At 60.6% G+C, this 52,094-nt stretch carries 52 protein-coding genes (1 of these 52 cut by a window edge); 29 read left to right on the top strand and 23 right to left on the bottom strand.

The annotated features are described in order from the left end of the window. Positions 1 to 459, top strand: partial view of a DUF4142 domain-containing protein gene (locus I4X03_RS04150; RefSeq protein WP_223465986.1) — the 3' portion only. Its footprint begins 360 nt before the window's first position; only the last 459 of its 819 coding nucleotides appear in the window; its start codon lies off the left edge, out of view; its stop codon occupies positions 457 to 459. A 64-nt stretch (positions 460 to 523) separates the two neighbouring features. Here I4X03_RS04150 and I4X03_RS04155 read toward each other — a convergent pair whose 3' ends face one another. After that, positions 524 to 1,510, bottom strand: coding sequence for a fatty acid desaturase family protein (locus I4X03_RS04155; RefSeq protein WP_223465994.1), 987 nt, complete (start codon positions 1,508 to 1,510; stop codon positions 524 to 526). Between the two features lie 308 nt (positions 1,511 to 1,818). On the opposite strand from I4X03_RS04155, the gene I4X03_RS04160 reads away from it, so the two are divergent. The 3 genes from I4X03_RS04160 to I4X03_RS04170 all read left to right on the top strand — a co-directional run bounded on the left by I4X03_RS04160 (position 1,819) and on the right by I4X03_RS04170 (position 8,410). Further along, entirely contained in the window at positions 1,819 to 4,473 is a 2,655-nt protein-coding gene (locus tag I4X03_RS04160; RefSeq protein ID WP_223465996.1) for a TonB-dependent receptor, read from the top strand. A gap of 185 nt (positions 4,474 to 4,658) precedes the next feature. Further along, positions 4,659 to 7,109 (top strand): family 20 glycosylhydrolase, encoded by a 2,451-nt coding sequence (locus tag I4X03_RS04165; RefSeq protein WP_223466265.1) that lies wholly within the window; start codon positions 4,659 to 4,661, stop codon positions 7,107 to 7,109. After that, positions 7,106 to 8,410, top strand: coding sequence for an MFS transporter (locus tag I4X03_RS04170; RefSeq protein WP_223465998.1), 1,305 nt, complete (start codon positions 7,106 to 7,108; stop codon positions 8,408 to 8,410). The genes I4X03_RS04165 and I4X03_RS04170 overlap by 4 nt, the downstream gene beginning before the upstream one ends. Here I4X03_RS04170 and I4X03_RS04175 read toward each other — a convergent pair. Both I4X03_RS04175 and I4X03_RS04180 read right to left on the bottom strand, forming a co-directional pair. Beyond that, a complete protein-coding gene (locus tag I4X03_RS04175) occupies positions 8,397 to 9,299 on the bottom strand; it encodes a helix-turn-helix domain-containing protein (protein WP_223466003.1) in 903 nt (300 codons plus the stop codon). The two genes, I4X03_RS04170 and I4X03_RS04175, sit on opposite strands and share 14 nt — an antisense overlap. Positions 9,300 to 9,564: 265 nt before the next feature. Further along, complete coding sequence (locus tag I4X03_RS04180; protein ID WP_223466005.1) at positions 9,565 to 9,933, bottom strand: COG4315 family predicted lipoprotein; 369 nt, start codon at positions 9,931 to 9,933, stop codon at positions 9,565 to 9,567. A gap of 208 nt (positions 9,934 to 10,141) precedes the next feature. On the opposite strand from I4X03_RS04180, the gene I4X03_RS04185 reads away from it, so the two are divergent. The 4 genes from I4X03_RS04185 (at position 10,142) to I4X03_RS23260 (ending at position 13,875) form a co-directional block, all read left to right on the top strand. Continuing rightward, entirely contained in the window at positions 10,142 to 10,441 is a 300-nt protein-coding gene (locus I4X03_RS04185) for a TFIIB-type zinc ribbon-containing protein (RefSeq protein WP_223466007.1), read from the top strand. A gap of 70 nt (positions 10,442 to 10,511) precedes the next feature. Further along, positions 10,512 to 12,140: an ATP-binding domain-containing protein gene (locus I4X03_RS04190; RefSeq protein ID WP_223466011.1), complete on the top strand. Its 1,629-nt coding sequence runs from the start codon at positions 10,512 to 10,514 to the stop codon at positions 12,138 to 12,140. A 347-nt stretch (positions 12,141 to 12,487) separates the two neighbouring features. Next, entirely contained in the window at positions 12,488 to 13,465 is a 978-nt protein-coding gene (locus I4X03_RS04195; protein ID WP_223466013.1) for a DNA cytosine methyltransferase, read from the top strand. A 5-nt stretch (positions 13,466 to 13,470) separates the two neighbouring features. Then, on the top strand, positions 13,471 to 13,875 hold the full coding sequence (locus I4X03_RS23260; protein ID WP_223466015.1) for a very short patch repair endonuclease: 405 nt from the start codon (positions 13,471 to 13,473) through the stop codon (positions 13,873 to 13,875). A gap of 12 nt (positions 13,876 to 13,887) precedes the next feature. Here I4X03_RS23260 and I4X03_RS04205 read toward each other — a convergent pair whose 3' ends face one another. Next, entirely contained in the window at positions 13,888 to 14,895 is a 1,008-nt protein-coding gene (locus I4X03_RS04205) for a NotI family restriction endonuclease (RefSeq protein WP_223466016.1), read from the bottom strand. 190 nt (positions 14,896 to 15,085) lie between these two features. Between I4X03_RS04205 and I4X03_RS04210 the strand changes: the two genes are divergently transcribed. Together I4X03_RS04210 and I4X03_RS04215 are read left to right on the top strand one after the other, a co-directional pair. Beyond that, positions 15,086 to 16,504: an ATP-binding protein gene (locus I4X03_RS04210; RefSeq protein WP_223466018.1), complete on the top strand. Its 1,419-nt coding sequence runs from the start codon at positions 15,086 to 15,088 to the stop codon at positions 16,502 to 16,504. After that, positions 16,501 to 17,478, top strand: coding sequence for an O-methyltransferase (locus tag I4X03_RS04215; protein ID WP_307735332.1), 978 nt, complete (start codon positions 16,501 to 16,503; stop codon positions 17,476 to 17,478). Before I4X03_RS04210 ends, I4X03_RS04215 begins: the two co-directional genes overlap by 4 nt. Positions 17,479 to 17,657: 179 nt before the next feature. On the opposite strand, the gene I4X03_RS23265 is transcribed toward I4X03_RS04215, so the two are convergent. Beyond that, the gene (locus I4X03_RS23265) at positions 17,658 to 17,969 is read right to left on the bottom strand and encodes a TonB C-terminal domain-containing protein (protein WP_223466022.1); all 312 of its coding nucleotides are present in this window, start codon (positions 17,967 to 17,969) and stop codon (positions 17,658 to 17,660) included. A 642-nt stretch (positions 17,970 to 18,611) separates the two neighbouring features. Between I4X03_RS23265 and I4X03_RS04225 the strand changes: the two genes are divergently transcribed. From I4X03_RS04225 to I4X03_RS04245, 5 genes are all read left to right on the top strand, one after another. After that, positions 18,612 to 19,103: an Hcp family type VI secretion system effector gene (locus tag I4X03_RS04225; RefSeq protein ID WP_223466024.1), complete on the top strand. Its 492-nt coding sequence runs from the start codon at positions 18,612 to 18,614 to the stop codon at positions 19,101 to 19,103. Next, positions 19,103 to 19,501 (top strand): Rap1a/Tai family immunity protein, encoded by a 399-nt coding sequence (locus I4X03_RS04230; RefSeq protein WP_223466026.1) that lies wholly within the window; start codon positions 19,103 to 19,105, stop codon positions 19,499 to 19,501. Before I4X03_RS04225 ends, I4X03_RS04230 begins: the two co-directional genes overlap by 1 nt. Then, positions 19,498 to 19,962 carry a T6SS effector amidase Tae4 family protein gene (locus tag I4X03_RS04235; protein WP_223466028.1) on the top strand — a complete coding sequence of 155 codons (465 nt, stop codon included), beginning with the start codon at positions 19,498 to 19,500 and terminating at the stop codon, positions 19,960 to 19,962. The genes I4X03_RS04230 and I4X03_RS04235 overlap by 4 nt, the downstream gene beginning before the upstream one ends. Positions 19,963 to 20,129: 167 nt before the next feature. Beyond that, the gene (locus tag I4X03_RS04240; protein WP_223466030.1) at positions 20,130 to 20,516 is read left to right on the top strand and encodes a hypothetical protein; all 387 of its coding nucleotides are present in this window, start codon (positions 20,130 to 20,132) and stop codon (positions 20,514 to 20,516) included. Between the two features lie 58 nt (positions 20,517 to 20,574). Next, positions 20,575 to 20,874, top strand: a complete 300-nt coding sequence (locus tag I4X03_RS04245; RefSeq protein ID WP_223466031.1) for a hypothetical protein — start codon at positions 20,575 to 20,577, stop codon at positions 20,872 to 20,874. A gap of 52 nt (positions 20,875 to 20,926) precedes the next feature. Here the strand turns inward: I4X03_RS04245 and I4X03_RS04250 are convergent, their stop codons facing one another. The 4 genes from I4X03_RS04250 to dnaA form a co-directional block, all read right to left on the bottom strand. Then, positions 20,927 to 22,564, bottom strand: a complete 1,638-nt coding sequence (locus I4X03_RS04250) for a TonB C-terminal domain-containing protein (protein WP_223466032.1) — start codon at positions 22,562 to 22,564, stop codon at positions 20,927 to 20,929. Between the two features lie 777 nt (positions 22,565 to 23,341). Beyond that, a complete protein-coding gene (gene gyrB, locus I4X03_RS04255; protein WP_223466033.1) occupies positions 23,342 to 25,834 on the bottom strand; it encodes a DNA topoisomerase (ATP-hydrolyzing) subunit B in 2,493 nt (830 codons plus the stop codon). A gap of 163 nt (positions 25,835 to 25,997) precedes the next feature. After that, a complete protein-coding gene (dnaN, locus tag I4X03_RS04260; protein WP_223466039.1) occupies positions 25,998 to 27,104 on the bottom strand; it encodes a DNA polymerase III subunit beta in 1,107 nt (368 codons plus the stop codon). A gap of 252 nt (positions 27,105 to 27,356) precedes the next feature. After that, the gene (gene dnaA / locus I4X03_RS04265; protein WP_223466047.1) at positions 27,357 to 28,760 is read right to left on the bottom strand and encodes a chromosomal replication initiator protein DnaA; all 1,404 of its coding nucleotides are present in this window, start codon (positions 28,758 to 28,760) and stop codon (positions 27,357 to 27,359) included. Positions 28,761 to 29,307: 547 nt separating this feature from the next. Between dnaA and rpmH the strand changes: the two genes are divergently transcribed. From rpmH to I4X03_RS04325, 12 genes are all read left to right on the top strand, one after another. Next, complete coding sequence (rpmH, locus tag I4X03_RS04270) at positions 29,308 to 29,442, top strand: 50S ribosomal protein L34 (RefSeq protein ID WP_040378179.1); 135 nt, start codon at positions 29,308 to 29,310, stop codon at positions 29,440 to 29,442. A gap of 32 nt (positions 29,443 to 29,474) precedes the next feature. After that, on the top strand, positions 29,475 to 29,870 hold the full coding sequence (gene rnpA, locus I4X03_RS04275; protein ID WP_223466050.1) for a ribonuclease P protein component: 396 nt from the start codon (positions 29,475 to 29,477) through the stop codon (positions 29,868 to 29,870). Beyond that, positions 29,867 to 30,127 (top strand): membrane protein insertion efficiency factor YidD, encoded by a 261-nt coding sequence (gene yidD / locus I4X03_RS04280; RefSeq protein ID WP_223466054.1) that lies wholly within the window; start codon positions 29,867 to 29,869, stop codon positions 30,125 to 30,127. The genes rnpA and yidD overlap by 4 nt, the downstream gene beginning before the upstream one ends. A gap of 11 nt (positions 30,128 to 30,138) precedes the next feature. After that, on the top strand, positions 30,139 to 31,809 hold the full coding sequence (gene yidC / locus I4X03_RS04285; RefSeq protein WP_223466056.1) for a membrane protein insertase YidC: 1,671 nt from the start codon (positions 30,139 to 30,141) through the stop codon (positions 31,807 to 31,809). A 126-nt stretch (positions 31,810 to 31,935) separates the two neighbouring features. Continuing rightward, on the top strand, positions 31,936 to 33,315 hold the full coding sequence (gene mnmE / locus I4X03_RS04290; protein ID WP_223466058.1) for a tRNA uridine-5-carboxymethylaminomethyl(34) synthesis GTPase MnmE: 1,380 nt from the start codon (positions 31,936 to 31,938) through the stop codon (positions 33,313 to 33,315). A gap of 84 nt (positions 33,316 to 33,399) precedes the next feature. Then, a complete protein-coding gene (locus I4X03_RS04295) occupies positions 33,400 to 33,675 on the top strand; it encodes a ribbon-helix-helix domain-containing protein (protein WP_223466060.1) in 276 nt (91 codons plus the stop codon). Further along, positions 33,672 to 34,001, top strand: a complete 330-nt coding sequence (locus tag I4X03_RS04300) for a type II toxin-antitoxin system RelE/ParE family toxin (RefSeq protein ID WP_223466062.1) — start codon at positions 33,672 to 33,674, stop codon at positions 33,999 to 34,001. The genes I4X03_RS04295 and I4X03_RS04300 overlap by 4 nt, the downstream gene beginning before the upstream one ends. Before the next feature lie 156 nt (positions 34,002 to 34,157). Then, on the top strand, positions 34,158 to 34,625 hold the full coding sequence (locus tag I4X03_RS04305; protein ID WP_223466064.1) for a VOC family protein: 468 nt from the start codon (positions 34,158 to 34,160) through the stop codon (positions 34,623 to 34,625). 21 nt (positions 34,626 to 34,646) lie between these two features. Next, positions 34,647 to 35,075 carry a YciI family protein gene (locus I4X03_RS04310; RefSeq protein ID WP_223466068.1) on the top strand — a complete coding sequence of 143 codons (429 nt, stop codon included), beginning with the start codon at positions 34,647 to 34,649 and terminating at the stop codon, positions 35,073 to 35,075. Between the two features lie 10 nt (positions 35,076 to 35,085). Then, positions 35,086 to 35,904, top strand: a complete 819-nt coding sequence (locus I4X03_RS04315; RefSeq protein ID WP_223466073.1) for a YciI family protein — start codon at positions 35,086 to 35,088, stop codon at positions 35,902 to 35,904. Positions 35,905 to 35,916: 12 nt separating this feature from the next. Further along, positions 35,917 to 37,194, top strand: coding sequence for an RNA polymerase sigma factor (locus I4X03_RS04320; protein WP_223466076.1), 1,278 nt, complete (start codon positions 35,917 to 35,919; stop codon positions 37,192 to 37,194). A gap of 44 nt (positions 37,195 to 37,238) precedes the next feature. Then, on the top strand, positions 37,239 to 37,796 hold the full coding sequence (locus I4X03_RS04325) for a DUF1439 domain-containing protein (protein ID WP_223466078.1): 558 nt from the start codon (positions 37,239 to 37,241) through the stop codon (positions 37,794 to 37,796). Positions 37,797 to 37,851: 55 nt separating this feature from the next. Here the strand turns inward: I4X03_RS04325 and I4X03_RS04330 are convergent, their stop codons facing one another. Beyond that, positions 37,852 to 38,763, bottom strand: a complete 912-nt coding sequence (locus I4X03_RS04330; protein ID WP_307735333.1) for an alpha/beta hydrolase — start codon at positions 38,761 to 38,763, stop codon at positions 37,852 to 37,854. A 378-nt stretch (positions 38,764 to 39,141) separates the two neighbouring features. On the opposite strand from I4X03_RS04330, the gene I4X03_RS04335 reads away from it, so the two are divergent. Continuing rightward, positions 39,142 to 39,348, top strand: a complete 207-nt coding sequence (locus I4X03_RS04335; RefSeq protein ID WP_223466080.1) for a hypothetical protein — start codon at positions 39,142 to 39,144, stop codon at positions 39,346 to 39,348. Positions 39,349 to 39,361: 13 nt separating this feature from the next. Here the strand turns inward: I4X03_RS04335 and I4X03_RS04340 are convergent, their stop codons facing one another. Next, positions 39,362 to 39,994, bottom strand: coding sequence for an Hpt domain-containing protein (locus I4X03_RS04340; protein WP_223466082.1), 633 nt, complete (start codon positions 39,992 to 39,994; stop codon positions 39,362 to 39,364). 76 nt (positions 39,995 to 40,070) lie between these two features. After that, positions 40,071 to 41,042 (bottom strand): CAP domain-containing protein, encoded by a 972-nt coding sequence (locus I4X03_RS04345; protein WP_223466084.1) that lies wholly within the window; start codon positions 41,040 to 41,042, stop codon positions 40,071 to 40,073. 117 nt (positions 41,043 to 41,159) lie between these two features. Here I4X03_RS04345 and pssA point away from each other — a divergent pair, with 117 nt between their 5' ends. Further along, the gene (gene pssA, locus I4X03_RS04350) at positions 41,160 to 41,945 is read left to right on the top strand and encodes a CDP-diacylglycerol--serine O-phosphatidyltransferase (protein WP_223466086.1); all 786 of its coding nucleotides are present in this window, start codon (positions 41,160 to 41,162) and stop codon (positions 41,943 to 41,945) included. A 3-nt stretch (positions 41,946 to 41,948) separates the two neighbouring features. Here the strand turns inward: pssA and I4X03_RS04355 are convergent, their stop codons facing one another. The 11 genes from I4X03_RS04355 to I4X03_RS04405 form a co-directional block, all read right to left on the bottom strand. Beyond that, entirely contained in the window at positions 41,949 to 42,236 is a 288-nt protein-coding gene (locus I4X03_RS04355) for a metal-sensing transcriptional repressor (protein ID WP_223466094.1), read from the bottom strand. Then, a complete protein-coding gene (locus tag I4X03_RS04360) occupies positions 42,236 to 43,162 on the bottom strand; it encodes an aldo/keto reductase (protein WP_223466096.1) in 927 nt (308 codons plus the stop codon). Before I4X03_RS04360 ends, I4X03_RS04355 begins: the two co-directional genes overlap by 1 nt. 137 nt (positions 43,163 to 43,299) lie before the next feature. Further along, positions 43,300 to 44,445, bottom strand: a complete 1,146-nt coding sequence (locus I4X03_RS04365; protein WP_223466099.1) for a D-alanyl-D-alanine carboxypeptidase family protein — start codon at positions 44,443 to 44,445, stop codon at positions 43,300 to 43,302. 49 nt (positions 44,446 to 44,494) lie between these two features. Next, positions 44,495 to 45,136, bottom strand: coding sequence for an alpha/beta hydrolase (locus I4X03_RS04370; RefSeq protein ID WP_223466270.1), 642 nt, complete (start codon positions 45,134 to 45,136; stop codon positions 44,495 to 44,497). Between the two features lie 14 nt (positions 45,137 to 45,150). Then, the gene (locus tag I4X03_RS04375; RefSeq protein ID WP_223466101.1) at positions 45,151 to 45,465 is read right to left on the bottom strand and encodes a (2Fe-2S) ferredoxin domain-containing protein; all 315 of its coding nucleotides are present in this window, start codon (positions 45,463 to 45,465) and stop codon (positions 45,151 to 45,153) included. Positions 45,466 to 45,514: 49 nt separating this feature from the next. After that, positions 45,515 to 46,642, bottom strand: a complete 1,128-nt coding sequence (locus I4X03_RS04380; protein ID WP_223466110.1) for a VanZ family protein — start codon at positions 46,640 to 46,642, stop codon at positions 45,515 to 45,517. Continuing rightward, entirely contained in the window at positions 46,639 to 47,274 is a 636-nt protein-coding gene (locus I4X03_RS04385) for an ABC-type transport auxiliary lipoprotein family protein (RefSeq protein WP_223466116.1), read from the bottom strand. The genes I4X03_RS04380 and I4X03_RS04385 overlap by 4 nt, the downstream gene beginning before the upstream one ends. Before the next feature lie 8 nt (positions 47,275 to 47,282). After that, positions 47,283 to 48,242 carry an MlaD family protein gene (locus I4X03_RS04390; protein WP_223466121.1) on the bottom strand — a complete coding sequence of 320 codons (960 nt, stop codon included), beginning with the start codon at positions 48,240 to 48,242 and terminating at the stop codon, positions 47,283 to 47,285. 3 nt (positions 48,243 to 48,245) lie between these two features. Further along, complete coding sequence (locus tag I4X03_RS04395; protein ID WP_370660481.1) at positions 48,246 to 49,106, bottom strand: ABC transporter ATP-binding protein; 861 nt, start codon at positions 49,104 to 49,106, stop codon at positions 48,246 to 48,248. Beyond that, positions 49,106 to 50,239, bottom strand: a complete 1,134-nt coding sequence (locus I4X03_RS04400) for an MlaE family ABC transporter permease (RefSeq protein ID WP_223466123.1) — start codon at positions 50,237 to 50,239, stop codon at positions 49,106 to 49,108. The genes I4X03_RS04395 and I4X03_RS04400 overlap by 1 nt, the downstream gene beginning before the upstream one ends. Positions 50,240 to 50,293: 54 nt before the next feature. After that, positions 50,294 to 51,781 (bottom strand): B12-binding domain-containing radical SAM protein, encoded by a 1,488-nt coding sequence (locus I4X03_RS04405; protein WP_223466126.1) that lies wholly within the window; start codon positions 51,779 to 51,781, stop codon positions 50,294 to 50,296. Positions 51,782 to 52,094: the final 313 nt, after the last annotated feature.

A 52,094-nucleotide genomic window follows, 5' to 3' on the forward strand; every position in this document is an offset into this window, starting at 1 on the left:
AACCGAATGGAAGGCGATAAGTTCGACCGCGAATACATGAAGCAGGCCGGCGTAAGCGACCACACCAAAATGCATGCGATGCTGAAGAAGGATTCGGCCCGCGCAACAGATCCTGACGTCAAGGCGCTGGCCGCGAAGATGATGCCTGCTGTCGAGGAGCACATGACCGCGGCCAGGTCCATGCCGATGGCGAAAAAGAGCGGCGGCATGGCCGATGCCAAGGGCACCAAGCCTCCCGTGACCGGCGAAGCGAACGACCATACCTCGCCGGGCGCAACCCTGCCACCGGCGGCGGCGAAGGATACGTCGCAAGGCACGTCCGGAACCAAGGGCACGACAGGCACCTCGACCAGAACCCCGACCGGCGAAGCAAACGATCACACGTCGGCAGGTGCGGTGCGTCCGGCGCCAGCGGCCAAAGACGCCAAGCCGCAGCCGGCGCCAGCGGTTAAATACTAGTCCGGCGCGAATTCGGCGGATGACGCGCTTGCGCGCTCTTCCGCCGTACGGCCTCGGCTGTCCTTTATCGCGCCAGCAGGTGCTTCAGGTAGGCGCCCTGGCCGTGGAAGATCGCGCTTTCATCGACCAGGCCTTCGCGCTTGTAGATCTCGTGTACCTTCGGCAGGTTGGCGAACGAGACGCCCGGGTGCATGTGGTGATAAGCGTGCAGGCCGAAGTTCAAATCAGGCATCAGTGCGCGCTGCCACCAGGTCAGCTGGATCAGCGGCGTGGTTTCGTGGATGGTGCCGTTCTCGATATTGTATTCATGCTCGCATACCGCGATCCAGCGCACCATCAGCTGGGTGACGGTCATCGCCGGTACCACCCAGTAAATCAGGAATACCGTCCAGCCGCCGACCGCCGTCAGCACGCCCGCAGCAACGGCAAAGAACGCAATGCGCAGCCATTTCGGTGATGGATTGCGGCGCGTGAATTCGTCCGTGCGCGGCGCGGTTTTACCGCGAATCAGGCGAATCAGGTTCATCGCCGTCAGGTCTTTTACCGCGATCATTACCAGCTGGCCGAGCGACTTCGGGAACGTCCATTCGTCGCCGGCTTTGCGCAAGAAGTCAGGGTCATCCTGGGTGAAGCAGTATTTGTGGTGCGACAGGTGTACTTTCGCGTAGTCTTCCACGGTCGTCACAAACAGCGGATACACGGCAAATACATTGATGAACCAGTCCGCGTATTTGCTGCGCATGCCCAGGCGGTGCACCTGTTCGTGCAGCAGAAGCGCGAGCGCCATCTGGCGCGTGCCGATCAGGAAAATGCAAACCAGCGTGACCGCGAGATGATCGAAGTACACGCCAGCTGCGATAAACGCCGCAATCGACGCCCAGGTCAGCGCCAGCTCGGCCGCAAAGCGAACCGGCCGCGCACCGGATAACGCCATGATCTCGCGGCGCGCATCGGCCGATAGTGCCGACGCTTCCGCCAGCACGGCGGGCCGCAGCAAATTGGCTTGCTGAGGCAGGTCAGGCGCGAAGATGGCAGTGCTTTGCGTGGTCATGATGGGTTCCGGCGTCGAAGTTGGTTAATCTCCCATCATGATGACGCAGCCGCCGCCAGGCCAATCGGGCGAAAACCGCCACAATTCCCTCTTTCTAAATTGCATAGACCTTTTATTAAGCCCCGGACGTATGCATGCCGCATGTTCAAAAAATGACACAGCCGTAAGCCATAGCAAGATTTGACAAACGTGGCGATAAATATAACGACAGAATGCGTTCAATACGAAGAGGAGAGACGCTCGAGCGTCCGCCGAATTCGGTACTGGAAGTCCCACGGTAATCGAACCTAAAGAGTCTTGGAGAGAACATGAACAAGTTGATGGCGCAGCAAAAGCACACGAAAACCGCGATTGCGGCCGCTGTATCGGTATTGGTAATGGGCGTCACGCTGCCGGCGCACGCACAGCTTGCACAGCAGGACACGGCCGGCGAGCCGCAAACCGTCATCGTCACCGGTGTGCGCGCCGCGCTGGAGCAATCGTTGCGCCAGAAGCGCAGCGCCGATGCGGTGGTCGAGGTGGTGACGGCGGAAGACATCGGCAAAATGCCGGACAAGAACGTCGCTGACGCCATCCAGCGCCTGCCGGGCGTGAACACCCAGTCGTCCGCCGGCGGCGAAGGCGGCTTCGGCGAAAACGACCGGGTCAGCCTGCGCGGCACCAGCCCAAGCCTGCAGCAAACCCTGTTCAACGGCCACGCCATCAGCACCGGCGACTGGTTCCTCCTCAACCAGATCGGCGGCAACGTCGGCCGCTCCAGCAGCTTCTCGCTGCTGCCATCCGAGCTGGTCGGCTCGGTCGTGGTGCAAAAGAGCCCGACGGCCGACCTGGTCGAAGGCGGCGTCTCCGGCGCCATCAACGTCATCACCCGCCGCCCGCTCGACTTCAAGAAGCAGCTGACGGTGGAAGGTTCGGTGCAGGCCAACTACAACGACCTGTCCGACAAGGCCGAGCCGCACCTGTCGGGCCTGGTCAACTGGAAGAACGACACCAACACCGCCGGCGTCCTGCTGCAGGCTTTCTCCGAGAAAGCCGCGGTGCGCCGCGATGGCCAGGAGATTCTCGGCTACACGCCGATCAGCGCAACCAGCGCGGCAGCCGTCGCCAACCCGCAGCTCGCTGGCGTGATGGTGCCGACCTTCATCGGCGCCAGCTTTTTTGAACAGGTGAAAAAGCGCACCGGAGGCGCCTTCGACGTTGAAGTGCGCCCATCGAACGCGCTGACGCTGGACGTCAATGGCTTCTACTCGAAACTGGAAGCGGGACACCAGAACACCAACTGGCTGGCCGCGCCGGCCAACTCGATCAACGGCAGCAACCTGGTGCCGCTCACGTCGACGGTGCGCAACAACACGCTGGTGGCCGCCTCGTTCGCCAGCAACTCCGGTGAAGTCGACAACATCTACCGCCCTGACGCAGGTGGCGAGTCGTGGTACCTCGATGTCAACGGCAAGTTCCGCGTCAACGATGACCTGACCCTGTCCGGCAAACTCGGCAAAACCCACGGCATCGGCTACGACCGCAACGACGTCTACTACCAGAACAACGTCGACGGCGGCATGGTCTACGCGCTCAACGGCCTGTCGCCGGCAAGCGTCAGCTACCCGGGCGGCACCACCACCAAGCCAGGATCGACCGCATGGGCGGGCGGCGGCGAAGCCCAGTCGGTGGATCAGGAAAAGTACGCGCAGATTGACGGCGATTGGCGCGCCCGTGGCGACCTGGTGCAGGCGGTGCGTTTCGGCGCCCGCTTCACCGACCATACCCGCACTGCCGAGCACCCGCTCGAAACGCGCCCGGGCCCGGTCGGCTTCAGCAACCCAGGCCCGGCCTGGAACGGCCAGATGTACCCATCGGACTTCGCCAGCAACCTTGGCGGCAACCTGTCGTCGGCCTACTTCAAGTACGACGGCGCGGCACTCGGCGCATGGGGCGCGGTGCCGGGCAACCGCCTGCTTGACTACACCTTGCGCCACAACTGGATGGACGAATTCAAGGTCCAGGAAAAAACCAATGCGCTGTATGCGATGGCCGACATGGGCGGCGACGGCTGGAGCGGCAACATCGGCCTGCGCGCCATCGAAACGCGCCAGACCACGGTCGTCAATCTCGCTGGCGGTCCCAACCCGATTACCGGGTCGGCGTTTGGCGCCTACACCCCGACGACATTCGAGCGCACCTACCGCGACTACCTGCCAAGCGCCAACCTGAAGTTCGATGTGCGGCCTGACCTGGTTGTGCGCACCGCGCTGGGCAAAACCATCGCCCGTCCCGACTACAGCGCGCTCGGTGGCTCGGTGTCGCTGAACGACGACGCGCTGAGCGGCAGCGGCGGCAATGTCAACCTGGACCCGGTTCGTTCCACCAACTTCGACATCTCGGCCGAGTGGTACTTCGCACCGAAGGCCCTGCTGTCGGCAGGCTTGTTCTACATGGACCTGCGTTCGATCGTTGCGCAAGGTACGTCCACCGGCACCTACTACAACAACAAGCGTAGCGCGCTGGCCGAGTACCAGATCACGTCGCCGTTCAACACCAGCGGCACCAACAAGGGCGTGGAGTTGAGCTACCAGCAGCCGCTGGGCCAGAACTTCGGCTTCCTGGCCAACTACACCTACGCGGACGGTGAGCTGGACGGCGGCGGCGAACTGCTTAACTCGTCGAAGCGTACCTACAACCTGACAGGCTACTTCGAGAATGAGCGCTTCAGCGCACGGCTGGCGTACAACTTCCGCTCGGCGTACAAGGCGGGTGTGGACCGTGGCGCGAGCCAGCACGTTGACGACATGCCGTCGCTGGCAGGGTCGATCAACTACAAGTTGAGCGAGAACCTGACGCTCACCTTCGACGCGCTCAACATCACCAACGAGACGATCAAGATGTACGCAGAAAATCATGATCGTCCGCGCGCCTTCTACTCAAATGGCCGCACCTTCTACCTCGGCCTGCGCGCCAAGCTGTAATTTGGAGCAGGACTGACTGGGCAAGCCTGAGTAGCCACGTCGTTCCCGCGCAGGCGGGAATCTATTACCCATCTGCTCACACGAGCTTTGGGTTCCCGCCTGCGCGGGAACGACGGCGGTACTCGGCCTTGCCCTTTTTTTATGCGGGATGAAGGATCAGGATGCCGACAAATTTTAATGGGCGGATGCCTCCGATCGCCATCGAGTGGGAGTGTTTGTCCAACTTGGCAAGCGACGCCACTTTCAGCGCACGGCTATCAATGCGCAATGTATCGAATCAAGCGATCGCGCCAGGCTGGACGGTGTACCTCAACACCTGCCGCAAGACGCTGGACAGCACGGTGACGCCGGGTTACACGATGAAGCACATAAACGGCGACCTCTTTTGCGTTACCGCCGAGACGAATCAGGCATGGCAGCCAGGCGAAGCCCACACAATCAAGTACGACGCCCAGCACTGGGCGATCAGCGACACCGACGCACCGCTCGGTTTCTACCTTGTGCCGGGCGACGCCGGGCCGGTGATCGACCTGGGCGACCCGGTGATCATGCCGTTCGAACTCGCCCAGCAGCGGCACAGGCACAATGACGACCGCGTGCCCGCATCCGACGCGGCGCAGCGCTTCCGGCAGAATGAACAAACACGCTTGCTGCCACTGGATCAAGTTGGAAGAATCACGCCACGCCCGCTATCGGCGCGCTTCTCCGCCGAGGTGTGCGTTCTGAAGAAAGGATCGCAGATATCGCACAACCCGGCGCTCGATAGTGAAGAGCGGCTGCTGCGCGCCATGCTTGACCGGCTCCCGTCCGGCGACGGCGCACGCATCGAGCTGGAAGTTGGGCCCATCGCGCTTGATGGCGCCCCGGGCGAAGAAGCGTACATGCTCGCGATAGAGCCCGACAAAATCGTCGTACGGGGTAACACCCCGCATGGTGTTTTCAACGGCATCCAGTCGCTTGCGCAATTGCTCTCTGCGGACGGCACTGTACCGGCAGGCCATGTGATCGATGCGCCGCGCTTCAGGTATCGCGGCATGATGCTCGACGTGGCGCGGCATTTTGCTGGGAAAGAGACGGTCATGCGGCTACTCGACTGCATGGCGCGCTTCAAGCTCAATCGTTTCCATTTCCACCTGACCGATGACGAAGGCTGGCGCCTGCAGATAGCCGCGCTGCCCGAACTGACCGATATCGGTGCAAGGCGCGGCGTGGCGGCCAAGGGCGAGCCATCGCTGCCGCCATCGTTCGGCTCGGGCGCGGACGTGGCGGCATCCGCGGGCAGCGGCTATTACAACGCAGGCCAATTCACCGAGATACTGCGTTACGCGCATGCGCGGCACATCGAAGTGGTCCCCGAGTTCAACATGCCCGGCCACGCCCGCGCCGCCGTGATGGCGATGCGCGAACGCTACGACAGGCTGCGCGCCGCTGGCGACATTGAAGGCGCCAGCGAATACCTGCTTAGCGACCCCGGCGACGAATCAGTGTACGAATCGGTGCAGCTCTGGCACGACAACGTCATCTGCATTGCGCTGCCGTCCGTCGACCGCTTTATCGATACCGTGGTAAGCGAAGTCGCTTCCCTGTACCGCAGTGCGGGCGTGCCGCTTCGGACCGTGCACACCGGCGGCGACGAAGTACCAGCCGGCGCCTGGCTTGGCTCTCCCATCTGCCACGCGCGGATGAAGGAGCAGGGCTGGACCGAGGTATCGCAGCTGCATGCCGACTTCGTCCAGCGCTGCCGCCGTATCCTCGCGCGGCACGGACTCGCGTACGCAGGCTGGGAAGAAACAGCGCTGATCCACGCCTGCGTTGGCGGACGCCAGCAGCTGCTGCCAGCGCCGGAACTGGGCGGCCCGGAATCGCGCGTCTACGTCTGGAACAACACCTGGGGATCGGGGACTGAAGACTGCGCCTACCGGCTGGCCAATGCGGGCTACAACGTGGTGCTCTCCAACGCGGCCAGCCTCTACTTCGACATGGCCTACGCCAAGGACCCGGACGAACCAGGCTATTACTGGGCTGGTTTCGTCGAAACCCGCCAGGCCTTCACCTTCTGCCCGCTGGACACCACCATCACGCCGGGGCGCAACGCGATGGGCCACGACATCACGCCTGCGGTATTTGAACCGCTGGACAGTGCCGGCGCCGCGCGCATTGCCGGCATCCAGGGACAGCTATGGGGCGAAAACTCCCGGTCGCGCGAACGGATCGAGTATCTCGCCGCGCCACGGCTGATTGCCCTCGCCGAGCGCGCGTGGGCCGCGGACCCCGGCTGGTATCTCATCGCCGACCCCGACCAACGAGCCAGTCGCATCGACAGCGACTGGAACGAATTTGCGAACCGCCTTGGCCAACGCGTGCTGCCACAGCTTGACGAGGCACCACTGGCCTACGGCTACCGTCTGCCGCCACCTGGCCTGGTATTGAAAGACGGGGCCTTGCATGCCAACGTCGCACTACCGGGGCTGGCGCTGCATTACACTACAGACGGCAGCGAGCCGGGCATCGGCAGCCGGCGATACAGAGCGCCGTTGGTGGTGTCGCCTGATTGGCCAGCGTTCAGGATAGCCACGCTGGACACACGTGGCCGCAGGAGCCGTACCGTTACCTTTTACCCTGAAGACGCCCCATGATTAACGCAACCACAGCCAGCACCGTGACTTTGCCGGCTCCCCGCCATCCGCTGATGTGGGTGCCGACCCTGTACCTGGCGCAGGGCCTGCCGTTCTACGCCGTCGCGCTGGTCGCTGGCCTGATGCTGAAAAGTATGGGCCTGCCCAACGACCAGATCGCGCGCTGGACTGGCCTACTGGGCCTGGCGTGGGTATTCAAGGCGCTGTGGAGTCCATTCCTTGAACTGGCGCGCAGCAAAAAGCACGTGGTCGTCACCTTCCAGCTGATTGGCGGCGTGGCGCTTGCCGGCGTGGCGCTGGCGCTGCAGCTGCCTGCGTGGTTCGCCATCAGCATTGGGCTGTTTGCGGTGGTGGCGCTGGCCTCGGCCACGCACGATATCGCGGCGGACGGCGTGTACATCGCCAGCCTCAACGAACGCCAGCAGGCGGCATACGCCGGCTGGCAGGGCGCCTTCTTCAATGCCGCAAAGTTCGTGTCGCTGGGCGGGCTGGTGATACTCGCCGGTTACCTGGAAAAGCGCATTGGCACAGCGCCCGCATGGACGGTGGTGTTTGCGCTGCTTGCAGCCACCATGGTCGCGCTGGCGCTGTACCACCTGTGGGCACTGCCAGGCGGCGCGGTGCGCAGGGCCGGTGCGGCGACGGGCACCTCGGCGCGCGGCATCGCCAACACGCTGGTCGATGTGATCCGCGCGTTCTTCGCCAAGCCGGGCATCTGGCTGGCTATTCTGTTCATCATCATGTTCCGCGCGGGCGAAGGGCAGATCCAGACCATTGGCCCGCTGTTCCTGCGCGATGCGCGCGACATTGGCGGGCTTGGACTGACGACCGGCGAAGTAGGCGCGGTGTATGGCACGGCGGGCACCATCGCTTTCCTGGCCGGTAGCATCGCCGGTGGCTATTTCACGTCGTGGCTGGGGCTCAAGCGCGCGATGATCTACCTGATCCTGGCGATGAACCTGCCGAACCTCGTCTTCTACTACCTGAGCGTGGCGCAGCCTGAATCGCTGGGCGTGATCGCCGCCGCGCTGGGGCTGGAGATGTTTGGCTACGGCTTTGGCTTTGTGGGCATCATCCTGTTCATCATGCAGGTGGTGGCCAGCGGCCCTTATCAAACCGCGCACTACGCGCTGGGAACCGGCTTTATGCAGCTGGGGTTTGTGCTCTTTAAGATGATCAGCGGTGATATCCAGCAGGCGCTGGGCTACCGCTCATTCTTCCTGTGGGTGGTGTGCGCCGCGCTGCCGGTGCTGCTGTTGATACGCTTCGTCCGGCTTGAAAGTCAGACTAGCGCTTCTTGACCGGCAGGGCGAGCCAGCCCTGCCACTGGCCGTCCGCGTCGCGTTCGACTTTCTCGATGTGAGGACGCGTGCTGTCGAGGCGCCAGACGGTTTGCTTGTCGAGCCAGTCTTCGTACATGGAGCGGAAGCGCGGCCACTCCTTATGGAATTCGAGAACGGCGTAATGGCCCGCCGGAAGGATGCGCACGCCGAGGTGCGGGTCGGTGACGGCATCGCTCTGGATACCGAAGTCGTAGCAGTACTCGCTCTCGCCGGTGAAGCCGGGATCTTCGTCGAACACCCCGTACCACGGCGCGCAGCGGTCTACGCCATCGAGTTCTTCGCAGTGGCGGATCAGGTCATTGCAGGCGATCGACAGCGCGGCGCCCGACTGGCCGAAGAAGCGCTGGTAGCGCAGCGTGACTGCAGGCAGCGAACGCACCGTGATGCGCGCCGCAATGGTGCCAGGCTCCGGCGCGCGGTACGGGGCGAGTATTACTTCAAGGTTGTCCGGCTCGGCGACAAAGAAACTGACATCGCTATCGCGGCCGACCTGCTGGTCCATGTAGGCGCGCCAGCCGCCATCGCGCCACTCCTTGGCCGACATTGCGAACTGCTGCTTGAAGGCTTTGGCGAAAGCCGCATTGGACGGGAAGCCGCAATCTTGCGCAATGCGGAAGACGGCGACGTCAGGTTCGTGGCGCAGCAGGTGCGCGGCGCGGCGCAGGCGGCGCTTGCGCTGGTATTCAACGGCGGAAAAGCCGGTGAGCTCGCGGAAGATGCGGTCGAAGTGGAACGAGGAATAGCTGGCCGATGCCGCCAGCGATTTAAGCGCAAGCGGATCGCCGACCGAATCGAGCATCAGGTCCATCACTTCGTACAAGCGTGAGACGCGGGACGTCGGCTTCACGGGACGAGTCCCGACGACGTCAGGCCATCAGACGGCAAAGCGAAGTGGAAAGAGCGCAGCATTCGGGCGATCGGTTACCAAAGTGGAACAATTATCGCCCATAAGCCCTGCAGTGGCTAAATAAGTTGCAGGCATCGACATCGCCCGTCGTCGTTCCCGCGAAAGCGGGAACCCATGCACACGGTCCTTTTTCGGATAACGGACGCCGATCCGTGGCGCATGGATTCCCGCATTCGCGGGAATGACGGTGAATATGCGGCGAATGCTAGTCCGTCACGACATGCCACGCATCCATCACCTTGTCGCCGGTCTTGTCCCCCGGCTTCTTATCCTTGATAAAGGTGTACAGCGGCTTGCCCTTGTGAGCGAGCTGCTTGCTGCCGTCGGCGCGCGTGATGATCGAATAATCGGCACCCATGGCCTTGGCGTCGGTCGCCATGACCGGCGGCCAGTTCTCCGCGCATTTGGCAACGCAGGCGCTCTTGCCGGCGGAATCTTTATCGTAGGTATAAACGGTCATACCCTTTGCATCAACGAGCATGCCGTCGGATTTTTTGACTGGGGCATCGGATGCGTGGGCGGAAAGGCTGACGAGGGCGAACAGAACGGCAGTACCAAAGCTGACTGATTTCATGGAATTCTCCTTTGAAAAATCGAGTGCGAGGACCGGTTGTGGGTGTACAGACGGTTCATTCTAGCGCACCGATCGTTGTATTTTTGTACTCAGGCCCCATATGTTTTGGATGCTGTACATTTCGTATCGTGCGCAGCGATTGACCGATGAACAAGGTAAGGTATCGGCTCAAGCTGATGAACAACTTAAATGAACGAAGGAGTAGGCAATGGATTGTCCTGTGTGCAAAAACGTACAACTCGTCATGTCGGACCGACAGGGTATCGAGATTGACTACTGCCCGACCTGCCGCGGTGTGTGGCTGGACCGTGGCGAGCTCGACAAGATCATCGACCGCTCGGTGCCGGGTGCGGCCCAGCCGGTACAGCAGCAACAGGTGCGCCACGACCCGTACCAGGGACAACACAATCCACAAGGTTTCGGGCACTCGCAGCCATCGCACGGCTACCCGCACCACAAGAAAAAGAAGCGCGAAGGCTTCCTGGGCGAACTGTTCGACTTCGACTGACCCCACTCGTCGTCCCCGCGAACGCGGGGACCCATACTGAGCACGCCTCGCCTCGACAATTTGCAACTCCATGGCCCACATCCACCCGACCGGCTGGCGCGAGATGTCCATCACCGGCACCGCCGCGCGCGAGATTGAAACGCTGTCCTACCTGGACGAGCAACTTTCCTGTGATCCCTACAGCATTTACCACGGCGTCCACTGGACCAACGTAGAGCAAGGTTTCTCAGCCTACGGCGAAATCGACTTCATCATCGTCGCCCCAAACGGGCGGGTACTGCTGATTGAACAGAAATCCGGCTTTCTGACTGAAACACCGGAAGGCCTGGTCAAGAGCTACCAGGGCAAGCCCCGCAAAATTCGCAACCAGATCCTGCGCACCATCGAAGGCCTGGTAAAGCGCTTCGGCGGCGAACTATCGATCGATTACCTGCTGTATTGCCCCGACTACACCGTTCGCGACCCGCACCTGGCTGGCATTGACCCGCGCCACATCATCGACGCCACTGCCGCAGCCCGGCTGGCGCAGGTGATCCGCGATGTGCTGCCGGTTTCCGACTTCAGCGACCAGTTCGAGAAAGTGACACGCTTTCTCGGCGACACCCTGAGCCTGCGGCCCGACCCCAGCGCCATGATCGGCTGCGCCACCGACATGGTGACGCGCCTGTCGGGCGGGCTGGCAACGTGGGCGCGCCGGCTCGACTTTACGCCGCACCGGCTGCGCGTGGTCGGCACCGCCGGCAGCGGCAAAACCCAGCTGGCGCTGGCCGAATACGCGGACGCGATCGATGCAGGCCTGCGCCCGCTGTATGTGTGCTACAACCGGCCGCTTGCCGACCACATCCAGCGCCTGGTGCCGGCTGGCGGAAGGGTGGCCAACTTCCATATGCTTGGCGACGCCTTCATGCGCGCGCAGGGCATCACGCCCGATTACTCATCGCCCGAGGTGTGGGGCGAGATGGAGCGGGCGCTGTCCACCGCCGAGCTGCCGGAAACCTGGATGTACGACGTGCTGATCGTCGACGAGGGGCAAGATTTCTCCGTCACCTGGCGCAACATTCTGCTGCGCATGCTGAAGGAGGGCGGCCGCGCCACCTGGCTGGAGGACCCGACGCAGAACCTGTACGGCCGCGACATGGTGCCGCTGCCGGGGTGGGTGACGTTGAATTCGCATACTAACTATCGCAGCCCGAGGCAGATTGTTGACATGCTGGCGTCGATCGGCGAGGCGCGCCAGCCGGTGGAGGCGGCCAGCCCGTTTGAGGGCGCGGATATCGAGGCGCTGGTGTATGAGGAGGGCGATGTCGAGGCGATGCTGGCGCAGACCAAGCATGCGATTACGCTGTGCCTTGCGGCAGGGTTCGCGCGGCAGGATATTGCGATTGCGTCGTTCAGGGGGCGGGAGAAGTCGGCCATTTTGGGCAGGGATACGCTGGGCGATGCGCATACGCTGAAGTCGTTCACGGGGGCGTACGACTTGTTTGGAAGTCCTATTTTCCGAGACGGCGGATTGCTGGCGGAGTCGGTGTACAGGTTTAAGGGGCAGTCGGCACCGGCGGTGATTTTTACGGAGATCGATTTTGAGTCGATTGATGAGCTGGTGTTTAGAAAGCTGTTTGTGGGTATGACAAGGGCGAGGTTGAAGCTGGTGTTGGTGTTGAGCGAGAGAGCGGCAGAGCGCATGCTTGATCAGATCTGATCTGACTCGGCGGGGTGAGACCGACCCATCGGAATATACGTTGTGGAATGGATACCGGCTTCCTCAGCAAAACAGAGGGACATCTCTCTGTCGGTGGAGAAAAGCACTACCCCGTACGGTTCAGGGCGGCGACAAGGCGAGCGCTACGTCAAAATGAAATTGATTTAGGCTGGCTGCGGATATATACTGTACATAAACACAGTAATCGAATCTGTGGCCGCTATGGACATTTTTTGCTGTTGTTCATGCTGAGTAAAACGCCGAATGTATAATGGTTGCGTTGCTCGACGCGGCGCGCCCTTGTCTCTGATGGGACGGCAAGATCTGAATTTGATGGAGAATTATTCTTGAAGCATGCACCAAAGGTTCTTTCACTGTTCACAGGGGGCGGCGGGCTCGATATCGGGCTAGAAATGGCTGGTTTTGATACGGTTGCTTGTGTGGATAACGATAATGATTCGTGTAGTACATTACGATTTAACCGTCCTCAGTGGACGGTATTTGAAGGTGATGTCCGCGAATTTCAGCCCCCCTCAGGGAAGTTTGATCTTGTTGTCGGCGGCCCCCCTTGCCAGGGGTTCAGCACTGCGGGTAAGGGGAATCCAAATGACCCGAGAAATTTTCTTTGGCGTGAATATTTTCGCATCGTTGAACGTGTTCGCCCGCGAGCATTATTGCTCGAAAATGTCTCCGGTATGGCCTCGAAAAAGAATGCCCATCATTTGGAAGAATTCAAGCAAAAACTTGAGTCGCTCGGCTATCAGGTGACGAGTGGAATTCTCGATGCAGCTGATTTCGGTGTCCCCCAACATCGCAAGCGTTTGATTGTCCTTGCTGGCTTGGGGTGGAAGCCGCAATTACCTGCAGTCGAACCATCACGGAGACTTGTCCCTGCGCGCGAAGCTATCGGTGACTTACAACGTAGGAAAGTGTTTCCAAATCATCAGCCGAATGACCACGCTCCGCATGTTGTAGCTAGGTGGGAAAAGCTCGCTCAGGGTGAAGTTGATCCGAATTACCGCCGTGGTCGGATATATTCAGACCGTCCTAGCCCAACGATCCGAGCTGGGGGGGGGTATGGGCCTAAAGGAGATCACTTAGCTGGATTCCATCCACCGATCCACTACTCGCTACCGCGGCAGCTAACCGTAAGGGAGTCTGCGCGGATCCAGTCCTTCCCTGATGACTGGATCTTCTGCGGGTCTAAGACAGCGCAGGGTCGGCAAGTTGGTAATGCTGTTCCCCCGCTGCTTGCTGCAGCCGTTGGCCGTTCCCTGTTGGACGGGTTAGCGAAGGCCGCGTTGAGTGAGAAGCTGGTTGCATAGCAAAGATGGACGTATTTGACGCTGACTTCAGAAGTAAATTGATGTCGCGGATTCGTGGAAGTGGGAATTTAAGCACCGAATTGCGTGTAATAGAAATTTTTCGGCGTCTTGGTATAGCCGGATGGCGAAGGAAGTCAAATCTTATTGGTCGACCAGATTTTGTCTTCCATCGAGAGCGCGTAGTTGTATTTGTGGATGGCTGCTTTTGGCACGGGTGTCCTACGTGTGGCAAGGTCTCCAAATCGAATATCGAATACTGGACGCCGAAGATTATTGCTAATAAAAGCCGTGATTTGCGAGTATCGCGCCAACTAAGAAAAGATGGCTGGGCGGTGATACGAGTTTGGGAATGTCGGCTTCGTAACCCAATCGCATTCGTCTCACGCTTGCGCAGGAAACTAAATCGCTGAGCCAAGAGAATGTTAAATTTCTTCCAACTCCAAAGAAAACACTTTGCTTTTTTTCGGTATTTTTTTCATCGGCATTACCGCTGAGCTCACAATATGTTCAAAGTCTGTTCTCGACATTGGCGTAACAGCGTTCAACGCATCGCTTGCCGCAGCAATTGAGCAGTAAAGCATTTTCACGAGCGTGACTTTGTTTTCGGAAATTGATACGATTGCAAAAATAACAGAGCTAGCATTTAACCTGTGTGCTTCCGCCTTTTCTGGGTCATTTGCAAATGTCGGCGGAATTTCGATTTCTCTGACATTGTGCATGTTTTCGAACACGAACTCATCAACGATGACTACCGTTTTCCTACCTGTTGCGTAAAGATGTTGAGCCTTGCTTTGCAACTGAGGAAGCAATCTTTTGGGAACAGAACTTTTATAATCTGGATGTCTATAATTTGGGGGCATGCTAAGCGCCCCATTATTTCGCACCACACTCTCAAAATCATGTTTTTGGGTCTTCCCCGACATGTAGACCGACTGGGTTTCGACAGCGCAAAAATTCTGGGGATTTACCTTGTCGACGAGCAGCCAATCAATCCGCCCCGCATAAGCCGGCTTGCCAGACTTCAAAGTTTTGATCAAACTTATAGAGTATGGAACTTCCTTTACCAGAACAGGCTGAGCTTCTACTCCAAGAATCTTGGCCGATATTTTTTTTAAGATTGATTTGGAAATAATGCGATGTGGGCAGATAGCCACTGGTATTCCTGCGCCTTCCACATGACCTTCCAGGGACTCTCGATATAACTGCACTGAACAAATCCCACCTTCTTTTGCACAAGTCTTTATCTGGCCAGTCAGCGCTGACAAGTGTCGGCACTCTCGGTTCGCATCCGTGTATTTTTTCTGCGCATCTGCGGCTAACGATAGCCGAGTGGCCTCATCAGCCTTAAAGACGTTTACGCCGAACCACTCGGCGGGGCCCCATTTGTCCGTTTTCGTCATGTAGAAATCCTTGATTGGACGCGGCAGCATCGCCACCTCCTGGTGCGTCGTAATTACTATTTTACTCCTGCAAAGTTGTTTTGCCGAATTATTTAGCGATGGCTAGCACTCATCGCCGCTTGCCCTCAAAAATTTTTTATGCAATAGTCCAAGGTTGGCAAGTTCTTCTAGTTTTATGCGACTCGCATAGAATGATCGATAGTCCACTTTTGGAGCAAGTATGGTTAGCTCATCAGCACCCTTGGCAACACCAGGAAAGACCGCTAGCGCAAGTCCTGCAAAGAAATTTTTCGTCGACATGCTCGTCAGGGACATTGACTTGCATGACGCGATTCTTGATCTCCTAGATAACTGCGTTGATGGCGCTATGCGAAAGGCTGGCTCGGCGGGGAACGCGGGGATTTCGTTACCATACAAGGGCAGTGAAGCCCGCATAACGTTTGACGAAAATCGATTCATTGTCGAGGATAATTGTGGTGGAATCCCGTTAGCTCTTGCAGAACAGTATGCATTCCGCTTGGGCCGTGCCGACGTCGGTCGTGATAAAGATCTTCCGACCGTTGGTGTTTATGGCATCGGGATGAAGCGTGCTATTTTTAAGTTGGGTAGGCATGCTGAGATAAAGAGCCAAACTTCTCAAGGCGGACTTAAGGTAGAAATTTTGCCAGCTTGGCTCGAGGACGATAATGATTGGTCTCTGCCATTGCAGGAATCGGAGAACGTTCTAAGTCAGGCCGGGACAAAAATTGTGGTTACTGAGCTGCGCGACGGAATTCCCCGAATCTTTTCCGACGAGACGGACTTCGAGCGAACCCTCAAGACAGCCATTTCGGCTTACTACGGCTACATTATTGACAAGGGTTTCTCGGTTTTCGTTAATGATGAAGAGATTTCTCCGGTTAAGGTGGCGTTAGTTACGGATGATTTTCAGACTAAAGACGGAATAACACCCTATATTTACGAAGGGAACATAAAGGGCGTCGACGTGGTGGTGACTGTTGGGCTCTACCGTGCGCTTCCGAACGAAGATGAAGAGGACGCTGCTATGGAGGGCCGTCCTTCGACCGAGAAGGCAGGTTGGACAGTAGTGTGCAATGACAGGGTGGTTTTGTTTGCTGACAAAACTCGGGTGACCGGATGGGGTGAAGCAACAGTGCCGCAATACCACACACAGTTTATTTCCATCGCCGGGACGGTGACATTTAAGTCAAACGACGCACGCTTGTTGCCTTTAACGACAACTAAAAGGGGGGTTGATGGAAACTCGGAGTTGTATCTAGAAGTTAAAGAATATATGCGCGAGGGATTGAAACTTTTCACTAACTTTACCAATAAATGGAAAAAATCGTCGAAAGAACTCCGCGCGATCAATGTTCAGACTACAACTGTAGACCCTGAGATCGCATTTTCTCGAGTCCCGGCCGACAAGTGGTCAAATGTCCATCGAAATGACGGCAGGCGCTACAAGCCGAATCTTCCTCTGCCAAGCGAAGATGATCCAAGTCGACAGATACGATTTTCGCGGCGCATGAGCGAAATTGCCGAGGTTGCTTCTTACCTTTTTGATGACACAGGTCGCTCGGCTGGGGATGTGGGCGCCAAATGCTTCGATGACGTCCTCGACCGGGCTAAAAAATGAGCGGGGCTGGATCGATCCCGTATCACCTTCGTCAGAACAAGGCTATCGATAGATCCTTGTTTATTGACCTTCTCAGTAGAATCAACCGGTATCGTAATATCTCTTCGTATTCCTATATCGGTTTTGGTGGGCCGTTTCTGGAGGATTTCAGAACGTTGCATAGCGCCCTAAGAATCAAAACCATGATCTCGATCGAGTCGGATAAAAATGTTGCAGAGCGACAACGATTTAATCTTCCCACTTCCTGCATCACAATTTCGAACGAGCTCAGTGGCGATTTCCTGACGAGGCATACGTTTGACGCACCATCGATCGTCTGGTTCGATTATGCGGTTCCAAGCCAGTTAGGTAGTCAATTGGCAGAGGCACAGTCCTTGGTCTCAAAACTTGCTGCGGGAGATATCTTTAAAATCACCCTTAACGCTAGTCCTGAACCGTTAGGCCGCCCCAGAGATGGGAGCGATTTACGCGCGTTCCGCGCAGCGGAAGCTGCAAAGCGCCTTGCGGACTACGGTCCTGCGGTCTTAGATGTTGACGATGTCACCACGAGAAGATTTCCAAACCTACTTTTGCATGCGCTCTTTAGTGCCTGCAAACGAGGAGTGAGCGGTGCACCTCGACTATACGTCCAGCCGCTTACGGCATTCGTCTACAAAGATGGCCAGCAAATGATCACAGCGACAGCGATCATCTTGGATAAGCTAGATAAAGATGCTTTTTTGGCGCAGACGCGTTTGGCGCATTGGCCTCACAGCAGCCTCGATTGGGTGCGGCCTCGGTCGATTAGCATCCCGGATTTGTCGACGAAAGAGCGACTATTCATTGAATCGCTTTTACCTGGTGGGGCATCGACCGATATTCGGAACGCGCTCGGGTATTACGTCGGTTCTGATGAAGCAGACGCCGAGGAGTTAATGAGTAATTTTGTGACCTATTATCGGATGTCGCCTTCTTACTCTCGGGTGCTGGGTTAGTCGTATAAACGTGCGGCGTTCCGTCGCCTTTCGACTTTGGTTTCCAAACACCTGATGCTGGGCTTATAGGGTGCCGCTAATGCCTAGTGAACGACGGCACATACCGTCGTGTTTGCGGGAGACTTTCAGCGCATGAACAGGCACGTTTAAAAGCCCAACATTAAAACGCTGCCGAGCGTTCAATTTCGGTAGGCGGAACCAGTTTTCCCATTTGTAAGCGTCGAGGTTGTGGCGACGAACACCGCTGGCAACACCGCTGGGCCGGAAAGGTAAGGGCGGCAATTATTGAATCCGAATCTCAATGTTAATGATCCAGGTACCTCGAATTCAATCACGTCGTACTCGCGTGCCAGACCTGGCGGGAAAGCGCCATATGGCGCCTGACTGGCAATTACCTTACGTATCGCATGGTCGATCGCCGGTACACCGCTGGAAGACAGGAACGCTACCTTCTCGACCGAACCGCCGGCACGAATTCCAACGGTTACCATCAGCCGGGCGTGCGGCTGCTTGGGGGGCCTCGCTCACCATGTGGAACGACGTGCGAGTCTCAATCGTCTTGCTTATGGCTAGGGCAGAGAGCTGAAGATCAGCATTCGCATCGGCGCGTTCGAACATTCACGCGGCGAGGGTGCTTACCGTTGGCTGCGAGGTGCTTCATGAACGATTCAGCTCATCGCGCTCCGCCGCTTCTCTCTTCATCTGCTCGCCGAGTGCGCGCAGGCCTTCCTGGCGTTTCTCCTCTCGCTCAGCGCGCTCCTTGTGTGCCAGTTGTTCTCGTGTCGGTTCCTGTCATGCTGCGCCCGGCTTGGCTGCGTCCCGACGTGCCGCCTTTTGTTGGAGGGCGTCGTGACGCGCAGCCGCTACTTTCGGCTGAGCTTGTGCCTGCCGCTCTGCTTCAAGCTGTGCCTGCCTTGCCTGTTCGTGTCGAGTAGCTTTCTTCCTGCGGCTTTTAAGGGTGCGGCCTAGGCACGCTCTTGTCAGGCTTATTACGAAGCATTGCGGCAGAAAAAGCCTGACCAGGTACAAACGCGCAGCGTTGTTCCAGCCTGTTCGTTGGAAATATTGATACGCGACAATTGCGATAGAAACTCTCTGGGCAAGAATGAACGCTGTTCTTAAAGGGGGAAACTATGGCTATCGACGTTTACGTGACGATTGACGGTATCAAGGGCGAATCGACTGATTCCACGCACCAGGGTTGGATCGAATGTGAGGCGGTAAGCTGGGCCATCTCGCAACCGCGTTCGGCAACGGCTTCGACGGGTGGAGGTCATACCGCAGAGCGCGCGGAATTGTCGGACATCACGTTTACAAAACTAGCCGATTTGACGTCGCCTATCCTGGCGCAAACGTGCGCGGCCGGCAAAACCATTCCAAAAGCGAAGTTTGAATTCATGCGCGCGGACGGGCAAGGTGAGCGCGTCAAATACGACGAACTGGAGTTGGAAAACGTTCACATCGGTCATCTCGCGCCGAGCATCGCTCCTGGCAGCATCATGAGCGAGACTGTCGCCCTGAAATTTTCCAAGGTTAAATGGAAGTATACCCAACAAAAAGCCAGTGGCGGCGCTGGCGGCAATACCTCCGGCGGGTGGGATGCGGCAACCAATAGGATCGCCTGATGGGCAGCTCATTGCTCTTGGCTACGTTGTTAGCCACGCAGTCGGGCGCGTTATTTGAATCGAACATCGACCTCAGGCGAAGCTACCCAGGCACCTTGACGGGCGATGCACTCCTTCGGGACTACATGGGCCCCCAGGGGCCGCGCGACGATCCATTTCTCAAGGGCGGCGACATCGTGAATCAGCAGATGGCGCGCGGGTACATGAACGGCATAAAGGACGCAGCAGAAGGCACAGTCTGGTGCTACGTCGCCGGAAAACCTCACGAGCTGAACGACGACATTGCCGCTGCGCTAATAAAGCTACCTGCAAAAGACCTGCGCGGCCGCGCCGCGCCGCTAGTCGCCGACGCTCTTCGACGTCGATTCCCTTGCCCGGCAAAGCAGAGGTCGCCATGAAGCCTAGTTTCGCGTTATTAGCCAAGGGCTATCCACGCAGAGACCAGTACATGCGTGAAGCGCTCTATGACAATTTGGGTTGGTCCGACTTGAAGTCCCACCCGGCATTCCAGGATACGTGCGCGATTAGAATGAGCCTGGCACTTAACACGGCTGGTGTGCCTTTAACTGGATGGCTACGAGTCAAAGCTGGTCCTTTGAAGGGCAAGAGCATTGAACCGTCCCAAGCCAAACTTTCGAGGTGGCTTAAAGAGCGTTGGGGGCAGCCAGAACTTTTCAAGAGCGAGGATGCCGCCCAACGAGGGATTGGGAACCACTCCGGCGTTGTCTCGTTTTGGGGAATCGACGGCACACAGCAAGGCCACATCGACCTCGTTAAGCCGGATGAACAGGGGTTTCATGCGTGCGCGATGTCATGCTACTTCAAGTCGCGTGAAATCTGGTTCTGGCCAGTCCTCTAGGGCGCAAAAGGGCGCCATCCGGAAGAGGGCGTATATGAATCCGTCAACGAAAAGCAAAATGATTAGCTGACGGGCTGGTAGATGCGTTCGCAATCAAGTTCTCGGTCCCCATGAATGAACTCTTCCGGCATCTTTCGCGACACTCCGACCGAAGCAAGGAGCGCCCTATGGTGAACATCCCCGGACTTGTTGCTGTTGGATTAGTGATCGTTTCGATGGCCGCGCGCGGAGACGGTATCGAACCCAAGATGCGAGACCCGAGGCTCCCTGCGGTTAAGTCAGTCGAAATCAAGGCGGTGGCGGCCCCGCCCCGAGCCGCGCGTGAGTCTGTCGAACAATGCGGACGATTTGTGCTGTCCAAGGCAGAGGTGCGAGCCTACCTTCGCAAGGCGCGGGAGGTCACCCGGCACGACTATCTGCACATGCTCGACTGGTCTCCATGTTATGTAAGCGGGAACGTGACATTTGCAGGTGGCGTAACGGGCGTATGGGGCATTAACCACCTACGCGCTGGTTCTCTCACATTGAGGAACGGTCGCATCATTTATCTCTAATGCCCGGACTGTTCTGGCCGCGCTTTTGTGCAGACAACCATACCAAGCCACTAATGCCATGAAACTGACTCTTTTGCTTGTGTTGCTGTCTGCCCTCATGGGGCAATCACATGCCGGTGGCAAGTTGCCCGGGGATGTGGAAAGTTTTGTTTCCAGACGCGAGGGATGCGACCATATGCGCGGTGAGGTCCCGGAGCCGGCGCAGAAGGCGCGAATGCGTGAGGTTCAGCGCGAGATAAGGCGCTTATGCACCGGTACGGACAAGCAGCTTAACAAACTCAAGAAGAAGTACGCCGATGAACCGCGCGTGATGGCCACGCTGAACGAGTTCGAGCCCGATATGGAGAACTCGAAGTAGCTTGCGTGAGCAAATTCGGTGATAAAAGCGACGAGTGCCCTAGAACAGGTCGCTATTGCAGCCGAATATCGTTGTTAATGATCCAGGTTCTACGAATTTCAATCACATCGTACTGGCGCGCCAAATTCGGCGGGAAGGCGCCATATGGCGCCTGACTGGTAATCACTTTTCGTATCGCCTCGTCGATCGCCGGCACGCCGCTGGAGGACATGAAGGTTACCTTCTCGACTGAACCGTCGGCACGAACTGCCACAGTTACCATTGGCCGGGCGTGCGGCTGCTTGGCGGCCTCGCTCACCATGTCGAACGACGTGCGCGTCTCGATCTTCTTGCTCATGGATAGGGCATAGAGCTGAAGATCGGCATTGGCATCGGCGCGTCCAAACATCCATCCGCGGCGAAGGGTGCTTACCGTTGGCTGCAACGTGCTTGATGGGCGATTCAGCGCATCGCGCTCGGCCGCTTCTCTCTTCATCTGCTCGCCGAGTGCGCGCAGTCCTTCCTGGCGTTTCGCCTCTCGCTCAGCGCGCTCTTTCTGTACCAGCTGTTCTCGTGTTGGTTCCTGCCTTGCTGCGTCTTGCTTTGCGGCGTCCTGCCGTGCAGCCTCTTGTTTGAGCGCGTCTTGGCGTGCCGCCTCTTGCTTGAGTGCGTCTTGTCGCGCGGCCTCTAGCTTTGCTTGAGCTTGTGCCTGCCGCTCTGCTTCAAGCTGCGACTGCTTTATCTGTTCTTGTCGGATCGCTTCCTGACGCGCGGCCTCAAGCTGAGCCTGCCGGACTGATTCCAGCTGTGCCTGCCTTGCCGCTTCTTGTCTTGCCGCTTCTCGACGCGCTGCTTCGGCACGTGCGGCCTCGGCACGTTCCAGTTCCTGGCGGGCGCCATCTTGCCGCGCCTTCGCCTCTTGTTTCGCCTGTTCCTGCCTCAGTGCATCCTGTCGCAAGGCATCTTGGCGGGCAAGCTCTTGGCGTGCCGCCTCCGTTCGTGCAGCTTCGGTCCTGGCTGTTTGCTCGGCCCGATCGGCATCCTGTCTCAGTTGCTCTTGCCGCGCCGCTTCACGCCGCGCGTTCGCTAACTGTTCGGCTTGTCGCAGTTTTTCTGCCGTCTGCTTTTCTTGTTCAAGCCTGGCCAGTTCAAGCTGTTTTTGCGCTGCCTCGTCCGAAATGGCTCGAACCGGTGCTTCGCTCGTCTGAATTGGAATGCTTGGTGAATCCAGGGCTGACGGGGTTCTTAACTTTGGTGCATCCGGTGCAATTGGCAGCGTGACGTCGGGCCGTTTCACTGTCGACACCGCCGGCACTTCAGCTGGCGCTTGTGAGGGGGCTGGCGGCGGGGGAACGTACACGGATGCCGCCTCGCTCCGAACATTGGCCGGAGGAGGCAATATTATCGGTGGCGGATTGCTCGAGACTTTGGGCTCGTTTACTGCGGCGGGTGGGGCGCTAGCAATTGCTGCAGGAGAAGGGACCGCTGGTGCCGCTACAGGTGCAGGCAGCTTCGGCAACGCGGGCGAGAGCATGATGCGCAGATCGTCGGCGCCCAGTCGTCTTTCCTTCCAGGGAAGGTTCAGGCCCGGAAGCCCGAGGGTCGAGCCGCTAAAGGCAACGCTCAAAAGTAGGGCGTGAAACAGCAACGAGACAACCACTGCGGTGCTCAACCGAGCAGGCTCGCGCTGAATGAAGAGAGCTGTTGTCAAATTTGATGCCTACGGCGGTTCTGGAATGAAAGGTTGTATTGCTGGTTCGGCGGTCACGGAATTGCTGACCTGCCATCATTTTTCCGTAAGTGTACTGCTGTGTGGGAAAAAGGAGGACCTATTTGTGATGCCCCGAATTGATGGCGCAACATTCACCGGTTTTGGCGTGGATTTATCGGCGCAGGGAAGGGGCCAGCGCAGCGAGGGCGCAATGCGAAGCGTAAAGCTTGAATGGCCGTGCTCGTCTACTGAGTCGGGCGATCGCGAAGCTTTCGGCGCAGGCGGTGGTTGTCGGCTACGACCCCGACCAAGGCAATCAAGGAGAGGGCAGCAAACGCATCGTCACCGAAGAAGTGCCAGAACGCCCATGCGGCATTTCCGACGGCTGCAGCAATGATAAGTAGCAGGAGGCGATCGTTCATTCTGGAATGGGGTTGTATGCTCTATCGAACTCTATGTGCGCTGGACGGAGAAACTGTTGAAACTTGTCAACCTTAATGAAAATCTTCGATGTCGGCCCAATGTCTAATTGGTGAAAGCGATATATCGACGGTAGTTGCATACGTCGTTCCCGCGGAGGCGGGAACCCATACGAATGCCTCGCAGCGTTGACATTGTCCGCTTCGGCAAGCTCAGGATAGGTTCCCGCCTACGCGGGAACGACGAGTTGGTGGGTGGGAGCCGGTTACGCGCTCAACGGCGTACAGATGTAAAAAAGCCAGCGCTCAGGCTGGCTTTTTAGCAAACTGCGACACTCCTTGTGTCGCCTTCGCTGTCTTACACGTCGATGTTATCCGCGCGCAGCGCATTCGACTCAATAAAGTTCCGGCGCGGCTCAACATCATCACCCATCAGCGTGGTGAAGATCTGGTCGGCGGCAATCGCGTCGTCGATCTGCACTTTCAGCAGGCGGCGCACGGTCGGGTCCATCGTGGTTTCCCACAGCTGTTCCGGGTTCATCTCGCCCAGACCCTTATAGCGCTGCTTCGACACAGTGCGTTCCGCTTCATCGCGCAGCCACTGCATCGCGTGGTGGAAGTCGACCACGGCCGATTCCTTCACGCGGTCGCCTTCGCCGCGGCGGATGAACGCGCCCTCGCCAATCAGGCCCTGGAAGGTCGCTGCAGCGTTCGACAAGGTCGCGTAGTCGGCGCCCTGTACAAAGTCCGCATCAATCGAGCTGACCTTCACGTTACCGTGGTGCATACGCTCGATGCGCAGGGCGTGCTTCTCGTTCAGGTCGTCCGAATGCACGCTTACCTTCACTGCGCGGTCGCCGATCGTCTTTTCCATCGCTTCGGCCGAAACTTGTGCCGCTTCCACGGTGTCCAGATTGAGCTGCACGCCGGTCATGATGGCTGTCAGTGCTGCGCGGTCGATCACGCGCGTGAGGCGCATCATGATGGCGTTCGACATGTTGAACGTCTTCACCAGTTCGCCCAGCGGCTCGCCCATGATCGGGTCGGCGCCTTCACGCGGAATCAGCGCGGCGGTGTTGAGCGCCACGCTCATCATGTAGCTTGCTTCTTCCAGGTCGTCCTTCAGGTAGCGCTCGTCGCGGCCGGCCTTTACCTTGTACAGCGGCGGCTGCGCAATGTAGATATGGCCGCGCTCAACCAGCTGCGGCATCTGGCGGTAGAACAAGGTCAGCAACAGGGTGCGGATGTGGGCGCCGTCGACGTCCGCATCGGTCATGATGATGATGCGGTGATAGCGCAGCTTGTCGACGTTGAATTCGTCCGGGCCAATGCTGGTGCCCAGGGTCGCGATCAGGGTGGTGATCTGTTCCGACGACAGCATCTTCTCGAAGCGCGCCTTCTCGACGTTCAATACCTTGCCTCGCAGCGGCAGAATCGCCTGGAACTTGCGATCACGACCTTGCTTTGCCGATCCACCCGCCGAGTCACCCTCGACGATGTACAGTTCGGACAGGGCAGGGTCTTTTTCCTGGCAGTCGGCCAGCTTGGCCGACAGGCCCAGGCCGTCCATGATGCCTTTGCGGCGGGTCAGGTCGCGCGCCTTGCGTGCCGCTTCGCGCGCACGGGCAGCTTCAACGATCTTGCCGCAGATGATCTTGGCGTCGTTTGGTTTTTCCTGCAGGTAGTCGGTCAGCGTTTTCGCGACGATCTCTTCAACCGGGCCGCGCACTTCCGACGACACCAGCTTGTCTTTGGTCTGCGAGCTGAATTTTGGCTCAGGTACTTTTACCGACAAGACGCAGGTCAGGCCTTCGCGCATGTCGTCGCCGCTGATTTCCACTTTCGCTTTTTTGGCGAAGTCGTTTTCGTCGATGTATTTGTTGATTACGCGGGTCATCGCCGCGCGCAGTCCGGTCAGGTGGGTGCCGCCGTCGCGCTGCGGGATGTTATTGGTGAAGCACAGTACCTGTTCGTTGAACGCGTCGTTCCATTGCATCGATACGTCGACGGTAATGTTGGTGTTCTGGTCCGACATGCGCTCGCCGGTCGCCTGGAACACGGTCGGGTGCAGCACGGTCTTGGCTTTGTTGATGTATTCAACGAAGCCGCGGGTGCCGCCTTCAAACGCAAAGATCTCTTCTTTGCCGACGCGCTGGTCGGTCAGCTTGATGTTGACGCCGTTATTCAGGAACGACAGTTCGCGAATACGCTTGGCCAGAATGTCGTAGTGGAATTCAACGTGGTTGAAGATCTCTTCGTCGGCCCAGAAATGCACGTCGGTGCCGCGCTTGTCGGTTTCGCCGATCACCTTGATCGGCGAGACTTCAACGCCGTTCACCACTTCGATTTCGCGGTTCTGCGGTACGCCGCGCACGAATTCCATGTAATGCACTTTGCCGTCGCGGCGAATGGTCAGCTTGAGCAGTTTCGACAGCGCGTTCACGCAAGAGACACCCACGCCGTGCAGGCCGCCCGATACCTTGTACGAGTTCTGGTCGAACTTGCCGCCGGCGTGCAGTTCGGTCATCACGATTTCAGCTGCCGAGCGCTTAGGCTCGTGCTTGTCGTCGAACTTCAGGCCGGTTGGTACGCCGCGGCCGTTGTCGGTAATCGAGATCGAATTGTCGGAGTGGATCGTGACGTGGATTTCGGTGCAGTGTCCAGCCAGCGATTCGTCGATTGAGTTGTCCAGCACTTCGAACACCAGGTGGTGCAAACCGGTGCCATCGGAGGTGTCGCCGATGTACATGCCAGGGCGTTTGCGCACGGCTTCCAGGCCTTCCAGGATTTGAATCGAGGCTGCGCCGTATTCTTCAATTTTCGCGGGGACTGCTGGTGTGTTCTCGGACATGGACTGCTTTCTCAAAAAACGATTGCAAATACTGCTGTGTCGTCGTTCCCGCGAAGGCGGGAACCTATGCTGAGTTAGTTATTCAGGCTCAGTATGGATTCCCGCTTTCGCGGGAATGACGGGTTCGAGGGCGAGGGGTGTTCTCCTGCGCCTCTTGATTACTTTAAATCCGCATCGGCATGACAACGTACTTGAAGTCCGCGTTGTCAGGGATCGAAATCAGCGCCGACGAATTTGAGTCGCCCAGGGCGATGTTCACCTGGTCGCACTTCAGGTTGTTCAGCACGTCGAGCAGGTAGGTCACGTTGAAGCCGATGTCCACGCTGTCGCCGCCGTAGTCGATCTCGAGTTCTTCAACCGCTTCTTCCTGGTCGGCGTTGGTCGAGCTGATCTTCATGCTGCCTGGGGTGATGATGCAGCGTACGCCCTTGAACTTGTCGCTCGTCATGATCGCGGCGCGTTGCAGCGAACGCAGCAGCTCGTCGCGGCCGATCGTGAAGTCGTTGGTGTAGCCCTTCGGGATCACGCGGGTGTAGTCAGGGAACTTGCCTTCGACCAGCTTCGAGACCAGTTCGATGTCGGCAAAGGTCAGCTTGACCTGCGATGCGGCGATGTCGAGCTGGACCGGTTCCTCGTTCTCTTCCAGCAGGCGCTGCAGTTCGATGATGGTCTTGCGCGGAATGATGACTTCCTGGCGCGTGAATTCCTGTTCGGTTTCCACCTGGCAGAACGCCAGGCGGTGGCCGTCGGTGGCCACGGCGATCACGTTGCGGCCGTCGAGGACCAGCAGCAGGCCGTTCAGGTAGTAGCGAATGTCCTGCTGCGCCATCGAGAAGTGCACCATGTTGAACAGGTGCTTCAAGGTTTTTTGCGGCAGGGTTACCGAGGCGTTGTGCGTTTCGGCCACGGCGACGGTCGGGAACTCTTCCGCGGCCAGCGTTTGCAGCGCAAAGCGCGACTTGCCGCTCTGGACGGTCAGGCGCTTGTTCAGCAGCGTCATCGTCACGTCGCCGGACTCAGGCAGCGCGCGCAAAATGTCGAGCAGCTTGCGCGCCGCGACGGTGGTGCCTTCCACTTCCGGGCCGGCGCCGATATTCGCGTGCGTGGTGATCTGCACTTCGGTGTCGGTGGAAAGGAAAGATACGTTTTCGCCGTCCTTGCGGATGAGGATATTGGCCAGAATCGGCATAGTGTGCCGACGCTCGACAATACCGCTCACGATTTGCAGTGGCCGGAGAAGGGTATCTCGGGTTGTTTTGACCAATTGCATAGTAATCCTCGGTAAGGTTGTTAGTTAGTGCTTGCTTTTGTGGCTCAATTCGGCGGATGACGCTTTCGCTCTTCCGCCCTACAGCCTGTTGCGACTCATGGCGGGTGCGCTTGGCTTGCCCGCCCTACCGGTCGATCATCGCGAACGTAGGGCGGAAGAGCGCAGCGTCATCCGCCGTTTCGATACGTGATCCGCCGACTTCAAAACAATTCCAAAACGTCCATTTTGCCAGAAATTGCCCTGGCCAAATAATTACCCTTTCAGGGTCTGTTCCAGCACGTGCAGCTCGTGGTTGCATTCAGGATTCTTGGTGCGGTCCTGGGCAATCTTGCGCACCGCGTGCAGCACCGTGGTGTGGTCGCGTCCGCCGAACAGCTCGCCGATTTCCGGCAGGCTCTTCTGCGTCAATTCCTTGGCCAGGTACATCGCAATCTGGCGCGGCCGCGCAATGTTCGCTGGCCGGCGCTTCGAGTACATGTCCGCAACCTTGATGTTGAAGAAGTCCGCCACCGTCTTCTGGATGTTCTCAACAGAAATCTGGCGGTTTTGCACCGACAACAGGTCCTTCAGCGCTTCTTTCACGATGTCGATCGTGATGTCCTTGCCGTGGAAACGCGAGTACGCCAGGATCTTGCGCAGCGCGCCTTCCAGCTCGCGCACGTTCGAACGCAGGTGCTTGGCAACGAAGAACGCCACGTCGTCCGAGAAGCTCACGCCTTCCGACTGCGCCTTTTTCAGCAGGATCGCCACCCGCATTTCCAGTTCCGGCGGTTCGATCGCCACCGTCAGGCCGGAATCGAAGCGCGAAATCAGGCGGTCGTCCATGCCCGTGATCTCTTTCGGGTAGGTATCGCTGGTGATGATGATCTGCTTCTTGGCGGCGATCAGCGCTTCAAACGCGTAGAAAAACTCTTCCTGCGTGCGGCTCTTGCCACCGAAGAACTGAATATCATCGATCAGCAGCATGTCCAGCGAATGATAGTAATGCTTAAAGTCGTCGAAACCTTTGCGCTGGTACGCGGTCACAACGTCACGCACGTACTGTTCTGCGTGGATGTAGCGGATGCGCGCGCCTGGCTGGTCGGCCATCACCTGGTTGCCGATCGCATGGATCAGGTGGGTCTTGCCCAGGCCGACGCCGCCGTAGAAGAACAGCGGGTTGTAGGACACGCCCGGGTTGTTGGCCACCTGGATCGCGGCGGCGCGCGCCAGCTGGTTGGCTTTACCGGTCACGAAGCTGTCGAAGGTCAATTCGGTGTTGACGCGGCTTTGTTCGCGCATCGGCTGCTTGCCGACGTTAAAGGCCGGCGCGCCGTCGATGTGGCCGTCGTTGCGGTGGTCCTGGCTGATGCCGAGGCCGTTGGCCGGGCCGTCAGGTACCGGGGTGTGCACGGTGGCCTTCTTCGGCAGGGCGTTGCGCGGGTCGAGCACGAACTGTACTTCGGTCGGCGCTTCGAAATATTGGCAGGCCAGCGCGGTGATTCGGGTGGCGAACTGCGTTTTTACCCAGTCGAGCTTGAAACGGTTGGGTGCAGCAATGCGCAGCTTGCCATCCTCGTAGTCGAGCGGGGCAAGCGGTTTAATCCAAGCGCTGTATTGCTGCGGAGTCAGCTCCAGTTCCAACTGCGCGGAACAGGTCTGCCAGAAATTGTCCATGAATCGTCTTTGAAAATAAGGTGTGTGAAGGGCGGTTCGATGCTGAGTCCCCGCGCCAGGTTTGCGCGCGAGCTTCGCCACACGTAACACGCTATTTTACCTGCGATGGGCAAAGTTATCCACAGGCACGAGCCAGTTTTTCGCGGTAAACTTCGATCAGTCGTCGGGTCCACCATTGGCGGACCCGACTTCCCGCGCAGGCGGGAACCTATGCTGAGTGACTTCGGTAGCGAACGATGGATTCCCGCTTTCGCGGGAATGACGTTGTGATACGGCGGCAAATGTATTCGACCCCGAAACCGCCGAAAACCACAGCTATCCTTGACATTGGACCCCGAAATGCTGTCTAATTCAGGGTTCCCCGCCCGTACTCCGTGCAAATTGGTAAGTCCTTACCTTCCGATCACGCTGGTTACACGGGTAGAAAAGAGTATTTTTTGCTGTGGCGTGTCGCTGGCTTAACCATCTGCGAAATGACCTAAGCGCCGAAAACTGACGGGACGTCAGACCCGATTTTGCATTTACTTTTGCTTTAAGCGAGACCACCATGAAACGTACTTACCAACCTTCCGTCGTCCGTCGCAAGCGCACGCACGGCTTCCGCGCACGTATGGCTACCCGTGGCGGCCGCCAGGTTCTGAACGCACGCCGCGCCAAGGGCCGCAAGCGCCTGGCAGTATAAAGCTGCCAGCTGCAGCCAGGACGCACCTGACCATGTCAAGCGAAGGTTCACACGACTTCGCGCGCGTTCGGCGAATCGTTAAAACGGATGAATTTTCATCCGTTTTTCGTTTGCGCCCTGCGCAAAAGACGGCGCATTTCGTGCTCTACACGTGCGCGAACGAACTGCCGCATGCGCGGCTGGGCGTCGTGGTGGCCAAGCGCTTTGCGCCGCGCGCCGTGACCCGCAACACGATCAAGCGCGTTACCCGCGAACTGTTCCGTGTCGCCAAGCTGCCGGCCGTCGACTGCGTGGTGCGCTTGTCGCGCCCCGTCAACGCCAAAACCGGCCCGGCCACCACCGCCGCGCTGAAGGCGGAACTGCGCGTGGAAATCGCGCGCCTGTTCCAGTCGCAGGCGCCGCGCCCGGCAAAAACGGTGTCCTCATGAACAAACTGCTCGTCTGGTTCCTGCGCGCCTATCAACTGGCTGTCTCGCCGTTGCTAGGGCAAAATTGCCGCTTTTATCCGACCTGCTCGAATTACGCGATCGAAGCCGTCCGCACCCATGGCTCTGCCCGCGGTAGCTGGCTGGCCCTGCGCCGCATCTGCAAATGCCATCCGTTCAATGACGGTGGCGTCGATCTCGTGCCGCCTGCGCACAGCAAGCATCCATCAACAGCCCATTGCGGCTGCAACCACTCCTGACCGAAATTCCAATGGAAATCAATAAACGTACTATCCTGTGGATCGTGTTTTCCGTCTCGCTGGTCGTTCTGTGGAACGACTGGATGGTCTCCAACGGCAAACAGTCCATGTTCTCGCTGACGCCACCACCACCAGCGGTGACCGCGCCTGTCGCCACGGCGCCTGCGTCGACGGTACCGGCCGCGCCAGGCGTAGCTGCCGCCACGCCGGCCGCCTTGCCAGGCGACGCGCCGGCAGTGCAGGCGTTCACGCCAGAAATCATCACCATCACCACCGACGTCATCAAGGCCGACATCGACACCGCTGGCGGCGTCATCAAGCGCCTGGAACTGCTGCAGTTCCGCGACAAGCTCGACAAGACCAAGAACCAGGTGCTGTTCGACGTCAAGCCGACCGGCATCTATGTCGCCCAGACCGGCCTGATCAGCAACACCGGCGTCGCGCTGCCGAACCACACCACCGGCTACACCGCCAAGCCAGGTCCACGCGCGACCAACGGCAACAGCGAAGTCCAGCTGGTGCTGGAAGCCGAGCAGGGCGGCGTCAAGCTGACCAAGACCTACACCTTCAAGAAGGGTGACTACCTGATCGGCCTGCGCCACGACGTGACCAACCTCGGCACCGCCGCGGTGGCGCCGTCGCTGTACATGCAGCTGCTGCACCACGGTAACGAGCCGGAAGGCGAAAGCTGGTTCAACGCAAGCTACACCGGCCCGACCCTGTTCACCGACGCCGACAAATACCAGAAGCTGACCTTCGAAGACATCGAAAAGCACGGCAAGGCCGAGCACTCGACCAAGTCGAACGACGGCTGGATCGCGATTTCGCAGCACTACTTCGTCTCGGCGTTCATCCCGCAAGACAAGGCGCCGCGCGACATCTTCACCAAGAAGGTCGACACCAACCTGTACGCCATCGGCAACCTGATCCCGCTGGGTCCGATCGCACCAGGCGCGACCCTGAGCAACCAAGCGCGCCTGTATTCGGGTCCGCAAGATGAGAACAAGCTGGAAACCATTGCCCCTGGCCTCGAACTGGTCAAGGACTACGGCATGCTGACGATCATCGCCAAGCCGATCTTCTGGGTCATGAGCCAGCTCAACCTGGTCCTGCAGAACTGGGGCTGGACCATCATCGCGCTGACCGTGCTGATCAAGCTGCTGTTCTTCCCGCTGTCGGCGGCCAGCTACAAGAGCATGGCCAAGATGAAGATGGTCACGCCGAAGATGCAGGCGATCCGCGAGAAGTACAAAGGCGACCCGGCCAAGATGAACCAGGCCACGATGGAGCTGTACAAGACCGAAAAGATCAACCCGCTGGGCGGCTGCCTGCCGATCCTGGTGCAGATGCCGGTGTTCATCGCGCTGTACTGGGTGCTGAACTCGTCGGCCGAGATGCGCGGCGCGCCATGGGTGGGCTGGATCCAGGATCTGACCGCACCTGACCCGTACTACATCCTGCCGGTGCTGTACGCGATCTCGATGTTCATCACCACCAAGCTGAACCCGCAGCCGGCCGATCCGGCGCAGGCCAAGATGATGCTGTGGATGCCGCTGATCTTCTCGGTCATGTTCTTCTTCTTCCCGGCCGGCCTGGTGCTGTACTGGGTAGTGAACAACATCCTGTCGATCGCGCAGCAGTGGGTGATCACCAAGAAGTTTGAATCGGGCAAAGCCAAGTAACACGGCAGCTTGAGATGAAAATGCCCGTGCGCTGCGCGGGCATTTTTTTTACGCGTCGTTCCCGTGAAAGCGGGAGCCCATGCTGAGTGCGCTACGCCTCCCATGCCAATAAATTACAATCGCATAATGAACCTCGACACATCCCCCATCGCCGCCATCGCGACGGCACCTGGCCGCGGCGGCATCGGCGTCGTCCGCGCCTCCGGCAAATCGCTGGCGCCCTTGCTCAGCGTGCTGTTTCCGGGCGCCACGCTGACCCCGCGCCACGCCACCTACATTCCGTTCAAGCAAGCCGATGGCAGCATCATCGACCAGGGCATCGCGATCTGGTTCAAGGGCCCGCACTCGTACACCGGCGAAGATGTGCTCGAACTGCAAGGCCACGGCGGCCCGGTCGTGCTGCAGATGCTGCTTGGCCGCGTGCTCGAAGCCGGCCGCGAACACGGCCTGCGCCTCGCCGAGCCGGGCGAGTTCACCCGCCGCGCCTACCTTAACGACAAGCTCGACCTGGCCCAGGCCGAAGCGGTGGCCGACCTGATCGACGCCTCCACCGAAGCGGCCGCCAAGTCGGCTTCGCAATCGCTGTCGGGCGCGTTCTCGAAGGCCATCAACACGCTGGTCGAGCAAACCATCGGCTTGCGCATGCTGGTCGAAGCCACGCTCGACTTCCCGGAAGAAGAGATCGACTTCCTCGAAAAATCCGACGCGCGCGGCCAGCTGGCCGTCATCATCGGCTCGCTCGACCAGGTGTTCCGCCAGGCGGCCCAGGGCGCGTTGCTGCGCGAAGGCCTCAATGTGGTGCTGGTTGGCCAGCCGAACGTCGGCAAGTCGTCGCTGCTGAACGCGCTGGCCGGGTCGGACGTGGCCATCGTCACCCCAATCGCCGGCACCACGCGCGACAAGGTCAGCGAGACCATCCAGATCGAAGGCATTCCGCTCAACATCATCGACACGGCCGGCATCCGCACCGTGGACGAAGCGGTCGACGTGGTCGAACGCATCGGCATCGAGCGCACCTGGGGCGAAGTGGCCAAGGCTGACGTCATCCTGCACCTGCTGGACGCCAACCTTGGCCCGAGCGCTTCGGACGAGCACATCTGCGCAGCTTTCCCGCAAGGCGTGCCGGTGCTGCGCATCTGGAACAAGATCGACCTGTCGGGGCACAAGCCAGGGCTCGACGTGGCGTCGGACGCCACCCATTTATATCTGTCGGCCAACGAGCACCAGGGCATCGACCTGCTGCGCGAAGAGCTGCTGCGCATCGCCGGCTGGCAGCAGACCGGCGAATCGCTGTACCTGGCGCGCGAACGCCACCTGATCGCCTTGCGCAATGCCCGTGAGCATCTCGATCACGCAGCGGCACACGCCGCGCAGAGCGACCAGTCGCTGGACCTGTTTGCGGAAGAGCTGCGACTGGCGCAAGCGCAGCTGTCGACGATTACCGGCGAGTTCTCGCCGGATGATTTGCTGGGTGTGATCTTCAGCCGGTTCTGCATCGGCAAGTAGAACCTTTCCGCCGTCAGCCCAGTCTACCTATGACCCGACCGGTTAGGGTAAAGTTGAAGACTATTACTTCCAACGAGGTAGACGATGGGAACAACACAGCAGTTTTCTATTACGTTGACAGACGAGATGGCCGATGCCGTCCAGGCTAAGGTTGCGACGGGCGAGTACGCCACAGCGAGTGATGTCATCCATGACGGATTGCGCGTATTACTTGCACGTGAGCATTTTCTGGACGACTGGTTGCATGACCAGGCCGCGCCAGCGTATGACGCTATCAAAGCGGACCCGTCGCGCGCCGTCAGCATCGGTTGCGTGCGCGAGCGGATTATTGCTGAGGATGCCGCTGCACGTAAAAAATGAGCAGCTATCGGGTCGTGTTCACGCCCGAGGCGGAAGAACATCTCGCCGAGCTCTATCAATATATCTCCGACAGATCGACGCCGGATGCAGCGTTTCGCTTCACGATGGCAATCGTGAGTTACAGCGCTGCATTGGACGAATTCCCCCACAGAGGCGTCCGACGCGACGACATTCGGCCCGGGCTAAGGATCGTTAACTATCGAAAGAACACCGCCATTGCGATCGCAGTGGACGATGCGGATAGTTGCGTCACGATCGTCGGCGTCTTCTATGGAGGACGAAACTACGAAGCACTCCTTCGCCCGAAGGATAACGATGAGGCGTGACGGCCCTGTTCGGTTATAGCCGTTTTTTTTTGCAACCCCTGTCGATTTCGGCGAGCCTGATACGTCGTACAGTTAGCAGCACCTGACCGCTCACTTTTCTGTCACCGACTTTATCCAGCCCATGCTGGGTTAACTTCATCGCAAAGGAGAATTATCATGGCAACTCAAACCGTGAAACCGATCCCCGAAGGCGCGCACGCAATCACCCCGCACCTGGTCTGTGCGGGTGCGGCCGACGCCATCGAGTTCTACAAAAAGGCATTCAATGCGGTCGAGATTCACCGTATCCCCGGCCCCGGCGGCAAGCTGATGCACGGCGCGGTCCGCATCGGCGACTCGATGATCATGCTGGCAGATGAATACCCGGAGTGGGGCAGCAAATCGCCGAAGACCCTGGCCGGCACGCCGGTGACGATCCACCTGTACGTGGAGGATGTCGACGCGGTATTCGCCCAGGCAGTCGCTGCCGGCGCGACGCCTGCGATGCCGGTGGCCGAGATGTTCTGGGGCGACCGCTACGGTATGCTTGTCGATCCGTTCGGCCACAGCTGGTCGGTCGCCACGCACGTCAAGGACATGACCGACGACGAGTTGCAGCAAGCCGCAAAGACGGGCTGCCAATAACGATATTTTAAGGAGAACAACATGCGTTTCATTGTCATTATAAAAGCGACTGCCGATTCCGAAGCGGGCAAGATGCCAACCGAGAAGCTGCTGGCCGATATGGGCAAGTACAACGAAGAGCTGGTCAAGGCCGGCATCATGCTGGCCGGTGAAGGCCTGCACCCCAGCTCGAAGGGCGCGCGCATCAAATTCTCGGGCCCCAACCGCACCGTCGTCGACGGGCCGTTCACCGAGACCAAGGAGCTGGTGGCCGGCTTCTGGCTGTGGGAAGTCAAGTCGCGCGAAGAAGCCATCGAGTGGGTGAAGCGTTGCCCCAACCCGATGGAGGGCGATTCCGAGATCGAGATCCGCCAGGTGTTCGAGGCGTCCGACTTCGGCGACGAGTTCACGCCCGAATTGCGCGCGCAGGAAGACGCCCTGCGTGAGCAGATCGCAGCCAAACACCAATAAAGGAAGCGACATGCGCTATCTGATCTTCCGTAGAGCCGACGCCGACACCGAGCAGGGAGCGATGCCGGGCGACGCGCTCCTGAATGCGATGGGCGCCTATAACCAGCGCCTGGTGGACGCCGGCGTGATGCGCGCTGGCGAAGGCCTGCGGCCGACGCGCGAAGCCGTGCGCCTGAAGCTGTCCAATGGCGAGGCCACCGTCATCGATGGCCCGTTCACAGAAACCAAAGAGCTGATCGCCGGCCTGTCGGTCTTTGAGGCGGCGTCGCGCGATGAAGTGGTCGACTGGATCAGGCAGTGGCCGAAAGAAGACGGCGATGTGACCGTTGAAATTCGCGAAGCCGGCTGCCCGGGCGGCTGCGCGGACGTGCGGCCGAACGCCGGCGCGGCGCAGGAGGGCAAGCGCTTCGCCGTTCTGCTGCGATCCAGTGCGGCGCTCGAAGCGGAGCAGCCGGTGGCGCAAGAGAAGCTCGACCGCCTGGACGCCCACAACGCCGCCGAAGCGGCGCGGGGCGTTTTGCTTGGCGCCGACGGCTTGCGTTCGAGCGCGCGCGCCAACCGCGTGACATTCAGCGGCGGCAAAGCGACGGTGCTCGATGGCCCGTTCACCGAGATCAAGGAGCTGATCGCCGGCTACTGGTTGATTCGCGTGGCGTCGATGGATGAAGCCATCGAATGGGCCAAGCGCAATCCGTACCCGACCGGGCCCGATGTCGAGGTCGAAATCCGCCCGCTGTACGAGCTCGATGATCTCGATATCGACTTCACGCCGGAGCTGCGCGAGGCCGAGCAGCGCATGCGCCAGATGCAGCTTGACGCGACTCGCTAGCCGGCGCCGTCGATGACAAAAGACAGCACGCATCGCGTCATCGAAGGTGTCTGGCGCATCGAGTCGGCGCGCATCATCGGCGCGCTGGCGCGGATGCTGCGCGACGTCGGGCTGGCCGAGGAGCTGGCGCAGGATGCGCTGGTTGGGGCGCTTGAGCGCTGGCCTTCGGCGGGCATCCCCGACAATCCGGCCGCGTGGCTGATGGCAGTGGCGAAGAACCGCGCGCTCGACCATCTGCGCCACACTAGGCTGCACCAGTCGAAGGAAGCCGAGCTCACTTACGCCATCGAGACGCAGCTGCAGGACGTCGCCCCTGATATCGAGGCAGGGCTGGACGACGACCTTGGCGACGACATGCTGCGCCTGATGTTCGTCTGCTGCCACCCGGTGCTGTCGACCGAGGCGCGCGCCGCGCTGGCCCTGCGCCTCCTGGGCGGCTTGAGCACCGACGAAATTGCGCGCGCCTTCCTGACGTCGGAGACGGCGATCGCGCAGCGCATCGTGCGCGCCAAGCGCAGCCTGTCGGAAGCGCGCGTTCCGTTCGAGGTGCCGGCGGCGGACCAGTTGGCCGCGCGCGTCGGCTCGGTGCTGCAGGTGATCTACCTGATCTACAACGAAGGCTACTCCGCCAGCGCCGGCGACGACTGGCAGCGTCCCAAGCTATGCGAGGAGGCGCTACGCCTTGGCCGCATCCTGGCCGCGCGCATGCCCGATGAAGGCGAGGTGCATGGCCTGGTCGCGCTGATGGAGATCCAGTCTTCGCGCACGCGCGCGCGCGCTGGTCCGGACGGCGTGCCGATCCTGCTGATGGACCAGGACCGGGCGCGCTGGGACCAGCTGCTGATACGGCGCGGCTTCGCGGCGCTCGAACGCGCCGCCCGGCCGGGCGAGGGCCTGGGGCCATATGGGCTGCAGGCCGCCATCGCGGCCTGCCATGCACGCGCGCTGCGCCCGGAAGACACCGACTGGATGCGCATCGCGGCGCTGTACGACGCGCTGGCGCAACTGGCGCCGTCGCCGGTGGTCGAGCTTAACCGCGCGGTGGTGCTGTCGATGGCGTACGGTCCCGCGGCGGGCCTCGAACTGGCCGACCAGCTGGCCGGCGAACCGCAGCTGCGCAACTACCACCTGCTGCCAAGTGTCCGCGGCGACCTGCTGGCCAAGCTTGGCCGCGATGCCGAAGCGCGCGCCGAATTCGAACGCGCGGCGGCGCTGACCAACAACCTGCGCGAGCGCGAACTGCTGCTGGCGCGGGCGCGCGATTGCGGCCGCAGGCTGGGCGCGGGCTGATCTGGCGGACGTCCGGGCCTGGCGAACTGTGCTACGCTTTTGGCATGAAAACACTCACTGGAATTCGCCTCGCAACGACGTTGCTGGCCTGCTCCCTGCTGGCCTCTTGCGCCAGCGTGTTCGGCCCGCGCCAGGTCGAATTGCCGCTTTATAAACTGCAGGCCGGCATGGAACGGCGCTTCCCGCTAAACAATCGCGTGCTGGAGTTGTTCGAGATTCGGCTGACGCGGCCGCAGCTGGCTTTGCTGCCTGAAACCAACCGCGTGGCGCTGACGATGGATGCATCGGTGGCGCCGCCGTTCCTGCGCAAGTCGTGGAGCGGGTCGATGGCGATGTCGGGGCGCCTGTATGTGGATGCCGCGCGCGGCGCCGTGATGATGGCCGAGCCGCAGGTCGACCGGTTCTCCGTCGATGGGATGGATTCGTCGGGGCAGCGGCAGGTGACCAAGGTGGCCAACCTGCTGGTCGACCAGCTGGTGCGCGATACGCCGGTGTACAGCTTCAGGCCGGAGGATTTGCGCTACGCAGGCGTGCAGTTCGTGCCGACGCGGATCACCGCGGCGCGCCATGCGCTGGTGGTGACGCTGGAGCCGGTGCGCTAGCACTTACTCACTCGCAGGGCGGCAGCCACGCGCATCGGCCCTCCGATGTGCCAGCTCAGTCCGCATCCCCCTTGCGTGGCGGCAGCGCCCATTTCAACCCGCGCGTAATCACCGTCGGAAACACCGTCAGGTGATCCTCGTCCGGAATAACAATGCTCGTCACCTCCAGGCTCTTGTACCTGCGCGACTCCAGCACATGCTCCATCGCCTGCAGGTCGCGCACCATGTCCACGGTCTTGTTGTAACGCGGGTCAGTCGAACTGAAATTCAGCGTCTCGTACGACGCCACCGCCATGAACACTTTCGCAGGCAGGTCGCTGTGCGCCTTGGCGTAACCGCGTTCCGTGGCAAAGGCGACGCGCCGGTCGAACCATAGCGACGGGCTGCCGATGATGTACTTCTCAAACATCGACGGCGCGGTGAACAGCACGTGCAGTCCAAACAGTCCGCCATACGAGTGGCCGGCATAAATGGCGCGCTTCATGTCGGCGCGATAGTGCCGCTCCACCATCGGGAACACTTCGTCGGCGATGAATGCGCGGTAGCCTTCCGCCTCGCCATACACCGGCGGCGGACTGAGCATGTCCGAGACGGCCTCCTTGTCGCCGTTGACAGTGGGGGTGTAGTCGCGCCGCCGGCTGTATTCGGGTGTTTCGCCCTTGGCATACGACAAGCCCACCAGGATGAAGTCTTCCATGTCCTCGCCACCGTTGCGGATGCGCCTGGCGATGCTTCTGATCAATGGGAAGGCGTAGTTCGCATCGGTGACGAACAACACCGGATAGCGCCGCGTGCTCTCGGCGTATCCGCGCGGCAGGCTGATGAACAGCTGGTAATCGCGGTGCAGCTCCTTGGCGCGGATCTCGCGCACTTCGGTGTTTTCCAGCACGTATGGTTTTGGGTCCGACTCGCCGCGCACGTGCGCCATCGACTCGCGCTCCGAGCAGGCCGAAACGGCTGTCAGCAAGAGCATTATTGACAGAAAATACACCGATCTCATGCGCTAGATTTCCTCGCCAGACTGCAAAAAAAAATACCTGCATCGGAGTCCACGGCAACGCTTTACCCGCTAAGCATTCCTGCTATTATTTATCCAGCTGAGTTTTATACAGCGCTGCCCAACGACTGCGATCGTAGCCGGGTGTCGCCGGAGTGTGGTTGCTTAGGTGCAAAGAATTGGTGGTTAGCTAGCGCGGGGGCGTGGTGGGACCAGTTGTTTTTCTGTGGTAAGAATTCACCGACTTGGGGCCATTCATGCCGGGCTTGACGATTCTCATTGCCAACGAGTTCCAACTGAGTAATCTTGCTTTACGACTTTAGTGGACAGCTTGCGAAGGGGTGAATCTTGGGAACGACACAGGAGAATTTGCCGGAAAATGACGGCAACGTTGAGTTGCCCGCCGCCCCGGTCATGGGTGCCGTACTGGCGCGCCAGGCATTGCCGCCCAAGGGATCGTGCTGGTATTGCGAAAAGCCGCTCGACAGCGTGCGCCGGTTCTGCGGCAAGGATTGCGCGGATTCGTTCGACGAGGAAGCGGAGTACACGCGCTGACGCGCTGCGCTTGCTAGCCGGCCTGGGCCGGGCGGCGCAAGGCGCCCAGCGCCCGGTCGTAATCGAACTCGTTGGCGGCAGCGGCCACCTCTTCAAACTGGGCATCGCCCAGGATCGTCCGCAGGCCTGCTTCGGAATCGTCGAGCAGGTCGATCGCGGCGCCGTCACCACTCATCAGCAAGTCGAGCAGCTGCGCCAGCAGCGCCGGGTCGGCAATCGATGCCTGCGGTTCAGCGGCGCTGGCCGGTCCAGGCGCGGCGTCGCTGAGCAGATGGTCGAGCACCGTCATCACTGCCGACAGCGCGGGTGTCAGCGCATTCAGGCAGGCAAATTCGTCACCAGAGGACGTGCGCAGCGCAGTTTCCAGCGCCGACGCGGCGTGGTGCAGCTGCCGCGCTCCGATCATGCCGGCCGCGCCTTTGAGCGTATGCGATAGCCGGTGCGCCAGGGCGCGGTCGCCGCTTGCAAGCGCCGTGCGGATCGGCTGGTCGCCGCCGCTATAATCCTTGCGAAATCGTCGCAGCATGCGCCCGTATAGCTCGCGGTCGCCCATCACCCGGTCGATTCCGTCGGCGACGTCCACCAGCTCGCGCGCCGCAGCATCGGCGCGACGTTCGATCGTCCCGGGGGTCTCGTCTTCTTTCATCGGCCTACGCACTCTTGCATTGATGTCATCTGCATACCATAGCAGATTTTCAAGTCAATGATGTAATTTGGAAACCCTACTTTGTGGTGAAGAACCACGTTTTCGTCGTGGGAATCCCGTTCAGGGTGCCGGTGAACGTCACGTCGTAGATGGTATTGGCTTTCAGTACCGCCAGCGGGACGATCGCGGCCGCCGGCGAGCTGCGTGCGCTGGTGTTTTCGCCCGCCTTGATCAGCCGGGTTTCCAGGTCGCTGCCGTTGCGCGGGCGCATCGTGAAGGTCTGCACCACCACGTTGACGTCGATGTCCGCATGGACGCTGACCGGGTAGCCAACTTCGTTCAGGTTTGGCACCGGATCCGGCGCTTCGTAGTCGCTGAAGAAATTGGTGGCGACCTTGACCTGCCCGTTGAACGGCCAGGTCACCAGGTTGCGGCTGCCGATGCCGGGGCCGTAGCCGGAGGTCGCGGCGAAATTGGTGGTGAAGTAGGTGTAGCCGGCGCTGGTCCGGGCCGACCCGGTGCCAATCTCCTTGAACTTTGGTTCAAAGATGACGAAGCGATGGTAGATCGCAGTGATCAGTTCTTCCGCCATGTAGAACCCCGAACCGCTGGAGGTCGCGGAGATCACCTCGCCATACGCGTAGGTCGAGGTGTTATAGATATAGCCGGCGGCGAGCATGCGGTCGCCCTGGGTCACGCCGGTGAAGCCGGGCTTGCCGACGGTCTGCTCGTGGCTGACGATGTTGTTGGCTTTCTGGTACTCGGAGTGGCCGGCCGCGGCGCGGTCGAGCAGTTCGTTGCGGGTCAGCACCGGCATGCCGGCCTGGGCACGGCGGTAGTTGATCCAGTTCATGCCGTCTTGCGGTACGTTGTTGAGCAGGGTAGGCGCGCCAGGTTCCTGCGGCAGCGCCGTTGGCGGCGCCGACGCCGGCGTGACGGCCGCGGCTGGCGCAGGGCTGTCGCCACCGCCACCGCCGCCGCACGCCGCCAGCGCCAGGACGGCCACAAGCCCGGCCGTGTTCAGCTTCCATCGATGCAACGTGCTCATTTCCTACCCCCTGCGTATCTACCTCACCCATCAATTCTAGGTGAAAATGAGAATTGGTGAGATTTGATTTGGTCGTCCAAAGCGCCATGCAATTGCATGGCCTGTAGAATGCCAAATATGAATGTAAAACGAACACGACGACAACACCTTGCGCGCGCTAAATTCGCGTTGCCGAGCTTTGTGACTTTGCTCTCGATCGCCTGCGGTTTCGGCAGTATCGTGATCACGGTCGATAACTCCCATATCGGCGACCCGGGCAACTACCGGCTCGCGGCAATCCTGCTGGTGCTCGCCGGCGTGTTCGATGCGCTGGACGGTTTTGTGGCGCGCGCCACCGGCACCTCGTCCGATTTTGGCGTGCAGCTCGACTCGATCGCCGACGTCATGAATTTCGGCTGCGCGCCGGCACTGCTGCTCTATACCTATGGCTTCGTGCCGCTCGGCGCCGACCATCCGACCATGCTGCGCGCCGGCGCATTCGCCTGCTTCATGTTCGTGGCCTGCGGCGCGCTGCGCCTGGCGCGTTTTAACGTCAGCGTCGGCCGTACCGACCCGCGCTATTTCGTCGGCATGCCGATCACGGCCGGTGCCGCATGCGTGGCGTCGGTGGTGGTGGCGTGGCCGGACCCGGCCAATTCGCTGATGCATGCGTTCGGCATCATCCTGCTGATGGTGTCGGTCGGCGGCCTGATGGTCTCGACGATCCGCTTCCCGAGCTCCAAGCAGCCGATGAACAAGCTGGTGATGCTGCTGATCGTGGTCGGGCTCGGCTTGCTGGCGTGGCTGCAGATGCGCTTCTTTGTGCTGTTCTTCCTGTTGTATATCAGCGTCACCTTGCTGATCAACATAGGCTGGAACCTGGGATGGCGCGGCCTGGCGCCGCCCAAGGTCTACGAAGACTAGGTCTCAGGCAAACTTGTCGAGCATCGCCGCCAGGTGCGCGGCGCGCGCCTGCGCGTCGGGCAGGTCGCCGGCGTTGCCGGTCTGGGTGACGATGGCGCCGGCCAGCAGCTGCACGAACGAGCGGTCGAGCGCCTTGCGCGCCGCCGACATCTGTTGGGCCACGGCGTCGCAATCGGACGGCGTCTCGGCCAGCGCGATCAATTTCTGCACACCGCGCAACTGGCCCTCGACACGCGCCAGCCGGTGCATCAAATCCTTCTTCTGCTCCGCGCTGAGCGCGCCGCCGGCCATCAGGCGACCTCGTGGCCGCGGGCCGCGCGCAAGATCTTGAACCAGTCGCCGCGCTCGAGCGTGAAGCCGGTGCCGGCGACCGCCACCGCAATCGCTTCGATGCGCCCGCTGCCGGTCAGCGGTATCGGACGCGACGGCAACTGCATGATCCAGGCGAATACCACGCTGGCGAATGGCTGGCCGATGTGGTCGGCAATATCCTTGATCACCAGGCGCAGCTTGTCGGCTGCGGCATCGGTGCCGTTGAACAGGCGGCCGCCGCCCAGCGGCGACCAGGCCATCGGCGTTACGCCGAGGTCTTGCAGGCCGTCCAGGGTCTCGTCGAACATCGGCGCGGTGTGCAGCGGCGACAGCTCGACCTGGTTGGTCGCCAGCTGGATGCGGCGGTTCAGGCTGTCGAACTGGTGGCGGCTGAAATTGGACACGCCGAAGTGCAGCACCTTGCCGGACTTGCGCAGCAGGCTGAACGCTTCGGCGACCTCGTCGAAATGCATCAGGGGGTCGGGGCGGTGGATCAGCAGCAGGTCGAGGCGGTCGGTTTGCAGCTGGCGCAGCGATTCTTCAGCCGAGGCGATGATGTGGCCGGCGCTGGTGTCGTAGTGCTGGATCGCATGCTGAGGACGCTGCGGCGCCACCAGTTTGATGCCGCATTTGCTCACCAGCTGCATCTGGTCGCGCAGCGACGGCTTGCGGCCCAGCGCCTCGCCGAACAGGGCCTCGACGCCGTAGCTGCCGTAAATGTCGGCGTGGTCGAAGGTGGTGACGCCCAGTGCCAGGCATTGTTCGATGAAGGCCACGCGCTGGTCGACCGTCATGCCCCACTCGGTCATCCGCCACATGCCGGCGACGATGCGCGACAGTTCCGGGCCGCCGGGCGTGGTCTGGATGCGCGGGCAATGGAGGTCGGCGGGGAGGCGGTGGGGCATGTGGATTTCCTGAAAGCTAATAGTTGTCATTGGTAGGGCGGATAAGGCAAAGCCGCATCCGCCGTGCTCGCGTCAACGTGGCGCCAACACGGCGGATGCGGCTTCGCCTCATCCGCCCAACGCAGGGTGCTGCGCGCTTACTTGAGCATCAAGCGAATCGAATCCCACGCCCGGCCGAAGATCGATGCTTCCGACACTTCTTCCAGCGCGACCACCGGCAGCTGCATTAGCGGCTTGCCATCGACCATCATCTTCAAGGTGCCGACGCGGCTGTTCTTGGCCAGCGGCGCGACCAGCGGGTCCTTGCGCTCGAGTACCGGCTTGAGCTTGCCGGCGACGCCCTTCGGCACCGTCACCATCACATCGTTGGTGAAGCCAATCTTGACGGTGTCCTGCGATCCTTTGAACACCTGCGGCGTCTGGATCGCCTGGCCCTTCGAGTACAGCTTGACGGTGTCGAAGTTCTGGAAGCCCCAGTTCAGCAGCTTCTGGCTTTCCTGGGTGCGGGTCTGGTCCGAGTTGGTGCCGACCACCACCGAAATCAGGCGGCGGTTGTAGTTGCCGTTCGGGCGCTTGGCCGAGGCGATCATCGAGTAGCCCGAGCTGTCGGTGTGGCCGGTCTTCATGCCGTCGACGGTCGAATCGAGCCACAGCAGGCGGTTGCGGTTCGGCTGGGTGATCTTGTTGTAGGTGAAGCTCTTGACCGAGTCGATCTTGTAGAACTGCGGGAAATCGGCGATCACGCGCGCCGCCAGGATCGACAGGTCGTAGGCGGTCGAGTAGTTGTCGGCGCTCGGCAGGCCGTGCGGATTGGCGAACTTGGTGTTCTTCAGGCCCATGCGCTGCGCTTCACGGTTCATCAGCACAACAAACGTGCCCTCGTCGCCAGCGACCGCTTCGGCCAGCGCGACGGCGGCGTCGTTGCCCGACTGAACCATCAGGCCGTGCAGCAGGTCGTTGACGCTGACCGGGACGGCCGGGTCGATGAACATCTTCGAGCTGCTGGCGTCGACTTTCCAGGCGCGTACCGAGACGTTGACCATCTGGTCGAGCGTGAGCTTCTTGTCGCGCAGCGCGCCGAAGGTGACGTAGGCGGTCATGATCTTGGTCAGCGAGGCCGGCTCGATGCGGGCCATCTGGTCCTGGGCCGCGATGATCTGGCCGCTGCTGGCGTCGAGCAGGGTCCACGACTTGGCGGCAATGCTTGGCGGAGGAACCGACTGCGCGTGGGCAGCGGAGATGGCGATGAGGCTGGCAGCAAGTGCCGTGAACAGTTTTTTCATGGTTTGCTACTTAAAAAGGTGAGAATTGCTGAGGCGAATAATTATAGCCTCAGCTGTCGGCCGCGCCGGGCTTGCGCCACAGTTGAATGACGAGATTTTTTATGTGGCCAAGCTTGCGATGGAAGAAGTGGTCGGCGCCGGGAATCACGATCACAGGCACTTCGAGCGGGCGGGCCCAGTCGAACACTTGTGTGAGGGTAATAGTTTCGTCTTGTTCGCCATGGATCACGATGCTGTCTTGCGGCACGTCCGGCACCGGCCATTTGCCGGCGGCGGTGCCGACCAGCACCATGCGCTCGATCGGGCGGCCTTGTTCCAGCAGGCGCTGGTACAGCGTGGCCTGCACGAAGGTGCCGAACGAGAAGCCGGACAGCACCACCGGCAGGTTCGGATAGCGCTGCTGCATATGGTCGAGCATCACTTCCATGTCGTCGGTCTCGCCGAAGCCGCGGTCATGCACGCCTTCGGAGGCGCCGACGCCGCGGAAGTTGAAGCGCGCCACCACATAGCCGAGCGTGACGAAGGTGCGCGCCAGGGTCTGGGTAACCTTGTTTTCCATGGTCCCGCCGTACAGCGGGTGCGGGTGGGCAACCAGTGCGATGCCGATGGCCGGACCTTCCGGCGTGTCGAGCAGGCATTCCATGGTGCCGGCCTTGCCGGTCAGGGTGAATTTTTGCGAGTGAATGTTCAGCATGCCCGTTCGCCTCAGATCTTGAGGCGCTCGACGACTTTGCCGCCGACCAGGTGGGTGTCGATGATGTCGTCGATGTCGCTGGTGTCGACGTAGGTGTACCAGGTGCCTTCGGGATAAACCACCAGCACCGGGCCTTCGTCACAGCGGTCGAGGCAGCCTGCCTGGTTGACGCGGATCTTGCCCGGGCCATTGATGCCCAGTTCCTTGACGCGTTTCTTGGCGTGCTTCTGGGCTACTTCGGCGCCTTGCTTGCCGCAGCAAGGACGGCCGTCCTCGCGCTGGTTCATGCAAAAGAAAACGTGGTGTTGAAAGAATTGTTCGCTCATGATCTCAGCTTGTTGTCGTGCGGAATGCGCAATCCGCCATGATACGCTCTTACTGCCGATTGAGCTTATGCGAAGGAAGCAGCAAGAACCATAGCGCGAAGAACGGCCACATCAGCGACAGGAACTGCGCCGCGCCATTGAAGTTCAGGAACTTGCCCTGCACCCAGCCGGACAGGGTAGCGCTGAAGTACGGGTTGACCGGAATCGTATTGACCACCAGCAGGCTCAGCACAAGGGTCACCGCGGCCAGCCGGCGCTGGGCCACGTGCGGCGCGAACGCCAGGCCCGACACCATGATCAGGCCGATCAGGAAGCCGCCTTGCGCGCCCGGCGTCACCCACACGAACGCGTTCTCGGGCGTGAAGAAGAGCGAACTGGCCAGCGCCTTGAACACCAGCGCGGCGACCAGCAGGCCCGCCACCAGCAAGGCGCGCGGGGCGCCGCGGCGCGCGATGCACAGCAAGGTCAGCACCGCGCCAGTCATGCCGCAGGCGGTGATGATGGTCTCCGACAGCCAGTACTGTTCCACGCTCATCGCCGCGCCCGGGCGCAGCAGCGCGATCAGGTCGACGTTGGTGTCGAGCAGGCGGGACAGCCAGTTCGACAGGATCGGCAGGATTTGCCCGTGGCCGAACAAGTAGGGCTGTGGGTAGATCTGCGCCAGCGGCCACAGGGCCAGCAGCACCAGGCCCAGGCTGGCCTGCTGCGCGAACAGGCGCTGGCGCAGCCGGTACAGGCGGCTCTCGTCCAGATAGGTGCGCGCGCCAAAGGCGCCGATGATCGCGCCCACGAAGGCGCCGGCCGAATTGGTAAAGAAGTCGAGGTTGGACGGCACCCGGCTTGGCAGGTAGGTCTGCACCGCCTCGACGGTGCCCGACACCAGCATGCCAAGCAGGCTGGCCACGACGATCGCCCAGATGCCGCGCATGCGCGGATACGCCGCCAGCGCGAACAGCATGCCGAGCGGGATGTAGCCAAGGATGTTGACCACCACGTCGAAGCCGGTCCAGTACTGCGGCATCGTGGTATTGAGGAAGATGAACGGCGACAGGCCGCTGCCGCGCCAGCCGGAAAACGGGAACCAGCTGGCGTAAATAATCAGCAGCAGATAGGCCAGCAGCGAGGCGCGCGATACGGCCGACGCGCGTTGCTGCACTGGCGCTTCAGGCTCCGTCATTGTTTGGGCAACTGCAGCGTGTCGAGCCAGACCAGCATGTTCGCCGCGGCTGCGTCAGTGGCGGCGGCCAGCGCGCGCGCGCCACCGGCAGCGTCGAGCGAATCGGCATTGGTCTTCTGGTTGAAGACGCGCTGGTCGATCAGCTTGTGGCCATGGAACAGCGAGGCGCGCAGGGTCAGCTGGCCGTAGCTCTGGGTGGCGCTGTCGAAGGTATGGGTGAAGTCGTCCATCTCCATGCGCAGGATCGGCATGCCGGCAGCGGCGTCAGTGGGCGTGAGCACCTTGACGCCGGCTTGCGACAGGCGCGACTTGATGCGCTGCGTGACCATGCTGAGCGGGGTGCCGGCCCAGCGGCTGTTCGAATAGGTGCGTGCGCGCAGCGGGTCGGCGTAGGCAAGGCGGTAGAACATGCGTTCGTTGTCGAGTGCCGCAACCCCGGTCACGTCGGTCACCACCAGCACGCCCAGCGGCGAGGGCGCCTGCGCGGCGACGGGCATGGGCGCGGGGCCGAAGTCGTAGGTGGAGTTGCCGGTTTTTTTGGCGGTGCTCGAGCAGCCTGCCAGCAGTGCTGCGCTGCCCAGGGCGATGACCAGCACGAGCCGGCGGAAGGTCAGGTTGATGGTGTGGTTCACGGTGGTCCTCATTTGGTCGGTGCGGTGAAGCCTGGCTCGCCCGGTCCCGGCGCGCCGTCCGGTGCGCCGAACAGGATGCTTTGCGGGCGGTCGCTCAGGCTGTCGGCGGTGCGGCGCACCGCGCGCAGCGAGGTGCGTGCCTCGTCGGTCATGGATACCAGATGCGGCAAGGTTGTCAGTTCGAGGTCGGTGGTGACGGCTTCCAGCGAGCCGCCCACCCGTTCGACGGTGGTGTTCAGGCGCGCGATCGGGCCGTCCGGCGCCTGCAGGGTGGTAGCCAGCTGGTCGAAGTTGCGCGTCATGCTGGTGGCGCTGCTGGACAGTTCGTTGAACGACGCCATGCTTTGTTCTGCCTGGCGGGTCAGCGCCGGCAGGCGCGCCAGGGTCGGCTCGAGCTGGCGTGGAATCTCGCCGTATGCTTCTGCGGTCTTGCTGATGCTCTCGAACGCGGCCAGCATCGTCTTCTGGTTTTCCGGGCTGAGCAGGTTGTCGGCGCGCGTCATCAGTTCTTCGGTTTTCTCGAGGATCACCAGGCCGCGCTTTTCAAGCTGGTCGAGGAAGCCGGGGCGCAGCGGGATCACCGCGACCTTGTCCTCGCCGGTCTTGAGCAGCGGCGAGCCGGTCTTGTCGTCGTCGAGCTGGATAAAGGCGATGCCGGTCACGCCCTGGTAGCCGAGCGAGGCGAAGGTGCTGGTGGTGACCGGCGCTTCCGGGTCGACCGCGAGGCTGATGATGATGCGGCCCGAGGTGGTCGGGTCGAAGGTGATGGCGTCGACCTTGCCCACTTCGAGGCCGCGGTAGCGCACCGCCGCCTGCGGGTTCAGGCCCGGGATCGACTGGGTGGTGGCGATCTGGTAAGGCACCCACTCGGTCTTGTCGCGGTTTAGCCAGAGCCCGACCATCACCGACGCCACCAGCAGCGCGATGGTGAAGAAGCCCGTCATTAGTGCATGTGATCTGTTTTCCATATCCTAGTCCTCTGTCTGGTTGGCTTCTTCGCAGCGCTCGTCGAGCACTTCCAGCGCTCGCAGGCCGCGGCCGCCCAGGAAAAATTGTGTGATGAACGGGTGGTCCACCTTGAGCACATCGGGCGGCGGCCCGATGGCGATTACGTGTTTCTCGGCCAGCACCGCAATCCGCGACGACAGCGCAAACAACGTGTCGAGGTCGTGGGTAACCATCACTACCGTCAAGCCCAGTTCGCGATGCAGCGACTGGATCAGCTCCACAAACGCGTCGGACAGGTCGGGATCGAGGCCGGCGGTCGGCTCGTCCAGGAACAGCAGCTGCGGTTCGAGCGCCAGTGCGCGCGCCAGCGACGCGCGCTTGATCATCCCGCCCGACAGGTCGGACGGCATCTTGTTGGCGTCGCCGACGCTCAAGCCTACCATGTCCATCTTCAGCAGCACGGCGTCGCGAATCACGTCTTCCGGCAGGGCGCGCAGTTCGCGCATCGGCTGGGCGATATTGTCGAACACCGTCAGCGCCGAATACATCGCGCCCTGCTGGAACAGCATGCCCCAGTGGTTGCGCATGCGCTGCAGCTGTTGCGCGTCGGCTTCGCTGATGTCTTCGCCGAACACGCGCACGCTGCCGCGTGCCGGCGTCTCCAGTCCGAGCATCTGGCGCAGCAGCACCGTCTTGCCGGTGCCCGACCCGCCGACAATGCTGAGAATTTCGCCCTTGTAAATATCGAGGTCGAGGTCCTGGTGCACCACCGTGCGGCCGAACTGGGTGCGCAGCGCGCGGATTTCGACCACCGGCGGGCCGACGTCCTCGTGCGGGCGCATGTTCAGGCGTTGCGGCTGGCGCTGGGTTGCGGTGTCGGTCATCAGAATCCCACGTCGCTGAAGATAATCGCGAATACGGCGTCCGCGAGGATTACCACCGTGATCGCCGTGACCACGGAGGTGGTGGTGCCGCGCCCGAGGCTTTCGGTATTCGGCTTGATGCGCAGGCCGAAGTGGCACGACACCAGCGCGATCAGGATGCCGAAGGTGGTGCCTTTCATCAGGCCGATCGTGTAGTTCGCCAGCGGCACCGCGTCGGGCAGCTTCTGGATGAAGTAGCGCGGCGACAGGTTCAGCTCCACCATCGCCGACGCCATCCCGCCCAGCAAGGCCATGGCATCGGTCCACACGACCAGCAGCGGCATCGAGATCGCCAGCGCGACGACCTTCGGCATGATCAGGCGGTAGCCGTGCGAGATGCCCATGACGAGCATCGCGTCGAGTTCTTCGGTGACGCGCATGACGCCCAGCTGCGCGGTGATTGACGAGCCCGAGCGGCCAGCCACCAGGATCGCCGCCAGTAGCGGGCCCAGCTCGCGCACCACGCTCATCCCGAGGATATTCACGATATACATGTCGCCGCCGAACATCCGCAGCTGCTGCGACGACAGATAAGAGAGCACCACGCCGATCAGGAAGCCCACCAGCGCCGTGATGCCAAGCGCCTGGAAGCCGGAGTGGAAAATATTGGCCGAGATTTCGCGCCACGGCCCTGTGCGCGGATGGCGGATAAAGCGGCCGATATCCTGGACGACCTGGCCGATCAGCCGGATAAAACCGTGCATGTGCTCGAAGAACGACAGGATGCCGAAGCCCAGCACCATCACCCAGTTCAGGTGGCTGCGGCGCGTACGCGGCAGCTTCAGTTCGTTGGCCGCCTCCAGGCGCTTGAAAAGTTCTTCCTGCTGCCCCGCCAGCTTCAGCGATGCCGGGCGCTTCTTGCCCCAGGCGTTCCAGAACATCTGGGCGCCGATATGGTCGAGGCTGGTGACGGTCGAGAGGTCCCAATCAAGGCCGGGCTGATTATCGAGCGACTTGAGGGTGGCGGTGATCTTTTTGATCGCGCCGCACTGCGCCAATGCATGCACTTGCCAGATCCCTGTGGCAACGACGGACTGCGCCGCGTCACCGGTGGAGTGGCTGATGGTTAATGTTGGCGCATTTTCAATTGGCATTGCGGCAGTGTAAAAGACTTTCGGCCTTCCTGCTACCGCTGTTCTCTACAGTGTTCAGGCTGCAAGATGGCGAGCCTGGCGAATCGGGGCGACGATTGCGGATGCCTGTTTCTCCGCCGGCGCATCGACCCGGCCGGCGTAATCGCTGGCGACCAGCGCGGTCGCCTCCGCCTTGCCCATGCCGGTGACGTGCAGCCACTCCGCGACCAGCTTGGCCAGGCGTTCGAGGGCGATGCGGTGGGTTGCGTCGGTCTTCGTGTAGATCCAGTCGGAGAATGCCATGAAGTTCTCGAACGGCCGGGCGCCCAGCATGTGCTCGATCGTATTGGCGAAGCGGCCGGAGTTGGCGACCAGGTCCCAGTAGCGGGCGAAACGCACCAGCCGCTGCATGGTCGGGAAGTCGATCAGGTTGGTGGCGAGGATGGTGTAAGGCGCGTACGGGTCGAACACCATGCCAAAGGCCTCGGTGTGGCGGATGATCGGCGTACCGCGCAGCCGCTTGAGGATGCCGAACTGAATTTCATGCGGTTTGAGCGCGACCAGCTGGTCGAAGCCGCGCGCGAAACTGGCGACGTCTTCACCGGGCAGGCCGGCGATCAGGTCGACGTGCAGGTGGGCGTGCGACTGGGTGCATAGCCAGCGGATGTTGTCGGCGGCCTTGGCGTTGTCCTGGCGGCGGCTGACCAGCGCCTGTACTTCGGGGTTGAAGCTCTGGATGCCGATTTCGAACTGCAGCGCGCCGGCCGGGAATTTGGCGATCGTTTCCTTCAGCGCCTCTGGGAGGTGGTCTGGGACCAGTTCGAAGTGAGCGTAGACCGGGTCGTCCGGGTTCGCTTCCAGCTTATCGAGGAAGAACTGCATGATCTTCAGGCTGGTCTTGATATTCAGGTTGAAGGTGCGGTCGACGAACTTGAACAGGCGGGCGCCGCGCGCATGCAGGGATTCCATCTCGGCCAGGAAAGCGTCGAGCTGGAACGGCCAGGCGGTCTTATCCAGCGATGACAGGCAGAATTCGCACTTGAACGGGCATCCGCGCGATGCCTCCACATATAAGGTGCGGTTGGCGATGTCATCGTCCGAATACAGGTCGTACGGCATCGCGATCTCGGCCAGCGGCGGCTGGGCGCCGGCGTGTATCTTCATGATCGGCTTCGGGCCGTTGATAATCTCGCCGCACAGCTTGGGGAAGGTGACGTCGCCCCAGCCGGTGACCAGGTAGTCGGCCAGCTGGACGATGGCTTGTTCGCCGGGCTCGAACGAGACTTCCGGGCCGCCCAGCACAATCGACACGTGCGGCGCCACCCGTTTGAGCATGGCGACCACTTTGGTGGTTTCGTCGACGTTCCATATATAGACGCCGAACCCGATTACCTTGGGTTCGTACGACAGCAGCTTTTCGACGACGTCGGTGGTCTTCGCGCCGATGACGAACTCGTGGATATGCGTCTGCTCCTTGAGCGGACCCATGTTCGCCAATAGATAGCGCAACCCGAGGGAAGCATGGGTGTAGCGGGCGTTCAGGGTGGACAGCAGGATGGTCATGGCGGGCGGTGAGACAGGAAAGCCGACATTTTAACCGGGAGGGCCTTGCCAAGGGGCGAGGACCTTTGCTATAGTTCGCCTCCCCGCTGAAAGCGACGCTGAATTGCTGCTGTTTTGAGAGGGGAAAGTAGGAAAAAAGAAGTTGACGAAAATTGCGAAACGCTGCATAATCTCTCTTCTCTGCTGCTGACAAACACAACGCTTTGTCGACAAGTAGCAAGTAAGAAATACAGAACAAGTTCTTTAAAAATTAACAGTCGATAAGTGTGGGCGTTTGATGAAGGTGCCAGTGACTTCGGTCACTGATTACTTA

Origin of the sequence: Massilia soli (assembly GCF_016809835.1) — a bacterium.
Lineage (GTDB): Bacteria > Pseudomonadota > Gammaproteobacteria > Burkholderiales > Burkholderiaceae_D > Telluria_A > Telluria_A soli.

What these genes read in the sequence shown, in the direction of transcription:
- I4X03_RS04155 (WP_223465994.1), bottom strand. Translation starts at nt 1,510, where the DNA reads ATGACCACGCAAAGCACTGCCATCTTCGCGCCTGACCTGCCTCAGCAA.
- I4X03_RS04160 (WP_223465996.1), top strand. Translation starts at nt 1,819, where the DNA reads ATGAACAAGTTGATGGCGCAGCAAAAGCACACGAAAACCGCGATTGCG.
- I4X03_RS04165 (WP_223466265.1), top strand. Translation starts at nt 4,659, where the DNA reads ATGCCTCCGATCGCCATCGAGTGGGAGTGTTTGTCCAACTTGGCAAGC.
- I4X03_RS04170 (WP_223465998.1), top strand. Translation starts at nt 7,106, where the DNA reads ATGATTAACGCAACCACAGCCAGCACCGTGACTTTGCCGGCTCCCCGC.
- I4X03_RS04180 (WP_223466005.1), bottom strand. Translation starts at nt 9,933, where the DNA reads ATGAAATCAGTCAGCTTTGGTACTGCCGTTCTGTTCGCCCTCGTCAGC.
- I4X03_RS04185 (WP_223466007.1), top strand. Translation starts at nt 10,142, where the DNA reads ATGGATTGTCCTGTGTGCAAAAACGTACAACTCGTCATGTCGGACCGA.
- I4X03_RS04190 (WP_223466011.1), top strand. Translation starts at nt 10,512, where the DNA reads ATGGCCCACATCCACCCGACCGGCTGGCGCGAGATGTCCATCACCGGC.
- I4X03_RS23260 (WP_223466015.1), top strand. Translation starts at nt 13,471, where the DNA reads ATGGACGTATTTGACGCTGACTTCAGAAGTAAATTGATGTCGCGGATT.
- I4X03_RS04205 (WP_223466016.1), bottom strand. Translation starts at nt 14,895, where the DNA reads ATGCTGCCGCGTCCAATCAAGGATTTCTACATGACGAAAACGGACAAA.
- I4X03_RS04210 (WP_223466018.1), top strand. Translation starts at nt 15,086, where the DNA reads ATGGTTAGCTCATCAGCACCCTTGGCAACACCAGGAAAGACCGCTAGC.
- I4X03_RS04215 (WP_307735332.1), top strand. Translation starts at nt 16,501, where the DNA reads ATGAGCGGGGCTGGATCGATCCCGTATCACCTTCGTCAGAACAAGGCT.
- I4X03_RS23265 (WP_223466022.1), bottom strand. Translation starts at nt 17,969, where the DNA reads ATGGTAACCGTTGGAATTCGTGCCGGCGGTTCGGTCGAGAAGGTAGCG.
- I4X03_RS04225 (WP_223466024.1), top strand. Translation starts at nt 18,612, where the DNA reads ATGGCTATCGACGTTTACGTGACGATTGACGGTATCAAGGGCGAATCG.
- I4X03_RS04230 (WP_223466026.1), top strand. Translation starts at nt 19,103, where the DNA reads ATGGGCAGCTCATTGCTCTTGGCTACGTTGTTAGCCACGCAGTCGGGC.
- I4X03_RS04235 (WP_223466028.1), top strand. Translation starts at nt 19,498, where the DNA reads ATGAAGCCTAGTTTCGCGTTATTAGCCAAGGGCTATCCACGCAGAGAC.
- I4X03_RS04240 (WP_223466030.1), top strand. Translation starts at nt 20,130, where the DNA reads ATGGTGAACATCCCCGGACTTGTTGCTGTTGGATTAGTGATCGTTTCG.
- I4X03_RS04245 (WP_223466031.1), top strand. Translation starts at nt 20,575, where the DNA reads ATGAAACTGACTCTTTTGCTTGTGTTGCTGTCTGCCCTCATGGGGCAA.
- gyrB (WP_223466033.1), bottom strand. Translation starts at nt 25,834, where the DNA reads ATGTCCGAGAACACACCAGCAGTCCCCGCGAAAATTGAAGAATACGGC.
- dnaN (WP_223466039.1), bottom strand. Translation starts at nt 27,104, where the DNA reads ATGCAATTGGTCAAAACAACCCGAGATACCCTTCTCCGGCCACTGCAA.
- dnaA (WP_223466047.1), bottom strand. Translation starts at nt 28,760, where the DNA reads ATGGACAATTTCTGGCAGACCTGTTCCGCGCAGTTGGAACTGGAGCTG.
- rpmH (WP_040378179.1), top strand. Translation starts at nt 29,308, where the DNA reads ATGAAACGTACTTACCAACCTTCCGTCGTCCGTCGCAAGCGCACGCAC.
- rnpA (WP_223466050.1), top strand. Translation starts at nt 29,475, where the DNA reads ATGTCAAGCGAAGGTTCACACGACTTCGCGCGCGTTCGGCGAATCGTT.
- yidD (WP_223466054.1), top strand. Translation starts at nt 29,867, where the DNA reads ATGAACAAACTGCTCGTCTGGTTCCTGCGCGCCTATCAACTGGCTGTC.
- yidC (WP_223466056.1), top strand. Translation starts at nt 30,139, where the DNA reads ATGGAAATCAATAAACGTACTATCCTGTGGATCGTGTTTTCCGTCTCG.
- mnmE (WP_223466058.1), top strand. Translation starts at nt 31,936, where the DNA reads ATGAACCTCGACACATCCCCCATCGCCGCCATCGCGACGGCACCTGGC.
- I4X03_RS04295 (WP_223466060.1), top strand. Translation starts at nt 33,400, where the DNA reads ATGGGAACAACACAGCAGTTTTCTATTACGTTGACAGACGAGATGGCC.
- I4X03_RS04300 (WP_223466062.1), top strand. Translation starts at nt 33,672, where the DNA reads ATGAGCAGCTATCGGGTCGTGTTCACGCCCGAGGCGGAAGAACATCTC.
- I4X03_RS04305 (WP_223466064.1), top strand. Translation starts at nt 34,158, where the DNA reads ATGGCAACTCAAACCGTGAAACCGATCCCCGAAGGCGCGCACGCAATC.
- I4X03_RS04310 (WP_223466068.1), top strand. Translation starts at nt 34,647, where the DNA reads ATGCGTTTCATTGTCATTATAAAAGCGACTGCCGATTCCGAAGCGGGC.
- I4X03_RS04315 (WP_223466073.1), top strand. Translation starts at nt 35,086, where the DNA reads ATGCGCTATCTGATCTTCCGTAGAGCCGACGCCGACACCGAGCAGGGA.
- I4X03_RS04320 (WP_223466076.1), top strand. Translation starts at nt 35,917, where the DNA reads ATGACAAAAGACAGCACGCATCGCGTCATCGAAGGTGTCTGGCGCATC.
- I4X03_RS04325 (WP_223466078.1), top strand. Translation starts at nt 37,239, where the DNA reads ATGAAAACACTCACTGGAATTCGCCTCGCAACGACGTTGCTGGCCTGC.
- I4X03_RS04340 (WP_223466082.1), bottom strand. Translation starts at nt 39,994, where the DNA reads ATGAAAGAAGACGAGACCCCCGGGACGATCGAACGTCGCGCCGATGCT.
- I4X03_RS04345 (WP_223466084.1), bottom strand. Translation starts at nt 41,042, where the DNA reads ATGAGCACGTTGCATCGATGGAAGCTGAACACGGCCGGGCTTGTGGCC.
- pssA (WP_223466086.1), top strand. Translation starts at nt 41,160, where the DNA reads ATGAATGTAAAACGAACACGACGACAACACCTTGCGCGCGCTAAATTC.
- I4X03_RS04355 (WP_223466094.1), bottom strand. Translation starts at nt 42,236, where the DNA reads ATGGCCGGCGGCGCGCTCAGCGCGGAGCAGAAGAAGGATTTGATGCAC.
- I4X03_RS04360 (WP_223466096.1), bottom strand. Translation starts at nt 43,162, where the DNA reads ATGCCCCACCGCCTCCCCGCCGACCTCCATTGCCCGCGCATCCAGACC.
- I4X03_RS04365 (WP_223466099.1), bottom strand. Translation starts at nt 44,445, where the DNA reads ATGAAAAAACTGTTCACGGCACTTGCTGCCAGCCTCATCGCCATCTCC.
- I4X03_RS04375 (WP_223466101.1), bottom strand. Translation starts at nt 45,465, where the DNA reads ATGAGCGAACAATTCTTTCAACACCACGTTTTCTTTTGCATGAACCAG.
- I4X03_RS04380 (WP_223466110.1), bottom strand. Translation starts at nt 46,642, where the DNA reads ATGACGGAGCCTGAAGCGCCAGTGCAGCAACGCGCGTCGGCCGTATCG.
- I4X03_RS04390 (WP_223466121.1), bottom strand. Translation starts at nt 48,242, where the DNA reads ATGGAAAACAGATCACATGCACTAATGACGGGCTTCTTCACCATCGCG.
- I4X03_RS04395 (WP_370660481.1), bottom strand. Translation starts at nt 49,106, where the DNA reads ATGACCGACACCGCAACCCAGCGCCAGCCGCAACGCCTGAACATGCGC.
- I4X03_RS04400 (WP_223466123.1), bottom strand. Translation starts at nt 50,239, where the DNA reads ATGCCAATTGAAAATGCGCCAACATTAACCATCAGCCACTCCACCGGT.
- I4X03_RS04405 (WP_223466126.1), bottom strand. Translation starts at nt 51,781, where the DNA reads ATGACCATCCTGCTGTCCACCCTGAACGCCCGCTACACCCATGCTTCC.